Source organism: Streptomyces virginiae (assembly GCF_000720455.1).
In the GTDB taxonomy this organism is placed as follows: Bacteria; Actinomycetota; Actinomycetes; order Streptomycetales; family Streptomycetaceae; genus Streptomyces; species Streptomyces virginiae.
In genome coordinates this window covers 285,955-341,607 of record NZ_JOAK01000005.1, presented here as the reverse complement: position 1 = coordinate 341,607, position 55,653 = coordinate 285,955, and the positions used below count along the sequence as shown (strand labels likewise).

At 70.5% G+C, this 55,653-nt stretch carries 55 protein-coding genes, 3 pseudogenes and 1 riboswitch (2 of these 59 cut by a window edge); of the genes and pseudogenes, 31 read left to right on the top strand and 27 right to left on the bottom strand.

Going from position 1 to position 55,653, the window contains the following annotated elements; all coding sequences use genetic code 11:
* The 5 genes from IG86_RS0111265 to IG86_RS0111245 form a co-directional block, all read right to left on the bottom strand.
* Positions 1–1,847, bottom strand: the 5' portion of a protein-coding gene (locus tag IG86_RS0111265; protein ID WP_030829316.1) for a ribonucleoside-diphosphate reductase subunit alpha. The gene continues 541 nt to the left of window position 1, outside the view; 1,847 of the gene's 2,388 nt are visible here — the first part of the coding sequence; its start codon is at positions 1,845–1,847; its stop codon lies beyond the left edge, outside the window.
* Between the two features lie 136 nt (positions 1,848–1,983).
* Positions 1,984–2,105: riboswitch (cobalamin riboswitch) on the bottom strand.
* Between the two features lie 51 nt (positions 2,106–2,156).
* Entirely contained in the window at positions 2,157–2,654 is a 498-nt protein-coding gene (locus IG86_RS0111260) for a GNAT family N-acetyltransferase (protein WP_030829319.1), read from the bottom strand.
* A 119-nt stretch (positions 2,655–2,773) separates the two neighbouring features.
* Entirely contained in the window at positions 2,774–2,971 is a 198-nt protein-coding gene (locus IG86_RS0111255; RefSeq protein WP_030829326.1) for a CstA-like transporter-associated (seleno)protein, read from the bottom strand.
* The gene (locus tag IG86_RS0111250; RefSeq protein ID WP_385872229.1) at positions 2,968–5,214 is read right to left on the bottom strand and encodes a carbon starvation CstA family protein; all 2,247 of its coding nucleotides are present in this window, start codon (positions 5,212–5,214) and stop codon (positions 2,968–2,970) included. The genes IG86_RS0111255 and IG86_RS0111250 overlap by 4 nt, the downstream gene beginning before the upstream one ends.
* A gap of 104 nt (positions 5,215–5,318) precedes the next feature.
* Positions 5,319–6,083, bottom strand: a complete 765-nt coding sequence (locus IG86_RS0111245; protein ID WP_030026774.1) for a GntR family transcriptional regulator — start codon at positions 6,081–6,083, stop codon at positions 5,319–5,321.
* Between the two features lie 289 nt (positions 6,084–6,372).
* Between IG86_RS0111245 and IG86_RS0111240 the strand changes: the two genes are divergently transcribed.
* The 4 genes from IG86_RS0111240 to IG86_RS0111225 all read left to right on the top strand — a co-directional run bounded on the left by IG86_RS0111240 (position 6,373) and on the right by IG86_RS0111225 (position 11,197).
* Positions 6,373–7,653 carry an extracellular solute-binding protein gene (locus IG86_RS0111240; RefSeq protein ID WP_030896564.1) on the top strand — a complete coding sequence of 427 codons (1,281 nt, stop codon included), beginning with the start codon at positions 6,373–6,375 and terminating at the stop codon, positions 7,651–7,653.
* A gap of 127 nt (positions 7,654–7,780) precedes the next feature.
* Positions 7,781–8,800: a carbohydrate ABC transporter permease gene (locus IG86_RS0111235; protein ID WP_030829333.1), complete on the top strand. Its 1,020-nt coding sequence runs from the start codon at positions 7,781–7,783 to the stop codon at positions 8,798–8,800.
* Entirely contained in the window at positions 8,797–9,687 is an 891-nt protein-coding gene (locus tag IG86_RS0111230; RefSeq protein WP_173429236.1) for a carbohydrate ABC transporter permease, read from the top strand. Before IG86_RS0111235 ends, IG86_RS0111230 begins: the two co-directional genes overlap by 4 nt.
* Positions 9,688–9,694: 7 nt before the next feature.
* Positions 9,695–11,197 (top strand): glycoside hydrolase family 3 protein, encoded by a 1,503-nt coding sequence (locus IG86_RS0111225; RefSeq protein WP_030829335.1) that lies wholly within the window; start codon positions 9,695–9,697, stop codon positions 11,195–11,197.
* 117 nt (positions 11,198–11,314) lie between these two features.
* Here IG86_RS0111225 and nagB read toward each other — a convergent pair whose 3' ends face one another.
* The gene (gene nagB / locus IG86_RS0111220; RefSeq protein ID WP_030829336.1) at positions 11,315–12,100 is read right to left on the bottom strand and encodes a glucosamine-6-phosphate deaminase; all 786 of its coding nucleotides are present in this window, start codon (positions 12,098–12,100) and stop codon (positions 11,315–11,317) included.
* Positions 12,101–12,358: 258 nt separating this feature from the next.
* Between nagB and IG86_RS0111215 the strand changes: the two genes are divergently transcribed.
* Positions 12,359–13,240 carry a leishmanolysin-related zinc metalloendopeptidase gene (locus IG86_RS0111215; RefSeq protein ID WP_037849210.1) on the top strand — a complete coding sequence of 294 codons (882 nt, stop codon included), beginning with the start codon at positions 12,359–12,361 and terminating at the stop codon, positions 13,238–13,240.
* 77 nt (positions 13,241–13,317) lie between these two features.
* On the opposite strand, the gene IG86_RS0111210 is transcribed toward IG86_RS0111215, so the two are convergent.
* Positions 13,318–14,079 (bottom strand): SDR family oxidoreductase, encoded by a 762-nt coding sequence (locus IG86_RS0111210; protein ID WP_030829338.1) that lies wholly within the window; start codon positions 14,077–14,079, stop codon positions 13,318–13,320.
* A gap of 83 nt (positions 14,080–14,162) precedes the next feature.
* Here IG86_RS0111210 and IG86_RS0111205 point away from each other — a divergent pair, with 83 nt between their 5' ends.
* Together IG86_RS0111205 and IG86_RS0111200 are read left to right on the top strand one after the other, a co-directional pair.
* Complete coding sequence (locus IG86_RS0111205) at positions 14,163–14,753, top strand: TetR/AcrR family transcriptional regulator (RefSeq protein ID WP_030829339.1); 591 nt, start codon at positions 14,163–14,165, stop codon at positions 14,751–14,753.
* Between the two features lie 356 nt (positions 14,754–15,109).
* Positions 15,110–16,579, top strand: a complete 1,470-nt coding sequence (locus IG86_RS0111200; RefSeq protein ID WP_030829340.1) for a sensor histidine kinase — start codon at positions 15,110–15,112, stop codon at positions 16,577–16,579.
* A gap of 171 nt (positions 16,580–16,750) precedes the next feature.
* Here the strand turns inward: IG86_RS0111200 and IG86_RS0111195 are convergent, their stop codons facing one another.
* Positions 16,751–17,008: a WhiB family transcriptional regulator gene (locus IG86_RS0111195; protein WP_003953983.1), complete on the bottom strand. Its 258-nt coding sequence runs from the start codon at positions 17,006–17,008 to the stop codon at positions 16,751–16,753.
* A gap of 324 nt (positions 17,009–17,332) precedes the next feature.
* Positions 17,333–18,298 (bottom strand): diacylglycerol/lipid kinase family protein, encoded by a 966-nt coding sequence (locus IG86_RS0111190; protein WP_030829342.1) that lies wholly within the window; start codon positions 18,296–18,298, stop codon positions 17,333–17,335.
* Between the two features lie 84 nt (positions 18,299–18,382).
* Between IG86_RS0111190 and IG86_RS0111185 the strand changes: the two genes are divergently transcribed.
* On the top strand, positions 18,383–18,829 hold the full coding sequence (locus IG86_RS0111185; RefSeq protein WP_037849212.1) for a hypothetical protein: 447 nt from the start codon (positions 18,383–18,385) through the stop codon (positions 18,827–18,829).
* Between the two features lie 24 nt (positions 18,830–18,853).
* Here the strand turns inward: IG86_RS0111185 and IG86_RS0111180 are convergent, their stop codons facing one another.
* The 3 genes from IG86_RS0111180 to IG86_RS0111170 form a co-directional block, all read right to left on the bottom strand.
* The gene (locus IG86_RS0111180) at positions 18,854–19,864 is read right to left on the bottom strand and encodes an RNA polymerase sigma factor SigF (RefSeq protein ID WP_385872254.1); all 1,011 of its coding nucleotides are present in this window, start codon (positions 19,862–19,864) and stop codon (positions 18,854–18,856) included.
* Positions 19,865–19,875: 11 nt separating this feature from the next.
* Complete coding sequence (locus tag IG86_RS0111175) at positions 19,876–20,289, bottom strand: ATP-binding protein (RefSeq protein WP_030012703.1); 414 nt, start codon at positions 20,287–20,289, stop codon at positions 19,876–19,878.
* A gap of 205 nt (positions 20,290–20,494) precedes the next feature.
* A complete protein-coding gene (locus IG86_RS0111170; protein WP_030658858.1) occupies positions 20,495–20,755 on the bottom strand; it encodes a UBP-type zinc finger domain-containing protein in 261 nt (86 codons plus the stop codon).
* 55 nt (positions 20,756–20,810) lie between these two features.
* Here IG86_RS0111170 and IG86_RS0111165 point away from each other — a divergent pair, with 55 nt between their 5' ends.
* The gene (locus tag IG86_RS0111165; RefSeq protein WP_030829348.1) at positions 20,811–22,391 is read left to right on the top strand and encodes a Na+/H+ antiporter; all 1,581 of its coding nucleotides are present in this window, start codon (positions 20,811–20,813) and stop codon (positions 22,389–22,391) included.
* 218 nt (positions 22,392–22,609) lie between these two features.
* Here the strand turns inward: IG86_RS0111165 and IG86_RS0111160 are convergent, their stop codons facing one another.
* The 4 genes from IG86_RS0111160 to IG86_RS0111145 all read right to left on the bottom strand — a co-directional run bounded on the left by IG86_RS0111160 (position 22,610) and on the right by IG86_RS0111145 (position 26,114).
* Complete coding sequence (locus tag IG86_RS0111160; RefSeq protein WP_030896556.1) at positions 22,610–23,503, bottom strand: 1-aminocyclopropane-1-carboxylate deaminase/D-cysteine desulfhydrase; 894 nt, start codon at positions 23,501–23,503, stop codon at positions 22,610–22,612.
* A gap of 77 nt (positions 23,504–23,580) precedes the next feature.
* Positions 23,581–24,171: an N-acetylmuramoyl-L-alanine amidase gene (locus IG86_RS0111155; protein WP_030829354.1), complete on the bottom strand. Its 591-nt coding sequence runs from the start codon at positions 24,169–24,171 to the stop codon at positions 23,581–23,583.
* A 128-nt stretch (positions 24,172–24,299) separates the two neighbouring features.
* Positions 24,300–25,496 (bottom strand): globin domain-containing protein, encoded by a 1,197-nt coding sequence (locus tag IG86_RS0111150; protein WP_030896553.1) that lies wholly within the window; start codon positions 25,494–25,496, stop codon positions 24,300–24,302.
* A 162-nt stretch (positions 25,497–25,658) separates the two neighbouring features.
* Entirely contained in the window at positions 25,659–26,114 is a 456-nt protein-coding gene (locus IG86_RS0111145; protein ID WP_030658868.1) for an RrF2 family transcriptional regulator, read from the bottom strand.
* Positions 26,115–26,348: 234 nt separating this feature from the next.
* Here IG86_RS0111145 and IG86_RS0111140 point away from each other — a divergent pair, with 234 nt between their 5' ends.
* The 5 genes from IG86_RS0111140 (at position 26,349) to IG86_RS0111120 (ending at position 30,486) form a co-directional block, all read left to right on the top strand.
* On the top strand, positions 26,349–27,755 hold the full coding sequence (locus IG86_RS0111140) for a family 2B encapsulin nanocompartment shell protein (protein WP_030896550.1): 1,407 nt from the start codon (positions 26,349–26,351) through the stop codon (positions 27,753–27,755).
* Positions 27,746–28,804: a family 2 encapsulin nanocompartment cargo protein polyprenyl transferase gene (locus tag IG86_RS0111135; RefSeq protein WP_030829366.1), complete on the top strand. Its 1,059-nt coding sequence runs from the start codon at positions 27,746–27,748 to the stop codon at positions 28,802–28,804. Before IG86_RS0111140 ends, IG86_RS0111135 begins: the two co-directional genes overlap by 10 nt.
* Before the next feature lie 158 nt (positions 28,805–28,962).
* Positions 28,963–29,556, top strand: a complete 594-nt coding sequence (locus tag IG86_RS0111130; protein WP_030829369.1) for a GNAT family N-acetyltransferase — start codon at positions 28,963–28,965, stop codon at positions 29,554–29,556.
* 101 nt (positions 29,557–29,657) lie between these two features.
* Positions 29,658–30,242, top strand: coding sequence for a dihydrofolate reductase family protein (locus IG86_RS0111125; RefSeq protein WP_030829372.1), 585 nt, complete (start codon positions 29,658–29,660; stop codon positions 30,240–30,242).
* A gap of 37 nt (positions 30,243–30,279) precedes the next feature.
* Entirely contained in the window at positions 30,280–30,486 is a 207-nt protein-coding gene (locus IG86_RS0111120; RefSeq protein ID WP_030829375.1) for a hypothetical protein, read from the top strand.
* A gap of 1 nt (position 30,487) precedes the next feature.
* Here the strand turns inward: IG86_RS0111120 and snpA are convergent, their stop codons facing one another.
* Positions 30,488–31,156 (bottom strand): snapalysin, encoded by a 669-nt coding sequence (snpA, locus tag IG86_RS0111115; protein ID WP_030829378.1) that lies wholly within the window; start codon positions 31,154–31,156, stop codon positions 30,488–30,490.
* 210 nt (positions 31,157–31,366) lie between these two features.
* Here snpA and IG86_RS0111110 point away from each other — a divergent pair, with 210 nt between their 5' ends.
* Positions 31,367–32,302: a LysR family transcriptional regulator gene (locus tag IG86_RS0111110; RefSeq protein WP_030829381.1), complete on the top strand. Its 936-nt coding sequence runs from the start codon at positions 31,367–31,369 to the stop codon at positions 32,300–32,302.
* Positions 32,303–32,318: 16 nt separating this feature from the next.
* Here IG86_RS0111110 and IG86_RS0111105 read toward each other — a convergent pair whose 3' ends face one another.
* The gene (locus IG86_RS0111105) at positions 32,319–33,128 is read right to left on the bottom strand and encodes a hypothetical protein (protein ID WP_030896548.1); all 810 of its coding nucleotides are present in this window, start codon (positions 33,126–33,128) and stop codon (positions 32,319–32,321) included.
* A gap of 155 nt (positions 33,129–33,283) precedes the next feature.
* Here IG86_RS0111105 and IG86_RS0111100 point away from each other — a divergent pair, with 155 nt between their 5' ends.
* Entirely contained in the window at positions 33,284–34,225 is a 942-nt protein-coding gene (locus tag IG86_RS0111100) for a DUF4097 family beta strand repeat-containing protein (protein ID WP_030829387.1), read from the top strand.
* Between the two features lies 1 nt (position 34,226).
* Entirely contained in the window at positions 34,227–35,132 is a 906-nt protein-coding gene (locus IG86_RS0111095; protein WP_030829390.1) for a PadR family transcriptional regulator, read from the top strand.
* A 705-nt stretch (positions 35,133–35,837) separates the two neighbouring features.
* On the opposite strand, the gene IG86_RS0111090 is transcribed toward IG86_RS0111095, so the two are convergent.
* The 4 genes from IG86_RS0111090 to IG86_RS0111075 all read right to left on the bottom strand — a co-directional run bounded on the left by IG86_RS0111090 (position 35,838) and on the right by IG86_RS0111075 (position 39,028).
* The gene (locus IG86_RS0111090; RefSeq protein ID WP_030829393.1) at positions 35,838–36,410 is read right to left on the bottom strand and encodes a Clp protease N-terminal domain-containing protein; all 573 of its coding nucleotides are present in this window, start codon (positions 36,408–36,410) and stop codon (positions 35,838–35,840) included.
* A complete protein-coding gene (locus IG86_RS0111085; protein ID WP_030013034.1) occupies positions 36,410–36,619 on the bottom strand; it encodes a helix-turn-helix domain-containing protein in 210 nt (69 codons plus the stop codon). The genes IG86_RS0111090 and IG86_RS0111085 overlap by 1 nt, the downstream gene beginning before the upstream one ends.
* Before the next feature lie 72 nt (positions 36,620–36,691).
* Positions 36,692–37,654: a zinc-binding dehydrogenase gene (locus tag IG86_RS0111080; RefSeq protein WP_030658890.1), complete on the bottom strand. Its 963-nt coding sequence runs from the start codon at positions 37,652–37,654 to the stop codon at positions 36,692–36,694.
* A gap of 171 nt (positions 37,655–37,825) precedes the next feature.
* On the bottom strand, positions 37,826–39,028 hold the full coding sequence (locus tag IG86_RS0111075; protein ID WP_030658893.1) for an NAD(P)-dependent malic enzyme: 1,203 nt from the start codon (positions 39,026–39,028) through the stop codon (positions 37,826–37,828).
* A 526-nt stretch (positions 39,029–39,554) separates the two neighbouring features.
* Between IG86_RS0111075 and IG86_RS0111070 the strand changes: the two genes are divergently transcribed.
* Genes IG86_RS0111070 through IG86_RS0111060 form a run of 3 tightly spaced genes read left to right on the top strand, consistent with a single transcriptional unit; the run spans position 39,555 to position 42,259 of the window.
* The gene (locus IG86_RS0111070; protein ID WP_030829396.1) at positions 39,555–40,517 is read left to right on the top strand and encodes an ABC transporter substrate-binding protein; all 963 of its coding nucleotides are present in this window, start codon (positions 39,555–39,557) and stop codon (positions 40,515–40,517) included.
* 39 nt (positions 40,518–40,556) lie between these two features.
* Positions 40,557–41,498: an amino acid ABC transporter permease gene (locus tag IG86_RS0111065; RefSeq protein ID WP_030829399.1), complete on the top strand. Its 942-nt coding sequence runs from the start codon at positions 40,557–40,559 to the stop codon at positions 41,496–41,498.
* Positions 41,498–42,259: an amino acid ABC transporter ATP-binding protein gene (locus IG86_RS0111060; RefSeq protein ID WP_030829402.1), complete on the top strand. Its 762-nt coding sequence runs from the start codon at positions 41,498–41,500 to the stop codon at positions 42,257–42,259. Before IG86_RS0111065 ends, IG86_RS0111060 begins: the two co-directional genes overlap by 1 nt.
* Positions 42,260–42,365: 106 nt before the next feature.
* On the opposite strand, the gene IG86_RS0111055 is transcribed toward IG86_RS0111060, so the two are convergent.
* The gene (locus IG86_RS0111055; protein ID WP_030896541.1) at positions 42,366–43,166 is read right to left on the bottom strand and encodes a class I SAM-dependent methyltransferase; all 801 of its coding nucleotides are present in this window, start codon (positions 43,164–43,166) and stop codon (positions 42,366–42,368) included.
* 82 nt (positions 43,167–43,248) lie between these two features.
* On the opposite strand from IG86_RS0111055, the gene IG86_RS0111050 reads away from it, so the two are divergent.
* Entirely contained in the window at positions 43,249–43,878 is a 630-nt protein-coding gene (locus tag IG86_RS0111050; RefSeq protein WP_030829408.1) for a CGNR zinc finger domain-containing protein, read from the top strand.
* On the opposite strand, the gene sodX is transcribed toward IG86_RS0111050, so the two are convergent.
* Positions 43,782–44,204, bottom strand: a complete 423-nt coding sequence (gene sodX, locus IG86_RS0111045; RefSeq protein WP_030829412.1) for a nickel-type superoxide dismutase maturation protease — start codon at positions 44,202–44,204, stop codon at positions 43,782–43,784. The genes IG86_RS0111050 and sodX overlap by 97 nt on opposite strands.
* A 172-nt stretch (positions 44,205–44,376) precedes the next feature.
* On the opposite strand from sodX, the gene sodN reads away from it, so the two are divergent.
* Positions 44,377–44,772 (top strand): superoxide dismutase, Ni, encoded by a 396-nt coding sequence (gene sodN, locus IG86_RS0111040; protein WP_030896537.1) that lies wholly within the window; start codon positions 44,377–44,379, stop codon positions 44,770–44,772.
* Positions 44,773–44,779: 7 nt separating this feature from the next.
* Here the strand turns inward: sodN and IG86_RS41050 are convergent.
* Positions 44,780–44,974 (bottom strand): annotated as a pseudogene (locus tag IG86_RS41050) (tyrosine-type recombinase/integrase); the annotation flags it as partial.
* Between IG86_RS41050 and IG86_RS0111030 the strand changes: the two are divergent.
* From IG86_RS0111030 to IG86_RS42935, 6 genes and pseudogenes are all read left to right on the top strand, one after another.
* Positions 44,974–45,657 (top strand): annotated as a pseudogene (locus IG86_RS0111030) (tetratricopeptide repeat protein); the annotation flags it as partial. The pseudogenes IG86_RS41050 and IG86_RS0111030 overlap by 1 nt on opposite strands.
* 1 nt (position 45,658) lies before the next feature.
* A pseudogene (locus IG86_RS38590) lies at positions 45,659–46,188 on the top strand (NUDIX domain-containing protein).
* Between the two features lie 240 nt (positions 46,189–46,428).
* Positions 46,429–48,591, top strand: coding sequence for a sensor histidine kinase (locus IG86_RS0111020; RefSeq protein WP_030896532.1), 2,163 nt, complete (start codon positions 46,429–46,431; stop codon positions 48,589–48,591).
* Positions 48,592–48,640: 49 nt separating this feature from the next.
* On the top strand, positions 48,641–49,321 hold the full coding sequence (locus IG86_RS0111015) for a hypothetical protein (RefSeq protein ID WP_051785087.1): 681 nt from the start codon (positions 48,641–48,643) through the stop codon (positions 49,319–49,321).
* Positions 49,318–50,421: a ComEC/Rec2 family competence protein gene (locus IG86_RS0111010; RefSeq protein ID WP_063761510.1), complete on the top strand. Its 1,104-nt coding sequence runs from the start codon at positions 49,318–49,320 to the stop codon at positions 50,419–50,421. Before IG86_RS0111015 ends, IG86_RS0111010 begins: the two co-directional genes overlap by 4 nt.
* Positions 50,422–50,541: 120 nt before the next feature.
* Positions 50,542–51,876: a DNA methyltransferase family protein gene (locus tag IG86_RS42935; protein WP_157854808.1), complete on the top strand. Its 1,335-nt coding sequence runs from the start codon at positions 50,542–50,544 to the stop codon at positions 51,874–51,876.
* A 351-nt stretch (positions 51,877–52,227) separates the two neighbouring features.
* On the opposite strand, the gene IG86_RS0111000 is transcribed toward IG86_RS42935, so the two are convergent.
* The gene (locus tag IG86_RS0111000) at positions 52,228–52,452 is read right to left on the bottom strand and encodes a hypothetical protein (RefSeq protein ID WP_030896525.1); all 225 of its coding nucleotides are present in this window, start codon (positions 52,450–52,452) and stop codon (positions 52,228–52,230) included.
* Between the two features lie 119 nt (positions 52,453–52,571).
* Here IG86_RS0111000 and IG86_RS0110995 point away from each other — a divergent pair, with 119 nt between their 5' ends.
* Positions 52,572–53,324 (top strand): hypothetical protein, encoded by a 753-nt coding sequence (locus IG86_RS0110995; protein WP_157854807.1) that lies wholly within the window; start codon positions 52,572–52,574, stop codon positions 53,322–53,324.
* Between the two features lie 135 nt (positions 53,325–53,459).
* Positions 53,460–54,170, top strand: coding sequence for a hypothetical protein (locus IG86_RS0110990; protein ID WP_030896521.1), 711 nt, complete (start codon positions 53,460–53,462; stop codon positions 54,168–54,170).
* 16 nt (positions 54,171–54,186) lie between these two features.
* Here IG86_RS0110990 and IG86_RS0110985 read toward each other — a convergent pair whose 3' ends face one another.
* Positions 54,187–54,372: a DUF6104 family protein gene (locus IG86_RS0110985; RefSeq protein WP_010061466.1), complete on the bottom strand. Its 186-nt coding sequence runs from the start codon at positions 54,370–54,372 to the stop codon at positions 54,187–54,189.
* A 134-nt stretch (positions 54,373–54,506) separates the two neighbouring features.
* On the opposite strand from IG86_RS0110985, the gene IG86_RS0110980 reads away from it, so the two are divergent.
* Positions 54,507–55,653, top strand: the 5' portion of a protein-coding gene (locus IG86_RS0110980; RefSeq protein WP_030896515.1) for a VMAP-C domain-containing protein. 1,052 nt of this gene lie beyond the right edge of the window; the window shows 1,147 of its 2,199 coding nt (coding positions 1–1,147); the start codon lies at positions 54,507–54,509; its stop codon lies beyond the right edge, outside the window.

Sequence of the window (55,653 nt, the reverse complement as noted above, 5' to 3'; positions counted from 1 at the left end):
GTCGGGGCGATGGCGAGGAGCAGGGAGTTGCGCATGCCGGTCTCGGCGACGCGGGCGCGCAGCGCGTCCCAGCGCTCCGGCCAGTTCAGCTCGGTGTCGTAGTGATCCGGGTGCAGGACGCCGCGGGCGGTACGGGTCTGCTCCCAGGCCGGCAGCGGGCCGCTGCGCTCGGCGAGGTCGCAGGAGGCCTCGTACGCGGCCAGCATGATGCGCTCGGAGAGCTTGGTGGACAGGGCCTTCGCCTCCGGGGAGTCGAAGGGCAGCTTCAGCTTGAAGAAGACGTCCTGGAGGCCCATCGCGCCCAGGCCCACCGGGCGCCAGCGGGCGTTGGAGCGGCCGGCCTGCTCGGTCGGGTAGAAGTTGATGTCCACCACGCGGTCGAGGAAGGTCACCGCGGTGCGGACGGTCTCGTCGAGGCGCTCCCAGTCGATCTCACCGGTCTCCGTGAGGACGAAGGCGCCGAGGTTGACCGAGCCGAGGTTGCAGACGGCCGTCTCGCCGTCGTTGGTGACCTCGATGATCTCGGTGCACAGGTTCGAGGAGTGCACGACCGTGCCCGGCTCGGCGGTCTGGTTCGCCGTGCGGTTGGAGGCGTCCTTGAAGGTCATCCAGCCCTGGCCGGTCTGCGCCAGGGTGCGCATCATCCGGCCGTACAGGTCGCGGGCGGGCATGGTCTTGCGGGCGAGACCGTCGGCCTCGGCCTTGCGGTAGGCGGCGTCGAACGCGTCGCCCCACAGGTCGACCAACTCGGGCACGTCGGCCGGGGAGAACAGCGACCACTCGGCGTCGGCGTTCACGCGGCGCATGAACTCGTCCGGGACCCAGTGGGCGAGGTTGAGGTTGTGGGTGCGGCGCTGGTCCTCACCGGTGTTGTCGCGGAGCTCCAGGAACTCCTCGATGTCCGCGTGCCAGGTCTCCAGGTAGACCGCGGCGGCGCCCTTGCGGCGGCCGCCCTGGTTCACGGCGGCGACGGAGGCGTCGAGCGTCTTCAGGAACGGCACGATGCCGTTGGAGTGGCCGTTGGTGCCGCGGATCAGCGAACCGCGGGCGCGGATGCGGGAGTACGACAGGCCGATGCCGCCCGCGTGCTTCGACAGGCGCGCGACCTGGTGGTAGCGGTCGTAGATCGAGTCCAGCTCGTCCAGCGGGGAGTCCAGCAGGTAGCAGGAGGACATCTGCGGGTGCCGGGTGCCGGAGTTGAAGAGGGTGGGGGAGGAGGGCAGGTAGTCGAGGCGGCTCATCAGCCGGTACAGCGAGGCCACCTCCTCGACGGCCTGGACGCTCTCGTCCGCGGCGAGGCCGCAGGCCACGCGCAGCATGAAGTACTGCGGGGTCTCGATGACCTGACGGGTGATGGGGTGGCGCAGCAGGTAGCGGCTGTGCAGGGTGCGCAGGCCGAAGAAGCCGAAGCGGTCGTCGGCGCCCTCGGCGAGGGTGTGCTCGACCAGCGCGTCCAGGCGGCTCGCGTGCGCACGCACGAACGCGGCGGTGCGGTCGGCGATGAGGCCCTCGCGGTGGCCGACCTCGACGGAGGCGGAGAAGGAGGTGGAGCCCTGGCTCGCGGCCTCGTCGCGCACGGCCAGCGTCAGCAGGCGGGCGGCGAGCTTCGAGTACGCGGGGTCCTCGGAGATCAGACCGGCGGCGGACTCGGTGGCCAGCCCGCGCAGTTCGGCCTCGTCGGCGGCGGAGCTGCGGCCGCGGAGCGCGGCGGCGGCGACGCGGCCGGGGTCGGTGTCGGGGAGGTCCGCCGTAAGTTCGGTGAGGGTACGCAGCAGCGTGGCCCCCGGGCCCTCGGTGTTGTCGCCAGAAACGGACTCGGCGCGCGGTGCGGAAGGCGCGATGGTCACGGCGGGAGCTCTCCCTCGCTCGGCCCGGTCATCGGCGGCGGGCGCGGGCGCATGCGTGCGTGGCAGGAACGGGCACACCGCATGGCGTCCACCGGCCCAACCGCGAGGCCCGGACGTGTCGGCACCCGGTTCGGTCGATCCGGGCGCGCTGACGGCAGGTCATCGGACTTGGTGTCCGGTTGTCGGACACTTCATACCGTTGCGGGACAGTTCCGGATTCCCACCGGATTCCCCTGCGGCGACAGCAGGCATGAGCATACATGTGGGGGCGGCCTTGTGCGGCAACCCCCACATGTAGTGTCGGCGTGGCTACAGCTTGAGTCGGTACGTGAGGAGTGTCAGGCCTTCGATGGGCGCCCAGTCCCGCTCCGGAGTGCGTACGAAACCCAGGCGCGCGTAGATCCGGTGGGCCCCGGCCATGCTGCGCTGGGTGGAGAGCACGACGCCCGTGACGCCCTCCACGGCCCGCGCCCGCTCGATGCACGCCCGCACCAGGGCCTCGCCTGCGCCCTGGCCGCGGGCCGCGTGGGCCACCGCCAGCATCCGGAACTCCGCCTCGTCCGGGCCGGCGATGTCGGCGAGCGGGCTGCCGGGTGCGGCGAAGGTCACCCCGCCGAGCACCCGCCCGTCGCGCTCGGCGACGAGCACCTCGGCCAGGGCGGCGCGCCCGGCCACGTCGCGCAGCACGTTCAGGTAGGCGTCGTCCTCGTTGAAGTCCAGGTGCCCGTCGGCGAGGTAGGCCTGCGCCGTGATCTCGCCCAGCGTCTCGTAGTCGGCGTCCTGGACCGCTCTGATCGTGATGTCCATGCGGTCGAGTGTGCAGGACGGGTGTCGGCGGGTGCCGCCGTCGCCGGAAGGACCGGGTGCGCCGAACAGCGCGAAGGCCCCGCCGCGGGGAGCGGCGGAGCCTTCGGTGTGCTCGGGCCTCAGCAGCAGCGGAAGCCCTCGCGGGGGTCCGCCTCGCGGGCGTCCGTGCGGGCGCGTTCGAAGGCGCGGCGGGTCAGGACCTCCGCGTCCGGGTCGTGGGAGCGGGCGTGGGCCACGTACCGGTCGTATGCGGCCTCCCCGGAGAACTCCCGTACGTAGAACCTGGCCCGGGCCAGCACGGCGCGTACGCCGCTCACCCGACCGGCTCCTTGACCTGCCCGCCGCCGGAGTCGCGGTCCGCCGCCGCGGCGAGCTGCGCCCGCTCCTCGGCGGTGGCGATCAGGCCGGCCGGGGCCACGATCTCGGACTCGGTCCACGGGGTCTCGGAGAGGGTCGCCGACCCCGGGTCGCGGACGGCCTTGAGGCAGGTCCGGGCGGCGTCCGCGAGGACCACGATGATCAGGAGGGCGAAGAGGGCGCACAGGACGCCGTCCACCGTGGCGTTGGTGACCACGGTGTGCATGTCGTCCATGTTCTTGGCCGGGGCGATGACCTTGTCGGCGTCGATGCCCGCCTGGTACTTGTCGCGCTGGGCGAAGAAGCCGACCTTCACGTCGTCGGAGAAGACCTTCTGGTAGCTGGCGGTGAGGGTCACCGTGGCGTCCCAGACCAGCGGGACGCCCGTCACCCACGCCCACTTGAGCCGCCCGGACTTGACCAGCAGCGTGGTGCAGACGGCCAGGGCCACCGCGGCGAGCAGCTGGTTGGCGATGCCGAACAGCGGGAAGAGCTGGTTGATGCCGCCCAGCGGGTCCTTGATGCCGACCCACAGGAAGTAGCCCCACGCGCCGACCACGATCGCGCTCGCGAACCACACGCCGGGCTTCCAGCTGACGTCCTTGAAGGACTTGTGGACGTTGCCGAGGGTGTCCTGGAGCATGAAGCGGCCCACGCGGGTGCCCGCGTCGAGCGTCGTCAGGATGAAGAGAGCCTCGAACATGATCGCGAAGTGGTACCAGAAGGCCTTCATCCCGGCGCCGCCCATGACGGAGGAGAAGATCTCCGACATTCCGAGTGCGAACGTCGGCGCGCCGCCGGTGCGGGACAGCAGGCTGGCTTCCTCGACGTCCTTGGCGGCCTGCGTGAGCGCCTCGGGCGAGATGGCGAAGCCGAAGTTCGTCACCGCCTGCGAGGCGGACTCGACCGTGGTGCCGATGATTCCGGGAGGGGAGTTGACGGCGAAGAAGAGGCCGGGCTCGATGATGCAGGCCGCGATGATCGCCATGACGGCGACGAACGACTCGGTCAGCATGGCGCCGTAGCCGATCATGCGGACCTGGGTCTCCTTCTGGATCATCTTCGGGGTGGTGCCCGAGGAGACCAGGGCGTGGAAGCCCGAGAGCGCGCCGCACGCGATGGTGATGAAGACGAACGGGAACATCGACCCGGCGAAGACCGGGCCGTCGCCGCGTGCCGCGAAGTCGGTGACCGAGGGCATCTTCAGCGTCGGCATGGCGATGACCACGCCGATCGCGAGGAGCGCGATCGTGCCGACCTTCATGAAGGTGGACAGGTAGTCGCGCGGGGCGAGGAGCATCCACACCGGGAGGACCGACGCCAGGAAGCCGTACACCACCATCCAGATGACGAGCGTCTCCTTCTCCAGGGTGAAGGTCCCGGCGAAGGAGGACTCGGCGACCCAGCCGCCCGCGACGATGGCGAGCAGCAGCAGGGCGACACCGATGAGGGAGACCTCGGTGACCCGGCCCGGCCGCAGGACGCGCAGGTAGAAGCCCATGAACACGGCGATCGGGATGGTCATGCCGATGGAGAAGACGCCCCAGGGGGAGTGCGCCAGGGCGTTGACGATGACCAGTGCCAGCACCGCCAGCAGGATGATCATGATGGCGAACACGGCGACCAGGGCGGCGGCTCCGCCCACGGGGCCGATCTCGTCCCGAGCCATCTGGCCGAGCGAACGGCCGTCGCGGCGGGTGGAGAAGAACAGCGTCACCATGTCCTGGACGGCGCCGGCGAAGATCACGCCCGCGACGATCCAGATGGTCCCGGGCAGGTAGCCCATCTGCGCGGCGAGGACGGGGCCGACGAGCGGGCCGGCACCGGCGACGGCGGCGAAGTGGTGGCCGAAGAGCACCCGGCGGTCGGTGGGATGGAAGTCGACACCGTTGTCAAGGCGTTCGGCGGGGGTGGCCCGCGTCGCGTCGACCTTCAGCACGCGCTGCGCGATGAAGCGGGCGTAGAAGCGGTAGGCGATGGCGTACGAGCCCAGCGCGGCGGCGAGCAGCCAGGCCGCGGAGATCTCCTCGCCGCGCGAGAGCGCCAGCACGCCCCAGCCGATGGCGCCGACGAGCCCGACGAGCACCCACACGGCGATGGACTTGGGGGAGGGCGAGCCCGATGGGGTTCCCGGACTCGCCGTGTCCCGTTGTGTCCCTGTTGCTTCCGGTTCAGGCATGACCCTCGTCCCCTCGTCGATCATCTGCGTAAGCAGGCGGAATCTACGGGGGATTGCCTGGTGAACGTAAGACCCCGTCCGCATTCCGGTCGCGGGAATCCGCTGCGCGGGGGCCGGGGGGACGTGGCTCAGACGGCGGGGCGCTTGAGCCTGGCGACGAACTTGTAGCGGTCGCCGCGGTACACCGACCGCACCCACTCCACCGGTTCGCCGTCGGCGTCCAGGGAGTGCCGGGACAGCATCAGCATCGGCAGCCCGACGTCGGTGCCGAGCAGGCCGGCCTCGCGCGGGGTGGCCAGGGAGGTCTCGATCGTCTCCTCGGCCTCCGCGAGGTGGACGTCGTACACCTCGGCGAGGGCGGTGTAGAGGGAGGTGTACTTGGCGAGCGAGCGGCGCAGCGCGGGGAAGCGCTTGGCCGAGAGGTGGGTGGTCTCGATGGCCATCGGCTCGCCGCTGGCCAGCCGCAGGCGCTCGATGCGCAGCACCCGGCCACCGGTGTTGATCTTGAGCAGTCCGGCGAGGGTGTCGTCGGCGGTCACGTACCCGATGTCCAGCAGCTGCGAGGTCGGCTCCAGGCCCTGGGCCCGCATGTCCTCCGTGTAGGAGGTCAGTTGCAGGGCCTGCGAGACCTTGGGCTTGGCGACGAAGGTGCCCTTGCCCTGGATCCGCTCCAGTCGTCCCTCCACGACCAGTTCCTGGAGGGCCTGGCGGACCGTGGTGCGCGAGGTGTCGAATTCGGCCGCGAGCGTGCGCTCCGGCGGTACCGGGGTGCCGGGCGGCAGCGTCTCGGTCATGTCGAGCAAGTGCCGCTTGAGTCGGTAGTACTTGGGTACACGCGCCGTGCGAGTGGCTGCCCCGCCGTCCGGCTCCGTGAGTGCCCCTTCGGTGGCCATCGCCGCCCGCCTTCCCGACTCCAGTTTCGCTGCCGTCACCGGCTCCTCCGATATGTGCGGTCACATGGTGACACGACTGGGGGTACAGGCCTTCTCTCTCCCCAGGTGTCGGTCCGATAACGGACCGGGCACCCGCTCATTAGACCCTTGACACCCCTAAAGGTCTAGGCCAAGCTCCAGCTACTGGTCTACACCAATATGGATCAGATCCCAGCCCCACGGCAGTACTTCGCGTATGTCACCGCGGCGGGCAAGGGAAGTGCAGGCAGGCATCCCTGAGGAGGGTGGCGTGAAGCGCAAGCTCATCGCGGCGGTCGGTGTCGCGGGCATGATGGTCGGACTCGCGGCGTGTGGCAATGGGGACGACGACAAGGCCAAGGCCGACGCGGGTCCCAAGGAGATCACCGTCTGGGTCATGGACGGCTCCGCGCCGAAGGCCTGGATCGACGAGGTCAACAAGGAGTTCTCGGCCAAGCACCCCGGTGTGACGGTCAAGGTCGAGGAGCAGAAGTGGACCGGCATCCAGGAGAAGGTCACCACGGCCCTCTCCGAGAACACCCCTCCGGACGTCCTTGAGCTCGGCAACACCCAGACCGCCGGCTACGCGGTCACCGGCGGTCTCGCCGACCTGACCAAGGAGAAGGCCCAGCTCGGCGCCGACGCCTGGCAGAAGAGCATGCTCGCCTCGGCCGAGGTCGACGGCAAGCTCTACTCCGCCCCCTGGTACGCGGCCAACCGCGTCGTCATCTACGACAAGAAGGCCTTCGCGAAGGCCGGCGTCACCCCGCCCACCACCCGCGACGAGTGGGTCGCCGGCCTGGAGAAGCTGAAGGCGGCCGACCCGGCCACCCAGCCCATCTACCTGCCCGGCCAGAGCTGGTACGTCCTCGCCGGTCTCATCTGGGACGAGGGCGGCGACCTCGCCGTCAAGGACGGCGCCAAGTGGAAGGGCGGCCTCGGCACCCCGCAGGCCGGCGCCGCGATGGAGTTCTACAAGAAGATCCAGTCCTACTCCACCGCCCCCAAGGACAAGGACGAGGCGAACCCGCAGCAGTCCACCGACATCGTCCCCAAGGGCGGCGTCGCCTCCTGGATCGGTCTCGGCTGGGAGGCCGGCGGCGCCGAGAAGGCCCTGAAGGAGGCGGGCAAGGAAGCCGACTTCGGCTACTTCCCGATCCCGGGCAAGACCGCCGACAAGACCAGCACCGTCTTCCTCGGCGGCTCGAACCTCGCCGTCGCCGAGCGCTCCAAGAACAAGGAGCTCGCCAAGGAGTGGCTGGCCCTCGCCGCCGGCAAGGACCAGATGACCAAGTACGCCGCCGAGACCAAGGGCGCGCTGCTGCCGAACCAGGCCGCCGCCAACTTCACCCCCGCCGCGGGCTCCTTCGCCGAGGCCATGGGCAAGGCCGGCGTCAACGGCAAGATCACCCCGGTCACCGCGGGCTGGGCGAACGTCGAGACCGAGCCGAACCCCATCAAGGAGTTCATGACCAAGGTCCTGAAGGGTGAGGACGCGGCCAAGGCCGGCGCGGACGCGGACGCCGAGATCGCCAAGCGCATCAACAAGTAGTCCCGCCCCGCAGTACCCGCACGACCCAGCAGTGTGAACGCACCGGGGAGTGCGGCAGGTGCCCGGACACCCGCCGCGCCCCCGGTCGCGCTTTTGACTCCACAGTCAACCGCGAGGAAGCCAAGCCATGACCGTGCACTCCCAGGGAGCGGTGACCAGCGCTCCACAGGACGCACCACCGAAGTCCGCCGGACTGCCCGAGACGCCGGCCCCAGCAACCGGCCCCGGCGCCAGGCCGCCTCGCGGGGGCGGGAAGTCGCTCCCCACCGGGTGGCTGCCCTACCTGCTGGTCGCGCCCGCGGTGCTCGCCCTCGCGACGCTCCTGCTGTACCCGCTGATCAAGAACGTGATCCTGTCCCTCCAGGACATCAACAAGGTCGAGTTCATCCAGCGCAAGTACCCCTTCGCGGGATTCGACAACTACACCGAGCTGCTCGGCGACCCGGACTTCTGGACCGTCGTCGTCCGCAGCTTCGCCTTCACCCTGGCCAACGTCGCGCTGATCATGGTGCTGGGCAGCCTCATCGGCATCCTGCTCAACAAGCTCGGCAAGAAGATGCGCCTGGTCCTCTCGATGGCGCTGGTGATGGCCTGGGCCATGCCCATCGTCGCTTCGGTACAGGTCTTCCGCTGGCTGTTCGACGAGCAGTTCGGCGTCATGAACTGGGTCATGCGCACCGCCGGCTTCTCCGGCTACGAACAGCACAACTGGATGGAGACCGGCCTCTCCACCATGGTGATCGTCACGATCCTGGTGGTCTGGGGCTCCATCCCCTTCGTCGCCCTCAACATGTACGCCGGCCTCACCACGGTCGGCGCCGAGCTGTACGAGGCCGCCCGCATGGACGGCGCCAACGGCTGGCAGACCTTCTGGAAGATCGTCTTCCCGAACCTGAAGCCCTTCTTCCTCATCACCACCTTCCTTGAGGTGATCTGGGTGTTCAAGGCCTTCACCCAGGTCTACGCGATGAACAAGGGCGGCCCGGACCGCGCTTCCGAGATCCTGCCGGTCTTCGCCTACGTCGAGGGCCAGAGCCAGGCCCACTACGGCCTCGCCGCCGCGATCTCCGTCCTGACGATCGTGATCCTCGTGATCGTCATGTCCTTCTACTTCCGCCTGATCCTGAAGCAGGAGGAGGAGCAGTGAGCACGACCACCGCCCCGAAGCCCGCGGCTCCCGAGAGGCCCGCACAGCAGCTCCGCACCCGCCGCCCGGTGCGCCCCGCAGCCGTGGCCAAGAACCTCGGTGCCCTCCTGCTGGCCCTGGTCTTCGTCTTCCCCGTGTACTGGATGTTCTCGTCGGCCCTCAAGCCGTCCGACCAGATGCTCACGAAGGACCCCGTCTTCGTCTTCACGCCGACGCTGGACAACTTCGGCAAGGCCACCGGGGTCCAGAACTTCTGGACGTACGTCACCAACAGCGTCCTGGTCACCGTCGGCGCCGTCCTGCTGGCCCTGCTCGTCGCCCTCGCCGCGAGCTTCGCCATCGCCCGGATGCGGTTCAAGGGCCGCAAGGGCCTGGTCCTCACCGTGATGATGGCCCAGATGGCCCCCTGGGAGGTCATGGTCATCGCGATGTACATGATCGCCCGCGACGGCGAGATGCTGAACAGCCTCCCGCTGCTCACCGCCATCTACTTCGTGATGATCCTCCCCTTCACCATCTGGACCCTGCGCGGCTTCATCGCCGCCGTCCCGGTGACCCTGGAGGAAGCCGCCCAGATCGACGGCTGCACCCGCGGCCAGGCCTTCCGCAAGGTGATCTTCCCGCTGCTGGCCCCCGGCCTGATGTCCACCTCGCTCTTCGGCTTCATCACGGCCTGGAACGAGTTCGCCATGGTCCTGATCCTCAACAAGGACAAGACCGCGCAGACCCTGCCCCTGTGGCTGACCGAGTTCATGTCCGCCTTCGGCAACGACTGGGGCGCCACCATGGCCGCCTCCTCGCTCTTCGCGGTCCCGGTCCTGCTGATCTTCATCTTCCTCCAGCGCAAGGCAGTCGGCGGCATGACCGCCGGCGCCGTGAAGGGATGACGCCCACATGACCGTCCTTGCGCACCGCGCCACCGCCTCCGACGAGGTCACGCGCGACGCCCTCGCCGTCCTCCAGCCCGGCTTCGAGGGCACCACCGCCCCCGCATGGCTGCTCCGCAGGATCGGCGAAGGCCTCACCTCCGTCGGCCTGTTCGGCCGCAACATCGCCTCGCCCGGGCAACTCGCCGCGCTGACCGCGCAGCTGCGCGCCGAACGCGACGACGTCCTCGTCGCCATCGACGAGGAGGGCGGCGACGTCACCCGCCTGGAGGTCCGGGGCGGTTCGTCCTTCCCCGGCAACCTGGCCCTCGGCGCCGTCGACGACACCCGCCTGACCCGGGACGTCGCCCACGAGCTGGGCCGCCGCCTCGCCGAGTGCGGGGTCAACCTCAACTGGGCCCCCTCCGCCGACGTCAACTCCAACCCGGACAACCCGGTCATCGGCGTACGCTCCTTCGGCGCCGACACCCACCTCGCCGCCCGGCACACCGCCGCCTACGTCGAGGGGCTCCAGGCGGCCGGCGTCGCCGCGTGCACCAAGCACTTCCCCGGCCACGGCGACACCAACGTCGACTCCCACCACGCCCTGCCGCGCATCGACGTCGACCTCGACACCCTCGCCGCACGGGAACTCGTACCGTTCAAGGCCGCCATCGAGGCCGGGACGAAGGCCGTGATGAGCGCGCACATCCTGGTGCCCGCCCTCGACCCGACCCGCCCGGCCACGCTCAGCCCGCAGATCCTGACCGGGCTGCTGCGCAAGGAACTCGGCTACGAGGGCCTCATCGTCACCGACGGCATGGAGATGCACGCCATCGCCGGGACCTACGGGATCGAGCGCGGCTCGGTCCTGGCCATCGCGGCGGGCGCCGACGCCATCTGCGTCGGCGGCGGACTCGCCGACGAGGACACCGTCCTGCGGCTGCGCGACGCCCTGGTCGCGGCCGTAAGGGAGGGCACGCTGCCCCAGGAGCGCCTCGCCGACGCGGCCGCCCGGGTCCGCGCGCTGGCCGCGTGGACCCAGGGGGCCCGGCCCGACGCGCGGCCGGAGGGGAGCCGCGCGTCCGGCATCGGCCTGACCGCCGCCCGCCGGGCCCTCCTCGTCACCGGTACGGCGGGCCCGCTGACCGGCCCGTACGTCGCGACCCTGACCCCGGTCGCGAACATCGCCGTCGGCGACGAGACCCCCTGGGGCCCGGCCGCCGAGTTGGCCGCGCTGCTGCCGGACACCGCCTCGGACCTCTACCCGCAGGGCGCCACCGCCGCGGAGATCCTGGCGGCGGCGGGGGAGCGGACCGTCGTCGCGGTGGTCCGCGACGCGCACCGCCACCCGTGGATGGCCGAGGTGCTGGACACCCTGGTCGAGGCCCGGCCGGACACGGTGGTGGTCGAGATGGGGCTGCCGCGCGCCGAGCCGCGAGGAGCCCTGCACATCGCCACGCACGGTGCCGCGCGCGTCTGCGGACGCGCCGCCGCCGAGGTCGTCGCGGGGGCCGTCACGGCCGTGTGACGCGCCGCGGAACCGGAGCCGGGCACCTGTCACAGGGGTGGTGCCCGGCTCCGCCGCGTATGCGCCGAGGGCCGGGCTCCCCCGCGGGGGTGCCCGGCCCTCGGCGCGTTGCGGGGTCTACAGCCCCTGCCAGGACGGCTTGTTGGCGTAGGCGTGGCGGAAGTAGTCGGCCAGCTTGAGCTTCGAGGCGGCGGCCTCGTCCACGACGACGGTGGCGTGCCGGTGCAGTTGCAGCGCGGACGCCGGTACCAGAGCCGACAGCGGCCCCTCGACGGTCTGCGCGACGGCCTCGGCCTTGCCCTCGCCGGTGGCCAGCAGCACCAGGTGGCGGGCGTCGAGGATGGTGCCGATGCCCTGGGTGATGACGTGGTGCGGCACCTGCTCCAGGTCGTCGTCGAAGAAGCGCGCGTTGTCCACGCGGGTCTGCTCCGTCAGCGTCTTGATGCGGGTGCGCGAGGCCAGGGAGGAGCAGGGCTCGTTGAAGCCGATGTGCCCGTCGGTGCCGATGCCCAGCAGCTGCAGGTCGACGCCGCCGGCCTCGGCGAGGGCACGGTCGTAGGCCTCGCACGCGGCGACGACGTCCTCGGCCGAACCGTCGGGGCCCATGAAGGAGGCCTCGGTCAGTCCCAGGGGCTCGACGACCTCGCGCAGCACGACGGCGCGGTAGGACTCGGGGTGCCCGGCCGGCAGGCCGACGTACTCGTCGAGCTGGCATATCCGGGCCGCGGAGGCGTCGACCTCACCCGCCCCGACCTTGCGCGCGAGCGCCTCGTAGACGGGCAGCGGGGTAGAGCCGGTCGCCACGCCGAGCAGGGCGTCGGGCTTGCGGCGTACCAGGGCGGCCATGGCCTCCGCGATGAGCTCGCCGCCTGCCTTGGCGTCCGGGACGATGACAACTTCCACGCGGGGCCTGCCGATCTGGAGAGGTGGTGTGGTATAGACCAATCTAGCAGAGGGAGCCGGGTGCGGCGGGGGTCTCGACGCTTTCCATGGTGATCCCGATCCAGGCGTCCGGCCTCCCGGGGGTCACCCGTGAGGCCGATGCGGTGCACGGTGCTACAGCCGGTCTGACCTGCGATTGGTTGCCCTGTCTACAACTCCTTTGTCGCATAAGGTGGCTTTGGTAGGTAAATCGTGCTATGTGCGATTGGAGTGGTGGTCATGGCCAGGAATCCGACCTACACCTTCGAGAGTTACAGAGCCGTGGCGAGCGCCACGCGCGCCGCCGATCTCGCGGAGACCTCCTCCCCGTTCCAGATCGAGGTCCGCTTCATCGCAGGGCTGTCGAACAGCCAGAAGGACGTCTTCGCCGAGGCGGCCGAGCGCTGGGCACGGGTCATCGTCGGTGACCTGGAGACCGCGATCATCCGCGACTTCAGCGGCGAGGTGGTCGTCGACGACATCCTGATCGACGCCGAAGGGGTCTTCCTCGACGGCGTCTTCGGCGTCCTCGGCGAGGCCGGGCCGCGCATCTTCCGGCCGCAGACGGCGCTCGCCGGGGCGGGTCTCCCGGCGAAGGCCGTCATGCGGTTCGACAAGGCCGACCTCGGCCAGATGGAAGACGACGGCTCGCTGCTCGACGTCATCACCCACGAGATGGGTCACTGCCTGGGGATCGGCGCATTCGTCTGGAGCGCCTTCGGCCTGCTGAAGGACTGGCCCCCGGTCCTCGCTCCCGGCAACCCCACCTTCGTCGGCCCGGGCGCCATGGCCGAGTTCGGCATTCTCCGCGGTGCGGGGCAGCCCCTCCCGGTCCCGGTCGCGAACGTCGGCGACACCGGCAGCGCGGGCAGTCACTGGCGAGAGACGGTCTTCGGCAACGAGCTGATGTCGCCGACCATCGCCGCGGCCGGCAACCCGCTGAGCCGACTGACGGCGGCGAGCCTCGGGGACATCGGCTACGAGGTCGACCTCGACGGTGCGGAGCCCTACGAGCTGCCCGACCTCATGGGGATCGCGGCGGCGGGCGAAGGGCCGCCCGAGCCCCCGCGGGGCGTCGTGCTCCCGACCGTCCCCAGCTCCATCCCCTCCGAACGGCCGTAGCGCCGTCCGGCCCAGGGTGTGTCCATCGGATCTTGCCGGGCCCGCGCTGCTCGGCCGACAAGATCCGAAAGACCCCCCTAGATCAGTGCCAACTGCAGGCCGCCCGTGGCGTCCAGGTGCTGGCCCGTGACCCAGCGGGAATCCGCCGAGGCCAGGAAGGCCACCACGTCCGCCACCTCCTCCGCCGTGCCCACCCGGTGGAAGACCGAGCGGGCGGCCAGGTGGGCCCGGGTCCCGGGGTCCCCGAGCAGGGCCGCGTTCAGGTCCGTCTCGGTGATCCCCGGCCCGACCGAGTTCACGGTGATCCCGCGCGGCGCCAGTTCGGCGGCCAGCGAGCGCGTCATGGCGTTCGCCGCGCCCTTCGCCATGACCGTCGCGAGGATCGCCGGCAGCGCGAGGTCCGGGGTGCCGGTCACGTTCACGATCCGGCCCCCGTCCCGCAACCGCGCCAGCCCGTGCTGGATCACGAAGAACGGCGCCTTGGCGTTCAGCGCGTGCGCCCGGTCGTACGCCTCCTCGTCGGTGTCCGCGATCCCCGCGAAGGTCGCCGCCCCCGCGTTGTTGACGAGGATGTCCACCGCCTCCGTGTGCGCGGGATGGGCCCCGTACGCCTCCCAGAGGGCCTGCGCGTCCCCCGGGACCCCCAGCTCGGCCCGGATGGCGAAGGCCCGCCCGCCGGCCGCCCCGATCGCCGCGACGGTCTCCTCTGCCGCCGCCGCGTTGCGGCCGTAGTGCACCGCCACCAGTGCCCCGTCCCGTGCCAGCCGCTCCGCCACGGCCCGGCCGATGCCCCGGCTGCCGCCCGTGACCAGTGCCGTCTTTCCTTCGAGCACGCCCATGACGCGCCCCCCTCCGCATTCGCTAGTGGTCGCTACAGAAAGGACCGTATCAGATTCACTAGCGCCCGCTATAGAATGAGCGGATGGTGACCGGACAGCGCGGCAGACCCCGCTCCTTCGACCGCGACGCCGCCCTGGACAAGGCGATGACGGCCTTCTGGGAACGCGGCTACGAGGCGACCTCGATCTCCGACCTGACGACCTCGATCGGCATCAGCGCGCCCAGCCTCTACGCGGCCTTCGGCGACAAGCGCAAGCTCTTCGACGAGGTCGTCGTGGTGTACGGGAGCCGGTACGGCGACTTCGCCGGCGTGGCGCTCGCCGAGGAGCCCACCGCCCGCGCCGCCGTCGGGCGCATCCTGCGCGAGGCGGCCGAGGTCTACACCGACCCGGCCCACCCGCCGGGCTGCATGGTGATCAGCGCGGCGATCAACACCACCTCGGAGGAGGTGGCCCAGGCACTGCGCGAGCGCCGCAACACCAACCTGGAGCTCTTCGAGAGCCGGATCCGCGCCGACATCGCCACCGGCGAGCTGCCCGCGGACACGGACGCGCGGGCGCTGGCCCGCTACGCCGGGGCCGTGCTCCAGGGGATGTCCCAGCAGTCGCGCGACGGGGCCACCCGGGAAGAGCTGGAGGCGGTGGCGGAGCGGGCCCTGCTGGCCTGGCCGTGAAAGGCCCCGAAAATTCCTCTGGGCCACGGTGCAGGACGGGACCCTCAACCCGTCCGGCACCGTAGCCCGGAGTACTTACGGCCGTCAGGTGTGCGGTTCCCGGCGGCCGGTGAGAGGTGCCTGCGCGGTCAGGGCAGAGCGCGCGACTACCTCGATCCGTCCTCCTGTGCGGGGAGGGCGGAGACTCTAAGTCAATTCTGGACTAGACCATTCTGTTCTGTCCATCCAATGACGGTAGCTGGAAACCCGTCACTTCCTCCAACACTACGCGGCCCGCGCCCCTCCTGGATACTCCTGAGTACCGTCGTGGGGAAAGTCATCGTGCGTACCCGGGGTACGCTCGCAACGTGCCCTCCATGAACGACCTCGTACGCCAGCACACCGCTCTCGGAGAAACCGACCTGGAGTGGCTCCACCTGCTGGTCTCGGAGTGGCAGCTGCTCTCCGACCTCTCCTTCGCCGACCTCGTGCTGTGGGTGCCCACCCTCGACGGCACCCGGTACGTCTCGGTCGCCCAGATGCGCCCCAACACCGGCCCCACCTCGTACCAGGACGACATGGTCGGCCACCTGGTGCCGCGCGGCCGCCGCCCGCTGCTGGACGCCGCGCTCGACGAGGGCCGCATCGTGCGCGAGGGTGACCCCGAGTGGCGCGAGGAGGTGCCCGTCCGCGTCGAGTCGATCCCCGTCCGCCGCGAGGGCCGTGTACTGGGAGTGATCGCCCGCAACACCAACCTGCTCACTGTGCGTACACCCAGCCGACTGGAGCTGACCTACCTCCAGTCCGCCTCGGACCTCGCACAGATGATCGCGGCGGGCTCCTTCCCCTTCCCCGGCCAGCAGGTCGACATGGACGCCTCCCCGCGCGTCGGGGACGGCCTGATCCGGCTCGACGCCGACGGCGTGGTCACCTACGCCTCCCCCAACGCGCTCTCCGCCTACCACCGCCTCGGCCTCGCCTCCGACCTGGTCGGCCAGGAACTCGGCGCCACCACCGCCGAACTCGCGCCCTCCCGCGGCCCCGTCGACGAGGCACTGGTCAAGCTCGCCAGCGGCTGGGCCCCCCGGGAGACCGAAGTCGAGGGCAACGGCGGCGTCATCCAGCTGCGCGCCATCCCGCTCAAGCCGAAGGGCACCCGGATCGGCTCCCTGGTGCTCTGCCGCGACGTCACGGAACTGCGCCGTCGCGAACGGGAACTGATCACCAAGGACGCGACCATCCGGGAGATCCACCACCGGGTGAAGAACAACCTCCAGACCGTGGCCGCGCTGTTGCGGCTGCAGGCCCGCCGAATGGACTCTCCCCAGGGCCGCGAGGCGCTGAACGAGGCGGTGCGCCGCGTCGGCTCGATCGCGATCGTGCACGAGACGCTGTCTCAGAACCTCGACGAGCGGGTCGAGTTCGACGAGATCGCCGACCGCGTCATCGCGATGGTCTCGGAGATCTCGCCGGGCAAGGTCGACTGCAGGCGCACCGGCCGCTTCGGGATCCTCGACGCGGAGGTCGCCACCCCGCTGTCGATGGTGCTGACCGAAATCCTGCAGAACGCCCTGGAGCACGCCTTCCCCCAGGGGGAGCGCGGCACCGTGGAGGTGGCCGCGCTGCGCAGCGGGACCGGCCGCAAGGACGGCCGGCTGCTGATCACCGTGCTGGACGACGGCGACGGCCTGCCCGAGGGCTTCGACCCCCAGCGGGCCGGCAACCTCGGACTGCAGATCGTCCGGACCCTCGTGGAGGGCGAGCTCGGCGGCACCTTCGACATGGTCCGGGCCGAGCCGCGCGGCACCAAGGTCGTCCTCGACCTGCCGTCCAGCCCGCAGAAGTAGCAGCCGTACGGTGACTCAGCGTCAGCAGCGGCCCGTGGGTCGTGCGCACGCAGCGTAGTCACGGCACAGCACTGAGCCCCGGACCGAATGCTTCGGTCCGGGGCTCAAGAGCACGTTGCTGAGCGCTTTTCGGTTACTGCGCGCTGCGCGTCGAGGCTCGAAAGTCGTTTGTCAGGCGCTGGCGTTGCGCGCCCGGTTGCGAGCGGCGCGGCGCTTCATGGCGCGGCGCTCGTCCTCGCTGAGACCGCCCCAGACGCCGGAGTCCTGACCGGACTCGAGCGCCCACTGCAGGCACTGCTCCATGACGGGGCAGCGGCGGCAGACGGCCTTGGCTTCCTCGATCTGCAGCAGCGCAGGACCGGTGTTGCCGATGGGGAAGAAGAGTTCCGGGTCTTCCTCGCGGCAAACGGCGTTGTGACGCCAGTCCATGGCTGCTCCATCTCCTTGTATTGCGGGCACTTTGCTTGTGAATGTGAACGCTTTCACGAATCCCCCCGTGAGGGAAGGGCGACCGCCCGGTTTCACGCGGGTGATCAGTCAGAGATTCGTGGAGGGGTTCTGGCGGTCTGTGTGGGTGCCGGGTCTTGCGGGCTGTCCCGATCGCCATGAAGAGATTCGCAAACCTCGGACGGGGATACAACCCCTTCCGGAAAGTTTTTTTTGATTCGTCGGTGTCTACTAGGTCACAGCCCTACATCGTGAGGGTGGACCGGCGTGTAAACGTTCGAGTGAAAGGCTCGCGGGCTCTTCTACTCACACAATCACACGCAGTGCACGGCGTACGCCTGTGAACCGAACGCTGGTGCGCAGTCCGAGGTGATCACCGTCCATCTGGAACGGGAGGGGAACCTTCGAATGCAAGGTGAAGTCGGTCAGATCGTGCAGAGACACCGCATGCTTGCCGTGCGGACCCCGCTCAGGAGTGGAGGTCAGGAGCTGTGTCGCGTAGCGGGCGACGGCCGGAGTTGACAAACGGTTGAGTGCCAATACGTCAAGCGCAGTATCGAACGACGCCTCCGGAGAGGCGTAAAGCGGACGATTCCCCAGATACGTCCACGGTGAGGTGTTGCACACTATCGACAGCACCAGGTCCGTCACCGGGTCCGCTCCGGGGCGCTCCAGCGTCACCGTCCCGTGCCGCCGATTGGGCTCTTCCCAGAACTGGCGCATCAGCTGTCGTACATACAGGGCGTGCGTCGAACGCTTGCCCCGCTCGCGCTGCTGCTCGACCCGCCCCACGACACCCGCGTCGAAACCGAAGCCCGCGCAGAAGGTGAACCAGCGCGCCGGAACCGACTCGTCCTCCGTACCCGGAGTCCCCGCCGCAAGGCCCAGGCCGACCGTCCGCTCGCGCTCCTCGCGCAGCGCGTCCAGGAGCGCGCCCGTCGCCTCGACGGCGTCGTTCGGCAGCCCCAGGGCGCGGGCGAACACATTGGTGGAGCCGCCGGGGACCACCGCCAGCCGGGGGAGCCGGTCCGGGTCGGGTCCGTTGTGCAGGAGCCCGTTCACCACTTCGTTGACCGTGCCGTCGCCGCCCAGGGCGACCACCAGGTCCAGCCCCTCGTGCGCGGCCTTGCGTCCCAGGTCCCGGGCGTGTCCGCGGTACTCGGTCGTGACCGCCTCCAGCTTCATTTCGCTGGCCAGGGCATGGATCAGGACGTCGCGCGTGCGCGCACTGGTGGTCGTCGCTGCTGGGTTGGCCACGAGAAGTGCACGCATGAGCGCCAGACTACCCACCCCTTCACGAGCGGACCCTACTGCCCGTCCCCTCCGGCATCCGGAGGGCGCCGCTACCCTGCATGGGTGAGTAAGAAGCAGCCCGCGAACGCCCCCGCCCCCACCGCCGAAGCGCCCACCGCGCTGCCCCGCCGGCTGACCGCCGCGGCCGCGCTCACCGCCCTGGAGGGCCTGGCGCTCGCCGGCCTCGGCGTCTACATGCTGTTCGTCGGCATCGCCGGTGACCCCGACTCCCCGCAGCAGGCCGAGACGGGCGGCATCACCCTGCTCGCGCTCGCCGCGCTGCCGTTGATCGCCGCCCGCGGACTGCGCCTGGGCCGCCGCTGGAGCCGCGGCCCGGCGCTGATCACCCAGCTGATGGCGCTGCCGGTGGCCTGGACGCTCTACACCACCGGTGGTGCCATGACCGTCGCCGCCGCGGCCCTCGCCGTGGCCGCGGTGGCCGTCGCCGCACTCCTCGTCAACCCGACGGCGACCGAGGCCCTCGGCATCGGAGGGCCTTCGTCCTCCTGATCCCGGCTCATCCCCCGAGGCCGCTCACTCCTCGACGAGGAGCTTCTCGCGGAGCTGGGCCAGGGTGCGGGCCAGCAGACGGGAGACGTGCATCTGGGAGATGCCGACCTCTTGCGCGATCTGCGACTGCGTCATGTTGCCGAAGAAGCGAAGCAGCAGGATCCGCTTCTCCCGCGGCGGCAGTCCCTCCAGCAGGGGCTTGAGGGACTCGCGGTACTCGACGCCCTCCAGGGCCTCGTCCTCCGCGCCCAGGGTGTCCGCGACCGCCGGCGACTCGTCGTCGGTGTCCGGGACGTCCAGGGAAAGGGTGCTGTAGGCATTGGCCGATTCCAGCCCCTCCAGCACCTCCTCCTCGGAGATGCCCAGCCGCTCGGCCAGCTCGTGCACCGTCGGGGAGCGGCCGTGCTGCTGGGACAGCTCGGCCGTGGCGGTCGTCAGCGAGAGCCGCAGCTCCTGCAGGCGCCGGGGCACCCGCACCGCCCAGCCCTTGTCACGGAAGTGGCGCTTGATCTCGCCGACCACCGTGGGCGTGGCGTACGTGGAGAACTCGACCCCGCGGTCCGGGTCGAACCGGTCCACCGACTTGATCAGGCCGATCGTCGCCACCTGGGTCAGGTCGTCCAGCGGCTCACCCCGGTTGCGGAAGCGCCGCGCCAGGTGTTCGACCAGGGGCAGGTGCATCCGTACCAGCCGGTTGCGCAGCTCCGCCTTCTCCACCGAGCCGTCGGGCAGCGCCCGCAGCTCGACGAACAGGGCCCGCGCGCTGCTGCGGTCGCGCGGATCGGGCAGCGCCGCAGGCGCCGGAGACACCGGGAACCCCGCCACCGGGGCCGGCGCAGCGGCCTCCGGTGGCTGTGCCGGCTGTGATTGGTCGTGCTGGTTCTCGCTCATAGGGCCCGCCCGTCGCTCCGCCGAGTCCAAAAAGCCGTCTTCCGCATCCGCGTCAGCCGGGTGCGGCCGGGCGTGCTGCTGCTCCGGGATGCCGCCGTCGACCTCGTGCCGTACCCGGGGCCGATCCCCGCCCCGCACCGGGATCTCCCCGCCGCTCACGCCGGGCCTGGCCCCGCGCCGCGTTGTTTGTAAAGGCTGATGCTCACCGTCCGGTTCTCCTCGACCGTGGCCTCGACCTTGCCGGCCAGCGCCGACAGGACCGTCCACGCGAACGTGTCACGCTCCGGCGCGCGGCCGTCCGTGGTCGGTGCCGAGACGGTCACCTCCAGCGAATCGTCGATCAGCCGGAAGACGCAGCTGAGGACGGAGCCCGGCACGGCCTGCTGGAGCAGGATCGCGCAGGCCTCGTCCACCGCGATGCGGAGGTCCTCGATCTCGTCGAGGGTGAAGTCCAAACGTGCCGCGAGGCCGGCCGTGGCCGTCCGCAGCACCGACAGGTAGGCACCCGCAGCGGGCAGCCGGACTTCCACGAAGTCCTGAGTCCCGGGCTCGCCTGCGATCTGGGACACCCTCACCTCCAAGGTGGTACGAGCTCTTTTCGCCGGTGACGCTACCGCGATCCGGACGATCGTGTCGCGGCACCCCTCATGACGCCCGCTCCGAGCACCCTGCCCTGCGTCCAGTGACTGATGGTAAGCCCATGGGTACGCACAGTGGCTAGAGGTCTGCGGGGATCAAATCAGGGGAACCGGCGGAGGGTTGAACTACCCCGCCTCACACGATCGAACCGTCCACGAAACACCATCGCCAGGTCTCGCCCGGCTCGTAGCTGCGCATGACCGGATGGCCGCTCTCGTGGTGGTGCGCCGTGGCGTGCCGGAAGGGCGAGGAATCGCAGCACGCCACGTGCCCGCAGCCCAGGCACATCCGCAGCTGCACCGGGTGACTGCCGAGCTCCAGACATTCGGCGCAGGTCTGTGCAGACGGGACCGGTTCGGGGCGCGGCAGTTCGGCAACGTGGGTGCACTCGCTCATGATGGCCAGCGTACGGCCAGGGTGCGGGCGATCGACGAAGGAGGACGGATCTTCGATGGACGTATTGCAGCTGGTGGCGCTGGTCGCGGGCAGCGCGGCCGTGGCGGGGCTCGCGCGGCGCACACCGGTGCCCGCGCCGCTCCTGCTCGTCGCCGCCGGGCTGGCGGCCTCGTACGTCCCCGGCGTGCCCGCCTACACCCTCGACCCGCACATCGTGCTGCCGCTGCTGCTCCCGCCGTTGCTGTACACGGCCGCCGTGGACAGCTCGTACCTGGACCTGCGCGCCAACGTCAGGCCGATCGCGATGCTGTCGGTCGGCTACGTGCTCTTCGCGACGGTCGCCGTCGGGTACGCGGCGTACCTGGTGGTGCCCGGGCTGTCGCTGCCGGTGGCACTGGTGCTGGGCGCGGTGATCGCGCCGCCCGACGCGGTCGCCGCCACGGCGATCGCCCGCAAGCTGCGGCTGCCGAACCGGCTGACGACCATCCTGCAGGGCGAGTCGCTGGTCAACGACGCCACCGCGATCACCGCGTACAAGGTGGCGCTGGCGGCGGCGGTCGGGGTGAGCGCCGGCTGGGCGGGCGGCATCGCGGAGTTCCTGCTGGCCTCGGTGGGCGGCATCGGCGTCGGCCTGCTGCTGATGGTGCCGATCCACCAGCTGCGCAAGCGGATGCGGGAGCCCCTGCTGCAGAACACCCTCTCGCTGCTGATCCCCTTCGTGGCGTACGCGGCGGCCGAGCGGGTGCACGCGTCCGGCGTACTGGCCGTGGTCGTCGTCGCGCTGTACCTCGGGCACCGCAACTGGCAGGTCGACTTCGCCACCCGGCTCCAGGAGGAGGCGGTGTGGAAGATGGTCGCCTTCATCCTGGAGTCGGTCGTCTTCGCGCTGATCGGCCTTCAGCTGCCGGTGGTCCTCACGGGGCTGGGGGAGTACGAGGGCGCCGCCGCGGCCGGGTACGCCGTCGCGGTGTTCGTCGTGGTGGTGGTGGCCCGCTTCGTGTGGGTGTTCCCGGCGACGTTCGTACCGCGCTGGATGTCGCCCCGGATCCGGACGCGCGAGCCGGAGACCGACTGGAAGTCCCCGGTGATCGTGGGCTGGGCCGGGATGCGGGGCGTCGTCTCGCTGGCGATCGCCTTCTCCGTACCGATCTCGGTGCCGCACCGGAACCTGATCCTCTTCCTGACCTTCACGACGGTCATCGGCACGCTGGTGGTGCAGGGGCTGACGCTGCCGCCGCTGATCAGGGTGCTGAAGCTGCCGCCGAAGGACGTGCAGGCCGAGACGCTGGCGGAGGCGCAGGCGCAGAGCGAGGCCTCGCGGGCGGCGGAGGAACGGCTGGCGGAGCTGCTGGAGGAACCGGAGAACGCCACGCTGCCGCCGCCGCTGGCGGACCGGCTGCGGACGGTGCTGGAACGTCGGCGCAACGCGGTGTGGGAACGGCTGGGCGAGGTCAATCCGCTGACGGGGGAGTCCGCGGACGACATCTACCGGCGGCTCGCGGGGGAGATGATCGAGGCGGAGCGGGAGGTCTTCGTCGCGCTGCGGGACGGGCGGCGGATCGACGACGAGATGCTGCGGGCGCTGCTGCGCAGGCTGGACCTGGAGGAGGCGGCGGCGTACCGGGAGGCGACGTGACCCTGCCCCTGCGGGGGGCTCGGCGGTGTGGACGGGGCCGGTGTCTGGCGGGGGCGAGCCGGGGCCGGGGCCGGCGCGGGGGTGACGTCCGGGACTCATGATTCATGGCGCCCTGACCGGATCCACCTGTACGGCCTGCCGAGGCGCCAACACATCACGCTCTACGTCCCGGACATCACCCCCACCCGTCCCCGACCCCGGCGCGGGGGCGGCCCGGTCTAGGGGCGGCCGGTGATGATCGCGGTGACGGTCGTGCCCGCCGGGAAGGCGCCGGTGGTGGTCAGGGTGGTCAGGGCCCAGAGCAGTTTGGCCACGTAGATGCGTTCCACCGGGAAGCCGTGGCGGGCGGCGAAGTCGGCGGCGAAGGACTCCAGGGCCGCCGGGACGCGGGCGTAGCCGCCGTGGTGGAAGTCCTCCGCCAGGGACCAGTCGCCGACGGGGCCGCCGTACGCCTCGGTCTGGAGGGAACGTATCTCCGCCGGCAGGAAGCCGCCGGCCAGGACGGGGACGCCCAGTGCCCGCTGCCCGGGCGCGAGGCCCGCGGCCAGGCCCGCCAGGGTGCCGCCGGTGCCGCAGGCCACCGCCGCCACGTCGGTGACGCCGTGGAGCTCGCGGCCCAGCTCCGCGCAGCCCGCCAGGGCGAGGGCGTTGCTGCCGCCCTCGGGGACGACGTACCCGTCGCCCGCGCCCGCCTCGTCCAGCAGCGCGGCGAGCGCCTGCGGATCGGCCTTGGCCCGGTAGCGGGACCGGGAGACGAAGTGCAGCCGCATGCCGTCGGCCGCGCACCGGGCGAGGGAGTCGTTCAGGGGCCGGCCGGCCAGCTCGTCGCCCCGCACGATGCCGACCGTCCCGATACCCAGCAGCCGCCCGGCGGCCGCGGTGGCCCGCAGATGGTTCGAGTACGCCCCGCCGAAGGTGACGAGCCGGTCGTGCCCCGACTCCAGGGCCGCCCGCAGGTTGGGCGCGAGCTTGCGCCACTTGTTGCCGGGCAGCTCGTGATGCACGAGGTCGTCCCGCTTGAGCAGCAGCCGCACACCGTGCGCGGCGAACCGCTCGTCCACCGCCTCGACGAGCGGAGACGGCGGCCGAGCCTGCAGTTCGGGGTGGTCCACCCGTCCATTGTGGGGTGGCCGTCCCGGCTCCCCGCGACCCGGCACCGGGGGCTTCCTTCCGGTGCCGGGTCACAGGGCTACTTCAGGCGTTCCGCGATGCGGTCGCGGAGGGAGTCCATCGTGAAGCCGCGGGGGTCGACCTTCCCCGGCTGCCATTCGCGGTGGCCGATGACCGAGCGGGCCGTCCAGCGGTGGACCCGGCACAGGGCCGCCGCCGCGCGGGCGATGGCGTCGATCTGGGCCGGGGGCCACGGGTCCTCGCCGTCGCCGAGGTTGACGCACTCGAAGCCGTAGAAGTGGCGGTTGCCGTCGGTGGTCGCCTCGTTGTCCGGCGGGAGCCGCCGTTCCGCGATCACCGCCGCCAGGACGTCGGGGTCGCCGAGGCCGGCGTGGTTGGCGCGGCCGTAGCCGACCAGGTGGACGCGGCCGTCCTTCGCGATCACGCCGTGGCAGAGCGGTCCCGGGAGGGCGCTGTGGCCGTCGCGGCAGAGCTCGACGCTGTATGCGGTGCCGCGCGTGACGGTGTGGTGGATCATCACCCCGTGCACCGGCCCCCAGGGCCCCTTGTGGTTGCGGTTGTGGGTGCGCCAGGCGCCGACCTCGACGACGGTCACGCCTTCGTTCCTCAGTGCGTTGATGAACCGGTCCGCGGACATGGGTGCGGCCATGGCCGCCTCCTTCGTTGCGGTGCGGGCCGGGCACCCTGTGTGTCCGACCCATCACGCTCCGGTTTAGTGGAGGCAGGCCTTCCGCGGCTAGTGTTTTCGTACGGTGAGCGAGCCGATCCGGACAGGGCTCAAGCGGAAGCGAGCCACAGGTCGGGGCCGAACACCTCGTAGTGGATGTCGCTCGCCGGCACGCCCTTGGCGATCAGCTGCTCGCGCACGGACCGCATGAAGGGCAGCGGTCCGCACAGGTAGGCGGTGGTGCCGGGGGCCACGGGGACGTCGGTCAGGTCCATGAGGCCCGTGCCGTCGCCCGGCTCCGCCTCCTCCTCGTACCAGAAGCGGGCCGAGGCGTCGGCGAGCTTGTGGGTGAAGGCCCGGTGGTCGGCCCGCAGCGGGTGGTCCGCGGGGGAGCGGTCGGCGTGCAGCACCGTCACCGGGGCGGCGTACCCGGTCTCGGCCAGGTGCTCCAGCATCGAGAGCATCGGGGTGCAGCCGATGCCCGCCGAGGCGAGCAGGACCGGGGCCCCGGAGTCCTGGAGGACCAGGTCTCCGTACGGGGCGGAGACCCGCAGTGCGTGGCCGGGCCGGACGTGGGCGTGCAGGTGGTTGGAGACCTCGCCGTCGGGGCCCGCCGCGGACGGGCCGTGGACCCGCTTCACGGTGATCGCGCGGACCGCGGAGCCGGGTGCGCAGGAGAGGCTGTACTGGCGGATCTGGCGGGCTCCGTCGGGGAGTTCGACCTGGACCGAGACGTACTGGCCGGGCAGGTGCGCGGGCGCGGGGGCGCCGTCCGCGGGGGTGATGCGGAAGGTGGCGCAGTCGGCGGTCTCCTCCGACCGGCCGGTGACGGTCCACTCGCGCCACACGTCGCCGGCGGCGATCCGGTGTCCGGCGTAGAGGCGCTCCTCGATGGCGACGAGGGCGTTCGCCATCAGCCAGTAGACCTCGTCCCAGGCCCGGGCGACCTCGGGCGTGGCGGCCTCGCCGAGGATCTCGGCGATCGCCGCGAAGAGGTGCCGGTGGACGACCGTGTACTGCTCGCGGGTGACGCCGAGGCTGGCGTGCTTGTGCGCGATGCGGCTGAGCATCACGTCGGGGCGGGTGTCCGGGTGCTCGACGAGGTGGGTGGCGAAGGCGGCGATGGAGCCGGCGAGCGCCTGCTTCTGCAGGCCCGCGTTCTGGTTGCCCCGGTTGAAGAGGTCACGGAGCAGCTCCGGGTGGGCCGCGAAGAGCTTCGCGTAGAAGAGCTCCGTTATGTCGCCGATGGCCGCTCCGACGGCGGGCAGGGTGGCTCGGACGGTCGCGGTCGACTGCTCGGACAGCATGTGGAACTCCTCGCGTGGTGGAACTGGTCCATTAATTGGCATCTTAAATGCGTATTTTTGATCGCAGAGGCCCGCCGCAATGCGGACTTCTGTTCGAACTCCCGTCGGGGTGAGGCTATGGGGCCCGACGGGCAGTGGTAACCGGCCATTCGGCCCGGATGGTCAGGGACCTTCGGCCCTCGTGGGCGCCCGGCTCGAAATCCCCAGGAGGAGCGGGCCGGTCGGGGCCGCCACCAGGTCGTTCACCGTCAGCGGGTCCAGTGCGGCGAAGAACGCCTCCTGGGCGCGGCGCAGCGCGCCGCGCAGCACGCACGCCCCGCGCAGCGGGCAGGGCGTGGTGCCGTCGCAGTCCACGACGTCGCCGGCGCCCTCCAGCTCGCGCACCACCGCGCCCACCGAGGCGGCGCGCCCGGCTGCGGTCAGGGTGAGCCCTCCGCCGCGGCCGCGCCGCGCCTCGACCAGTCCGAGGTGCTGCAGCCTGGCGACCACCTTGGCCGTGTGGGTGTACGGGACCTCCATCGTCGCCGCCACGTCGCGCGTGGTCGGCAGGTCCGTCTCCTCGACGGCCAGGCGCATCAGGGTGCGCAGGGCCAGGTCGGTGAATCGCGTCAGCCGCATGGGGTCACCGTAGAAAACTCGCATCCGCGATACAAATTATGGCCGGCCGCGATCACTGCTTGGCCGAAAGCAGTGGGTCGTGCGGGTCTGTCGCAGCCCGCGGGCGGGGAGTTCGATCCGAGAGAGTGCCCCGTCCCGGTCGGAGTAGTCCCACCCTTTTGTGTAATGGTCCCACCACGTTGCGTGCTGAAAGGCTGCCTCCGCAGACCCATGGAGTGATCGAAAGGGAAAGACATGTCGGTCCAGGCAGGTTCCGAGTCCGAGGCCCAGACACCGCAGCGCAGTCTGGGGACGGCGGCCGCACGGAACTTGGCAACCACGACCAAGTCCGCGCCGCAGATGCAGGAGATCACTTCGCGGTGGCTGCTGAAGATGCTGCCGTGGGTGTCGGTGCAGGGCGGCACCTACCGGGTCAACCGGCGGCTGAGCTACTCGGTCGGCAACGGCATCGTGGAGTTCATCAAGACCGGGACCCAGGTGCAGGTGATCCCGGCCGAGCTCGGCGAACTCCCGCTGCTGCGCGACTACGAGGACCTCGACGTCCTCGGCGAACTCGCCCAGCGGTGCCGGCAGATCGACTTCGAGGCCGGCCAGGAGCTGACCTCCTTCGGCAGCCCCTCCGACGAGGTCTTCCTCCTCGCGCACGGCCGCATCGACCAGATCGGCCCCGGCCCCTACGGGGACGACGCCGTCCTGCGGACCGTCGCCGACGGCGCCTACTTCGGCGAGGACTCGCTCGTCGATGAAGAATCGATTTGGGAGTACACCGCCCGCGCCGCCACGCCCGGCACCGCGCTCGCCCTCTCCCGCCAGGACTTCCAGCTGCTGGCCGACCGGGTCCCCTCGCTGCGCGAGCACCTCGACCGCGTACGCTCCATGCCCGCCCAGCGCACCAACAAGTACGGCGAGGCGGAGATCGACCTCTCGGCCGGCCACCAGGGGGAGGCCGTCCTGCCCGGCACCTTCGTCGACTACGAGGCCCGCCCGCGCGAGTACGAGCTCTCCATCGCCCAGACGGTGCTGCGGGTGCACACGCGCGTCGCCGACCTCTACAACCAGCCGATGAACCAGACCGAGCAGCAGCTGCGGCTCACGGTCGAGGCGCTGCGCGAGCGCCAGGAGCACGAGATGCTCAACAACCGCGACTTCGGCCTGCTCCACAACACCGACTACGACCAGCGCATCCAGCCGCACGACGGCGGCCCCAGCCCCGACGACATGGACCAGCTGCTCAGCATGCGGCGCGGCTCCAAGCTCTTCCTGGCGCACCCCAAGGCCATCGCCGCCTTCGGCCGCGAGTGCAACAAGCGCGGCATCCACCCGGGGACGGTGGACGTCGACGGCACGCGGGTGACCACCTGGCGCGGGGTGCCGATCTTCCCGAGCAACAAGATCCCGATCAGCGACGCCCGCACCACCTCCATCCTGTGCATGCGCACCGGCGAGGACGAGCAGGGCGTGATCGGCCTGCACCAGCCGGGCATCCCGGACGAGATCGAGCCGAGCCTGTCGGTCCGCTTCATGGGGATCAGCGAGCAGGCGATCATCTCGTACCTGGTCACCGCGTACTTCTCCGCCGCGGTGCTGGTGCCCGACGCGATCGGCGTATTGGAGAACGTCGAGATCGGCCGCTGGCGCTGAGCGAGGTGAACACCATCGCGACCGGCGAGGGCCAGGAGGCCGCGGCCCTGCTGGAACGTACGAGAGAAACGGTCAACCCCGAACTGCGCCGCACCGTCGAGAGCCTGCCCGGTGGGATGCGGCGCGTGGCGATGTACCACTTCGGCTGGGAACACGCGGACGGCACCCCCGCCGAGGGCAGCCCCGGCAAGGCCATCCGCCCGGCCCTGGTGCTGGCCGCGGCCCGGGCCCTGCAGGGCCCGGGCGGCGGCCCGGTCGACCACGCCGTACCGGCCGCCGTCGCCGTGGAGCTGGCGCACAACTTCACCCTGCTCCACGACGACGTGATCGACAAGGACGTCCGCCGGCGCGGCCGGGCCACCGCGTGGACCGTCTTCGGCACACCCGACGCGATCATCACGGGCGACGCCATGATGGCGCTCGCGCTGCGACTGCTCGCGGAGGACCCGCACCCCGCCGCCGCGGCGGCCTCGTCCCGGCTCTCGGCCTGCACCATCGAGCTGTGCGCGGGCCAGCAGGCCGACTGCGCCTTCGAGCAGCGCCCGGACGTGTCGCTCGACGAGTGCCTGACCATGGCGACGGCCAAGACGGGGGCGCTGCTGGGCTGCGCGTGCGCGATGGGCGCGCTGTACGCGGGGGCCGGACCGGACGAGGTCGACGCCATGGACGCCTTCGGCCGGGAGGCGGGCCTGGCCTTCCAGCTGATCGACGACCTGATCGGCATCTGGGGGGACCCCGGGCACACCGGCAAGTCCGCCGGGGCCGATCTGATCGCCCGCAAGAAGTCCCTGCCGGTCGTGGCCGCCCTCACCTCGGGCACCGGGGCGGGCGCGGAGCTGGCCGACCTGTACGCGGGTCCCATGACCGGGGACGACGTACTCAGGGCGGCCGACGCGGTGGACCGGGCCGGCGGCCGCGACTGGGCGCAGGCCCACGCCGCGGACCGGATGGGCCGGGCGGTCCAGCAGCTGTCCCGGGCCGTTCCGGACCTCGGGGCGGCGGGCGGGCTGCTGGCGCTGGCGGAGTTCGTGACGCGCCGTACGAGGTGAGCGCCCGGCGTCAGGGCGCCACGGCGCCCCGGGCGCTGCGTCGCTGCGGGGGGAGGCCCGTTCCGGCACCGCACGGTGCCGGAACGGGCCTTACCGCATCGAGGCGCCAACTCTAGGATCGCTGACGGTTGTTGATCGTTGAGCGAAAGGTGTGACCAGTGGCGCTGGAGATACGTCAGGCTGATCAGTCGGACCGGGACGCGGTGGCGCGGCTGCTCGACGAGGCCTTCCGCACCGACCCGGTGAGCAGCTGGGTCTTCCCGGACCCGGAGCACCGGGCCGCCGTGCACGGAAGGTTCCTGGGCGTCTTCGTGGACGTCGCGCTGGCGGAGGGCCGGATCGACTACGCCGTGGACGGCTCGGCGGCGGCGCTGTGGCTGCGGATCCCCGCGGGCGAACCGGAGGGCGAGGACGAGGTCCCGGCGAGGATGCGGGCCGTGGCCGACCCGGACAACGAGCGGTGCGAGCTGGTCGGGCGGCTGACGGGCGCGGTGCACCCGACCTCGGAGGAGCACGAGTACCTGCTGATGATCGCGGTCGCCCCGGGCCGGCAGGGGGAGGGGCTGGGCACCGAGCTGATGCGGCCGGTGCTGGAGCGCTGCGACCGCGAGGGCGTGCCGGCGTACCTGGAGGCGAGCAGCGAGCGCAGCAAGGGCCTGTACGAGCGGCTCGGCTGGGAGTTCACCGGAGAGGCGGTGCGGCTGCCGGACGGCCCGCTGATGTGGCCGATGTGGCGGGGGCCCAGGGGCTGAGCTCCCCGCCGGAAGGTACGGGGCTTGCGTGACCACTTCACCTGAAGTACTTTACTCGACGTGCCCCGGTGCGGTGGCACTGTCCGACGGAAGAGAATCGCTTGCGCAAGCTCACGTACTTCATCGCCACCACCGTCGACGGGTTCATCGGTGCCCCGGACGGCGACGGCGATTTCTTCTACGCCCAGGTGGACCAGGAGTTCACGGAGTACCTCAAGGCCGAGTACCCGGAGACCATCGCCGCCCTCGGCCGCGAGCACCTCGGCATCGCCGACCTCCCGCCGAAGCGCTTCGACGCGGTTCTCATGGGGCGGCGCACCTACGAGCCGGGCCTCAAGGCCGGCATGACCAGCCCCTACGGCCACCTGCCCGAGCAGTACGTCGTCTCGCGCTCCCTCGCCACCGCGCCCGACCCGCAGGTCCAGCTGATCAACGGGGACCTGGCGGCCCGGGTCCGGGAGCTCAAGGCCCGCGACGGCCTCGGCATCTGGCTCTGCGGCGGCGCCGACCTCGCCACGCAGCTGATCGACGAGATCGACGAGTTCGTCGTCAAGACCTACCCGGTCTTCGCGGGCACCGGCATGCCGATGTCCCGGGCCGGCTTCGGCGTGCGCCCCCTGGAGCTGACCGGGGTCACGACCCTCGGCGGAGGCCAGATCGTCAGCACCTACGTCCGCACGCGCTGACCCGACGAACGTGCGAAAACCGGCCTACCGTGGAGGTATGGCCGGTGAACAGCAGCACGCGCACGAGAGGCTGGCCCCGCAGGCCGGGCACGAGCAGCAGACGTGCCCGGCGTGCGGGCTCGGCGTCGACACGGTGGTCAGGCGGCGCAAGTCCCTCGGGGTCTTCATCCCGGTGTGGAGCCGGGGTCCCTGCCGGAACCCCGACTGCACGGACTACGCGGACGCGGAGCGCGAAGAGCGGTGACTCAGCCGGTGGGCGCGAGCTCCTTCGCGCCCAGGCCGGAGGCGAAGCCGTTGGCCCAGAGCTGGTTCACGCGCGCCCGCTCGGCGGAGTTCGGGTTGGCGTTCGTGCACGAGGTGCCCGGGCCGCCGCCCGACATCAGCTCGCTGCACGGGCCCGAGTAGTGGTCCGGCAGACCCAGCACGTGGCCGGTCTCGTGCGCGGTCACGCGGGTGGAGTTGTACTGCTGGTTCTGCCGGTAGTCGAGGAAGATGTAGCCCCGGCCGTGCCCGTCGGTGCTCGCGTACGAGCCGCGCGAGTCGTTGCCCTCGCGGTACGAGAAGTTCCCGCCGGAGGACACCTCCTGCAGCTTCACGTTGCTCACCGAGCTGTTCCAGATGCGGGTGGAGTTGGCTATCTGGGTGCGGAAGCTCGGCGCGCTGCGGGTGTTGTACGTGACGGTGACGGCGAGGGCGCCCGGGTTCGCGGCACGCTGCTCGGCGACCGAGCGCTGCACGGCCTCGAAGAAGGCGCGGTTGGCGGCCTCGTTCTCCGGCGAACGCTCGTACGCCGCGAAGCTCGCGACATTGCCGACGGGGGCGGGAGCGGCGGCGGCGGTGGGGACGGCGCCGAGGGTGGCGGCGAGACCGATGCCGACGGCGGTCGCCAGCAGGGCCTTACGGGAGTGGCGCATGTGGGGGAGCTCCTACTCATCCGGTGCGGTGGGGGGTGGGTCTTTCGGTACCGGAGTCTGCGGGAGCGGAACTGGCCTGCGGATGATGTCACTGCCCGATAGCGCCGGCCTATCGGGAAGATTTCGACAGCCCAACTGGCGTGAGAATGGCGGGATTCGGGGGGCTATAGGTGGCTGGTGCGGTCCACGGGCCCGGCCTACCCTCGGGGCATGGAGCTTGAGGTCAGGCACCTGCGCGCGCTGTGCGCCATCGCCGACGCCGGAAGTCTGCACAAGGCTGCCCGGCAACTCGGCGTGAGCCAGCCCTCGTTGACGACCCAGTTACGCCGGATCGAACGGGCCCTGGACGGCGAGCTGTTCCTGCGCGAACGGACCGGCTGCCGGCCCACACCTTTCGGCCGCACCGTACTGGGCCGGGCCCGGCCGCTTCTCGCCGACATGGCCGCCCTGGTGGCCGAGGCCCGCGCCCAGGCCCACGGCCCGCGGCTGCGCATCGGCTCGACGGCCAGCCGGGCACTGCCGGGATGGCTGCGCCGGCTCCACCGGCGGCTGCCCGACACCGAGACCTCCCTCCTGGTGGACGTCTCCGCCAACGCGCTGCTCAGGATGGTCGCCGCGGGGCAGCTGGACGTGGCGTTCGTGCACGAGGTGGAGGGCAGCCCGCTGCGGGTGCCCGAGGGGCTCCAGACGCACGTGCTGATGGAGCGCGAGCCGCAGTTCGTCTCGATGCCGAGGGACCATCCCGCGGCGGGGCAGGAGATCGTCTCCTTACGGGACCTGGCCGCCGACCGCTGGGCGGTGGACCCGTCGGTCGACGGCGAATGGGACGGCCTGCGCCGGGTCTTCGCCGGGGCCGGGCTCGACCCGCCGGTACTGCACACCGACTACCACACGGCGACCTCGCTGATCATCTCCGGCGAGGCGGTCGCCCCCTGCCAGCCCACCTCCGGGCCGCGCGAGGACATGGCGATCCGGCCGCTGTGCGGGGACCCCCTCGCCGTGCGGCTGCTGCTGGCGACCCGCCCCGGCGCGCACGCCGAGGTCTACGAGGACCTCCGCGCGGCCTACCGCGAGGCCGCCCTGCGCACACCCCCGTACCGGGCGTGGCTGCACCACCACGCGAGCCCCCTGCTGGAGGCGGCCTGAACCCTGCCGACACCCCCTAGCGGCGCGCGCGTGCCCGGTCGTAGGCCAGTGAGAGGGTCCCCTGGGCCAGCAGGAGGGCCCCGGCCGCCGCCGACGCCGGGCTGCGGCGCCGGGCCGCCCACACCAGCAGCGGCGCCCCCGCCGCGACCTGGGCCGCGCCCAGCAGACGGGCCTTCGGGCCGTGGACCCAGGGGCCCAGCGGGCCCGCCTCCACCGCGTCGAGTTCGGCCCGCACGGCGTCGCGCCAGCCCGACCACTCCACCGTCTCGGCGCCCGGTGCCACCCGGGCCGCGCCCCGCAGCCGATCGGCCGGTTCTCCCGGTGTCAGACCGGGCGGCAGGGTCAGCCCGGCGCGCGTCAGCAGCGCGACCAGCCCGCGCAGCCGGGTTCCGCCGTCAACCTCCGGCTCGGGATCGGGGCGGGTGAGCCGCTCCAGTTCCTCCAGGTCGAGTACGGGATCCAGTCCCAGCCGGGCCGCCAGCGTCCGCATCGCGCCGGGCTCGCCCGCCGGCCGTCCCGCCGCGTCCCATTCCTGGGCGACGGTCCGCCGGAAGCCGCCGGCCAGCGAGAAACCGGCACGGCCCCCCTCCCACCACAGGCCCAGCACGGGCCAGTTGGTTCCGACCGCGATCGCCGAACCCCAGCCGGAGAACACCTCGCCCACGCTCGCCCCGCCGTCGAGCCACGGCTTGTCCTCGGGAACGAGCACGGTCCAGGCGCCCGCCGGGGCGAGCAGCAGGCGCACGCGCAGCAGGTGCGCGGGGGAGCGGGCGGCGAGGGGCTCGGTGCGGCAGAGCAGCATCCCGCCGGTCGGGGTCCTGGAAATTGACATGCTCACACGCTAAGGCAAAACACCCCCAAATGGCGGATTCCGACACCACTCTTGACTTCGCAAAGCCGCGATATATCGTGTTCTGTAGAAGACGCGATATGTTGCGTGCGTCGAGCCCGGTCCGTGAACGCACGAGGAGGATCAGCACCATGGCAGAGCAGTCGTCCCAGCCGTCGCGGTCGACGTGGCACTTCGCCGAACCGCAGAAGCTCACCTTCGAGGAGCCGGTGACCGAGCTCCGCGTGCGCGTCGTCAGCGGCACGGTGAACGTGGTCGCCGCCGAGGAGGGCCCGGCCCGCCTGGAGGTGACCGAGGTCGACGGACCGCCGCTGTACGTCGTGCAGGAGGACGGCGTCCTCACCGTCTCCTACGAGGACCTGCCCTGGAACGGCTCCCAGGGCCTCAAGCAGTGGTTCGAGGACAAGCCCTGGAAGACCTGGTCCGCTTCCTCCGCCCGCCGCAAGGTGTGGGAGCGCCGCGCGGCGGTGACCCTCACCGTGCCGGCCGCCACCCGGGTCCACGTGGCCACGGTCGACGCCACCGCCTTCGTCTCCGGCATCTCCGCCGCCACCGACGTCAAGGGGGTCTCCGGTGACGCCACGCTCGTCGGACTGTCCGGCCGGGTCAAGGCGCACACCGTGTCCGGCAGCGTCGAGGCCCAGTCCGTCACCGGCGACCTCGGCTTCCACTCCGTCTCCGGCGGCCTGACCGTCGTCGACGGCGCGGGCGTGAGCGTGCGGGCCGACTCCGTCAGCGGCGACATGCTGATCGACCTGGACCCCGGCCCGGGCGCGGCGCGCCCCGTGGACATCGCCCTGAACTCCGTCTCCGGCGAGGTCGCGATCCGCCTCCCGCACCCCGCGGACGCCCGCGTCGAGGCCAACACCGCCACCGGCGGCGTCTCCAACGCCTTCGAGGACCTGCGGGTCTCCGGTCAGCTCGGCGCCAAGCGGATCACCGGCACGCTCGGTTCCGGCGCCGGCACCCTGCGGGCCACCACGGTCTCCGGTGCCATCGCGCTGCTGCGCCGCCCGCAGGCCGACGCCCCCGCCCCCGCCGCTCCGCTCGCGCTCGACAAGAAGGTGCTCTGACATGCCGCCCGTCTTCGCCCACGGCCGCCTCCGCCTCTACCTCCTCAAGCTGCTGGACGAGGCGCCGCGCCACGGGTACGAGGTGATCCGCCTGCTGGAGGAGCGCTTCCAGGGCCTCTACGCCCCCTCCGCGGGCACGGTGTACCCGCGCCTGTCCAAGCTGGAGGCGGAGGGCCTGGTCACCCATGCCACCGAAGGCGGGCGCAAGGTGTACTCCATCACCGACGCGGGCCGCGCCGAACTGGCCGACCGCAGCGGGGAACTGGCCGACCTGGAGCTGGAGATCCGCGACTCGGTCACCGAGCTGGCCGCCGAGATCCGCAGCGACGTCCGGGGCGCGGCGGGGGACCTGCGGCGGGAGATGCGGGCGGCGGCCTCCGCGTCGGCGACGCAGGTGGGCGAGGACGACTCCTGGCAGGCGGCCAAGGAGGAGCTGCGCAAGGCCAGGCAGGAGTGGAAGGAACAGGCCCGCCGGGCGAAGGACGAGAGCCGCCGGGCCCGCGAGGAGGCGCAGGCGGCCCGTCGCCAGGCCAAGGAGGCCCAGGACCGGGCCCGCGAGGAGGTCCAGCGCATCGCGGGCCAGCTCCAGGAGCAGTTCGCCAAGTCCGGCGGCGTCCTGGGCAGTCTGGCCGGAGCGTGGCTCGGCGGCACGCAGGGCCCGGGCGCGGACCGGCCGTCGGACCAGCCGTCGGACCGGGCTTCGGACCGGGCTCCGGGCTGGGCCGCGGACCTGCCGGCCACCGGTGACCCCGCCCGTGATCTGGACCGGCTGCTGGACCGCTTCCGCGACCAGGTGCGGGACGCTGCGCGGGACCACGGGGTGACCGCGGCCCGGGTGGCCGAGGCCCGTGACCACCTCGCGGCCGCCGCCGCCCGCTTGAGCGGCACCTTCGGCTCCCGCCCCTGACCACCGGGACTCCGCCCCGCACCCCGCGCCTCAATCCCCGGCGGGGCTGAGGTGTGCGAGCCCGGGTGGTGCCCGGCGGGGCTGAAAGGCCGGGGCTCCGCCCCGGACCCCGCGCCTCAATCGCCGGCGGGGCTGGATGGTGCTGGCAGGGCCGGGTGGCGCCCGGGTGGTGCCCGGCGGGGCTGAAAGGCCGGGGCTCCGCCCCGGACCCCGCGCCTCAATCGCCGACGGGGCTGGGGTGTGCCGGCGAGGCTGGGAGTGGGGGCGGGACTGGGGTGTGCCGGTCAGGCTGGCCGGTGCGGATTGGCTGAAGTGCCGCTGGGGGTGGGTCGGTCGGGTGTGTGGCGGGGTGTCCCCGCAGGGCGTCGAACGCAATTCCGCCCCGCTGCTCGTCCGCCCCTCACGTTCGGCGCCCGAGGGGATACCCCGGCGCCCGCCCGGCCCCGCCCGCGCCCCGGCAGGGGCCCGGGTGACACCCCCGCACACCCGCCGCCCGAGCGGGCCGGAGCGGACCGTGTCCCGACCGACCGCCACCGCCGGGCACCCGCCGCCGGAGCGGGCCGGAGCGGCCGTGTCCCGACCGACCGCCACCGCCAGGCCATCCGCGCCGACCGGCCGACAGACCGCCACCGCCCGACCCGACCGCCACCGCCGGGCACCCGTCGCCGGGCCGTCCGTCAGTGCCGAGGCGGCCCGCCGGTCCGGTTATGCCGCCAGGGTGGTTTCCGCCGTGCTGTAGGTGATGCCGTGGTCCGTCAGGATCTCGGAGGCGGTGCCGGGGCGGGAGAGCAGGGCCAGCAGGAGGTGCAGGGTGCCGATGTGGTCGTCCTTGCGGCCCAGGGCGATGCGGAGGGACTGTTCCAGGACCTTCTTCGAGCCCTCGGTGAAGGGGACGTGGCGGCTGCCGCCGCGATCGTCCGGCTCCGCACGTCCCAGCGCGGAGCGCAGCGAGGCGCCCAGGGTCCGGCGGCGCGGCGCGGGGGCCGCGAGGGCGCCCTCGCCGTGGGCCTCCTCGATCCGGGAGACGATCTCGGTGAGGTCGATGCCGAGTCCGGCCAGCGCCTCCTCGTCCGCCCGGGACATGCCGCCCCGGCGGCGGGCCGCCGCGAGGTCGGCGGCCACCGCCGCGCGGTCCACGCCGAGGGGGTCCAGGGCGCCCAGGGCCAGCAGGGACAACAGCAGGTGCTCCTCGGTGACCGTGGCGGCCCCGGCCTGCCGGGCCTCGGCCACCGCCCCGGTCACGGTCGACCGCGCGTCGCGGGTGAAGCGTTCGAACATCAGAGCCTCCCGTACTTCTTGTGCACGGCCTGCCGGCTCACGCCCAGCTCGGCCGCGATCTCCTGCCAGGACCAGCCCTGTGCGCGGGCGCTGCGTACCTGCACGGCCTCCAGCTGCTCCAGCAGCCTGCGGAGGGCGGCCACGGCGCGCAGGCCCACGCGCGGGTCCCGGTCACCTGCCCGTTCGGCGAGATCGGTCGCTTCCGTCATGCATGTCAATGTAGGTTGACGCGGGAGGTGGCGTCAACCCCAGTTGACATCGGGCCGGGCGGGCCCCGGAGGTCAGGGCTTGAGGACGATCTTGCCGAAGAGGTCGCCCGACGCGAGCTTCTCGAACCCCTCCCTCGCCCGGTCCAGCGGCAGCACCTCGTCGATCACCGGCCGCAGCCCGGTCGTGGCGCAGAAGGCGAGGAGGTCCTCCAGCTCGTCCTTCGAGCCCATGGTCGAGCCCACGACCTTCAGCTCCAGGAAGAAGATCCGGGTCAGCTCGGCGTGCGCCGGGCGGTCGCCGCTCGTGGCTCCGGAGATCACCAGGGTGCCGCCGGGACGCAGGGACTTCACCGAGTGGGACCAGGTGGCGGCGCCGACGGTCTCGATCACCGCGTCCACCCGCTGCGGCAGCCGCGCGCCCGGCTCGAAGGCCTCCACCGCGCCGAGCTCCACGGCCCGCTTGCGCTTGGCCTCGTCGCGGCTGGTGGCGAAGACCCGCAGGCCCGCAGCCTTGCCGAGGGCGATCGCGGCGGTCGCGACACCGCCGCCGGCGCCCTGGACCAGGACGGAGTCCCCGGGGCGGACCCCGGCGTTGGTGAAGAGCATCCGGTAGGCCGTCAGCCAGGCCGTCGGAAGGCAGGCGGCCTCCTCGAAGGACAGCTCGGCGGGCTTGCGCAGGACGTTCCAGGCGGGGACGGTCACCTGCTCGGCGAAGGTCCCCTGGTAGCGCTCGGTCAGGATCGAGCGGGGCTCGTCCGGGCCGACCCCGTGGCCGCTCTGGCCGATCACGGAGTGCAGGACGACCTCGTTGCCGTCCTGGTCGGTCCCGGCCGCGTCGCAGCCGAGGATCATCGGGAGGCTCTCCTCGCCGAGGCCCACCCCGCGCAGCGACCACAGGTCGTGGTGGTTGAGGGAGGCGGCCTTGACGTTCACGGTCACCCAGCCGGGGCGGGCCTGCGGGGCGGGGCGGTCGCCCAGCACAAGGCCGTTCAGCGGCTGGTCACGGTCGATTCGGGCGGCATAGGCAGCGAACATGCCGCGACGCTACCGCTCGGTAGGGCCCGGTTCCAGACCTGCCGCGACCGCGCCGGTGAGGCCTTCGTCGCACCCGCACCCGGCCGGCGGCCTCCCGGCGCCGCGCGGACGACGAGAGGCCCGGCCGGAGTCGATCCGGTCGGGCCTCTTCGCGCACGTGCTCGGTCCGGGTCAGACCAGGCGGGCCACGCCGTCCGCCTTCGCGGCAGCGGCGACCGCCGCGGCCACGGCCGTCGCGACACGCTCGTCGAACGGCGACGGGATCACGTAGTCGGCGGCGAGCTCGTCACCCACGACACCGGCGATGGCGTCGGCGGCGGCGATCTTCATGCCCTCGGTGATCCGGGTGGCGCGCACCTTGAAGGCACCCGCGAAGATGCCCGGGAACGCCAGCACGTTGTTGATCTGGTTCGGGAAGTCCGAACGGCCCGTGGCCACGACCGCCGCGTACTTGTGCGCGACGTCCGGGTGGACCTCCGGGTTCGGGTTGGCCATGGCGAAGACGAACGCGTCCTTCGCCATCGTCGCCACCGCCTCCTCGGCGACGGAGCCGCCGGAGACGCCGATGAACACGTCCGCGCCGGCCAGGGCCTGCTCCAGCGAGCCGGTCTGGCCCGTCTTGTTGGTCAGGCCCGCGATCTCCGCCTTGACGTCCGTCAGGTCGGAGCGGTCCGCGGACACGACGCCCTTGCGGTCGGTGACGCAGACGTCGCCGATGCCCGCGTCCACCAGGATCTTGGCGATGGCGATGCCCGCCGCGCCCGCGCCCGCGATCACGGCGCGCAGGTCGCCGAGGGTGCGACCGGTGAGCTTGGCGGCGTTGCGCAGCGCGGCCAGCGTGACGATGGCCGTGCCGTGCTGGTCGTCGTGGAAGATCGGGATGTCCAGCGCCTCCTGGAGGCGCCGCTCGATCTCGAAGCAGCGGGGCGCGGAGATGTCCTCCAGGTTCACCCCGCCGAAGGACGGCGCCAGACGGATGACCGTCTCGACGATCTCGTCCGTGTCCTTGGTGGCGAGCGCGATCGGAACCGCGTCCACGCCACCGAACTGCTTGAAGAGGATGGCCTTGCCCTCCATCACGGGGAGGGAGGCTTCCGGGCCGATGTCACCGAGGCCGAGCACGGCCGTACCGTCGGTGACGACGGCGACCACGTTCGACTTCCAGGTGTACTCGTTCACCAGCTCCGGCTGCTCGGCGATGGCGGTGCACACCTTCGCCACGCCCGGGGTGTACGCCAGGGACAGGTCGTCCTTGTCGTTGACCGGAACCGTGGCCTGGATGGCCATCTTGCCGCCCCGGTGCAGTGCGAACACCGCGTCGGGGTTGTTGTCCGTCGCACTGTCGCTGCGAGGGTTGACGATCTCCGCTGCCACTTCGTGTGACCCCTTAATTCCTTTTGTTCGTTGAGGGTGGCCACTCCTGGTTAAGGGGTGGGCGGGCACCGCGTCCGTACTCCGCATCGACGGTTGGCCCGTCTCCGCGAAGGGGAGGTTCGTACGCGCGGGCGCGCCGCACGCGCGCCCTGAGCCCCGGATGAGGGGTGTAAGGATCTGTTCTACCCGAAGAACACTCGCTCAGACGAGTCGATTCCGGCTCAACCGTAGGTCACTTGCCCGCCTTTTGGCGAAAAGTCCAAACCTTGCCGTCCGGTGGGCGAGACGCTCCGTAGAAACTGCGCCCAAAAGGCCTGGTCACGGCAGTATCTGCGGCCTCGAACCCTCTTGCCCGCAGTCCTGTTGGCCTACCCCGGTCGCCCGTTATGCGATTTTGACCTGACGGGCAGCCTGAATGTCTCAGTCCGAATGGCAAGATGCCGTAATCACACAAGGTCGCGACACTCGATGGTGCGTGTCCGACCGTTTTTCGATGCTTTTCCACCACTGTCGGAGGAACGAAGCCATGACCGCAAGCACCACCCGTCGTACGACCGCCGCCCGGTCCCGGATCGCCGCGGTCGGCGCGATCGCGGTCGCCGGCGCCCTGATCCTCACCGGCTGTGGCGACCAGACCGACAAGGCGACCTCGACCCCGTCGGGTGCGGCGAACAACAGCAGCGCGCCGCTCTTCTCGAAGCTCCCGAAGAAGATCCAGGACGCCGGTGTGATCAAGGTCGGCACCGACGCGACCTACGCGCCGATGGAGTTCACCGAGGGTGGCAAGATCGTCGGCGTCGACCCCGACGTGGCGGCGGCCCTGAGCAAGCAGCTCGGCGTGCAGTTCAAGTTCGAGTCGGGCACCTTCGACACGCTGATCGGCAGCATGCAGACCGGCCGCAGCGACCTGGTCATGTCCTCCCTCACCGACACCAAGGCCCGTCAGGAGGGCCTGGACGACAAGGGCGCCAAGACCGGTGCCGGTGTCGACTTCGTCGACTACTTCTCCGCCTCGACCGGCATCCTGGTCAAGAAGGGCAACCCGCAGGGCATCAAGACCCTCGACGACCTGTGCGGCAAGACGGTCGCCGTGCAGCGCGGCACCACGTACGAGGAGTCCGCGAAGACCCAGGCCGAGAAGTGCAAGACGGACGGCAAGGGCGAGCTGAAGATCGAGTCCTTCCCGACCGACGCCGAGGCCCAGACCCGCGTGAAGGCCGGTGGCGCCGCCGCCGACCTGAACGACTCCCCGGTCGCCGCGTACATCGCGCAGACCGCCGGCGGCGGCAACGACTTCGAGGCCATCGCCAACCCGACCGACGCCGGCCTCTTCGGCATCGCGGTGGACAAGAAGAACACCGAGCTGCGTGACGCGCTCAAGGAAGCCCTCGACGCGATCATCAAGGACGGCACCTACAAGGCCGCCCTGGACAAGTGGAACGCCGGTTCCGGCGCCGTGACCGAGGCCAAGATCAACGCCGGTTCCTGACCTCCGCGTACCACCGCAGCACACTGAAGGGCAGTCACTGTGACTGACAAGCTCGACAAGGACCCGGGTCCGGCGGACACCCCGCCGGCCGGGGCCGTACCCCCCGAGGCGATCCGTGCCATCCCGGTCCGCCACTACGGCCGCTGGATCAGTGCCGTCGTCGTCATCGGTCTGGTCGTGGCGCTCATCGTCGCCTTCTCCCAGGGCAACGTCCGCTGGGCGACCGTGCCGGAGAAGCTGTTCGACCCCAGCATCCTGCGTGGTGTCGTCAACACGATCTGGATCAGCATCACCGCCATGGCCCTGGGCCTGGCGCTCGGCGTCCTCTTCGCCGTGATGCGGCTCTCGAAGAACCCGGTGACCAGCACCATCGCCTGGTTCTACATCTGGCTCTTCCGCGGCACCCCGGTGTACGTGCAGCTCCTCATCTGGTTCAACCTCGCCCTGATCTTCCCGATCCTGAACCTCGGGTTCTACAAGGACGAGATGACCCAGGTCATGACGCCGTTCCTGGCCGCCCTGCTGGGTCTGGGCCTCAACGAGGGCGCGTACATGGCGGAGATCGTCCGTGCCGGCATCCAGTCGGTCGACGAGGGCCAGACCGAGGCCTCGCACGCGCTGGGCATGACCCGGACGCAGACCATGCGCCGCGTCGTCCTGCCCCAGGCCATGCGGGTGATCGTGCCGCCGTCCGGCAACGAGTTCATCAACATGCTCAAGACCTCGTCCCTGGTCGTGGCCGTGCAGTACTTCGACCTGCTGCGCGCGGCCCAGGACATCGCCTCGACCTCGTTCGCGGTGATGGAGATGTTCTTCGTGGCCTCGATCTGGTACCTCGCCCTGACCAGCGTGTTCAGCGTCGGCCAGTACTACCTGGAGCGCCGCTACGCCCGTGGTGCGCTCCGCTCGCTGCCGCCCACGCCGCTGCAGAAGATCAAGGCGAAACTGTCCAGCTTCTCGAACCGCAAGGCGGTGGCCTGATGACTGCCATGGTGAAGGCCGAGGGCGTCCACAAGTCCTACGGTGCGGCGCACATCCTCAAGGGCATCGACCTGGAGGTCGCCCCGCGTGAGGTCTTCTGCCTGGTCGGCCCGTCCGGCTCCGGCAAGTCGACCTTCCTGCGGTGCATCAACCACCTGGAGCAGATCAACGCCGGCCGGCTGTACGTCGACGGAGACCTCGTCGGCTACCGCCAGAAGGGCGACAAGCTCTACGAGCTCAAGGACAGCGAGGTCGCGGCCCAGCGCCGGGACATCGGCATGGTCTTCCAGCGCTTCAACCTCTTCCCGCACATGACGGCCATAGAGAACGTCATGGAAGCGCCGGTCATGGTCAAGGGCGAGTCCAAGGCGGTGGCGCGCGAGCGCGCCGCCCGCCTGCTGGACCGGGTCGGCCTCGGGGACAAGGGCGGGAACTACCCCACCCAGCTCTCCGGCGGCCAGCAGCAGCGCGTGGCGATCGCCCGCGCGCTGGCGATGGAGCCGAAGCTGATGCTCTTCGACGAGCCCACCTCGGCCCTGGACCCGGAGCTGGTCGGTGACGTCCTGGACGTCATGCGCGACCTCGCCGACTCGGGCATGACCATGATCGTGGTCACGCACGAGATGGGCTTCGCCCGCGAGGTCGGCGACAACCTCGTCTTCATGGACGGCGGCGTCGTCGTCGAGTCGGGCCACCCGCGCGACGTACTGGGCAACCCCCAGCACGACCGGACGAAGGCATTCCTCTCCAAGGTGCTGTAGTCGGCGGCGCCGGGCGCCGCACGTGGACACGGCCGAGGGGCGGTACGGAATTCCGTACCGCCCCTCGGCCGTGCCGTCGGTGTCCTTTCCGGGTTCTCCGGATCCCCTACTTCAGACCTAGGACCAGCGCGTCCGAGGGCGAGCACCAGACCGTACGGGCCTCCGCGAAGCCCGCGGCGCGCAGCGTCTCGGCGTGCCAGGCCGCGGAGGGGGTGTCGCCGTCGGCGTGCTCCCCGTAGATCTCGAAGCGGCGGGCGGTGGGCTCGGCCAGCGCCGGCTCGGCGGCGGCCAGGGCCCACCACTCGCGCCAGTCCACCGCCCCGGCCGTCTTCGCCCGGTCCATGCCGGCGTGCCGGTGGGCGCGCTCGGCGGCGTTGATGCGCGGGGTGGCCGGATCGGGCATGTGGTCGGCGTTCATGAACACCCCGCCGGGGGCGAGCAACGGGGCGAGCTGCCCGTACAGCACGGCCAGCTCCTCGCCGTGCAGCCAGTGCAGGGCGGTCGCGGTCAGGACCGCGTCGTAGGTGTCGTGGGGGAGGGCCGAGCGCCAGGCGGGGTCCTTGAGGTCGGCGGTCACGAAGGCGACCCGCTCGTCGCCGGCGAAGTGGCCCCGGGCGATGGTCAACAGCGCGGGGTCGAGATCGACGCCCGTACTGGTGGCTCCCGGGAACCGCTTGAGGACGCGGTCCGTAATACTTCCCGTACCGCATGCGAGATCCAGCACCCGGGGGGTGGGTCCCACCAGTGCCTCGACCATGTCCAGCATCACCCGGAACCGTTCCTCGCGGTCGGGCATGTACCACTCCTGCTGGCGGTCCCAGCTGTCCTGCCAGGCCTGCCAGTCGGTACCGGTCCGTCCCGCGTCGGTCGTGTCGGTCGTGTCCGCCGTGTCCGTCGCATCCGCCATCCCGAACCCCTCCCTACGTAATACCCTCGAAGACGTCTCAGTCGTTACGAGAGACATTAATCCGCAGCCGTAAGGACTACAAGTGGAACTGGCCCATTACTCGGACTTCGCCGTGCGCCTGGTCAACACCGAGGAGCCGGCCCGCAACAAGGACGCGCTCACCTCGGTGGACGCCGTCCGCGCCCTGTTCGGCGCCAGCCAGCAGATGGCCCGCCGCGTCACGGACACCGACATCACCCGCTTCCGCAACGTCCGCGGCCGACTGCGGGCCGTCTTCGAGGCCGCCGACGGCGGCGACCACGTCCTCGCGGTCGACCTGCTGAACTCGCTGCTCATGGAGTTCCCGGTCAGCCCCCAGGTCTCCGGCCACGAGACCCTCGCCGACGACGGCCGCCCCGACTGGCACATCCACCTCGCCGAACACCCCTCCAACGCCTCGGCCGGCTACGCCGCCATGGCCGCCATGGGCCTGGCCTTCGCCCTCACCGAGCACGGCCCCGACCGCCTCGGCCTGTGCCAGGCCGCGCCCTGCCGCAACGCCTACCTCGACACCTCCACCAACCGCTCCCGGCGCTACTGCTCCGACCGCTGCGCCACCCGGGCGAACGTGGCCGCCTACCGCGCCCGCAAGCGGCTGGAGGCCGAGGCGTCGGCCCGCAGCACGCGCAGCGACGAGGCGGCCCAGGACAACCGGGCCCTCAGCGAGCGCTGATCCTCCTCGCGCGGCCGGAACCGCAGGACCGCCGTCGCCAGCACCAGCTCGCCGGGCACCGGCCCGTAGTCGGTGCTGTCGCCGGTCCGGTTGTACGGGTTGTCGCCGAGCACCCACCACGAGCCGCCGGGCCGCCGCTCCACCGCGCGCTTGACCACGAGCAGGTCCTGCTGGAAGGGGTGGCGCAGCACCACGATGTCACCCGGCCGGACGGCGGCTCCGTACCGGACCACGAGCCGGTCCCCGTCCAGCAGCGTGGGCACCATCGACGGGCCCGTCACCTCCACCACCTCGAACCGCTTGCGCGGGCGCGCGTTCTCCACCATGCGTGTCCTCCTCGTCACTCCCGCATGCTGCCGCACGGTCCCGTACATTCGCTCACCGGTCCGGCCGTGACCCTGGACTTTTGTCCTAAGCCCATGGGGGCGGCCGCGAAATCCGGTTCCCCAGCGAGTAATGTCCCCCCTTGAGAAGACGATCACGAGGAGGACAAACTCCATGCTTTCCCGCCTCTTCGCCCCCAAGGCGAAGGTCTCCGCCCACTGCGACCTGCCGTGCGGCGTGTACGACCCTGCCCAGGCCCGCATCGAGGCCGAGTCCGTCAAGGCCGTTCAGGAGAAGTACCAGGCCAACGACGACGCCGACTTCCGCGCGCGCGCCATCACCATCAAGGAGCAGCGCGCCGAGCTCGCCAAGCACCACGTCTCGGTGCTGTGGAGCGACTACTTCAAGCCGCCGCACTTCGAGAAGTACCCGCAGCTGCACACCCTGGTCAACGACACCCTGAAGGCCCTCTCGGCCGCCAAGGCGTCGAACGACCCGGCGACCGGCCAGAAGGCCCTGGACCTCATCGCCGAGATCGACCGCATCTTCTGGGAGACCAAGAAGGCTTGATCTCCCTCTAGGCGGCCTGAACTGCACTTTCGCGGGTCGCACCGCTTAGCTGTCCGCACCCGGTCCGCAGGCCGCCGAGCACGGCGTCCATGACGGCCCGGGTGCGGTCTTCTTCCCCGGGCCACAGGTGCGCGTAGATCCGCAGCGTGATGACGGCGGACGCATGCCCGAGGACCAGCTGCACCTGCTTGACGCTCGCGCCACGGCCTCGGCCAGGAAGGCGCTGCCCAGCGCTACTACAAGCTCGCCTGCGAAGCCGACCCCCACGGCCACGCCGCCTGGATGATGCGCGCTCTAGCCCACCAGGCCCTCAGCCTCAAGCACCCCCACCACTGCGTCGACCTCGTCGAAGGAGCCCTCCGCACAGGTCTCGGCCACATCGACGGCCAGACCGAGGCACTCCTCCACATCACCCATGCCCGCGCCTACGCCGCCACCGATGAGAAGTCGTCGGCCGCACGCGCCCTGCTTGCCGCCGAAGACGCCCTCCTCCGAGACGACGGTCCCCAGCCCAGCTACTCACGCGTAAGCGGCCCCGCTGCCGGCACCGTGACCAGCCACACCGCCCGCACCCTCACCGACCTCGCCGACCACATCGGCACCGAACAACAGCACCGCGACGCCCTCACCCGCTGGGACCCTGTGAAGTACAAGCGCGTCCACGCCCTTACCCACGCCGACCTCGGCGACAGCCTCGCCGCCCAAGCCCGCGCCGACGAAGCCGTTGCCGCCTGGACCCGGGCCCTGCTTGTCATGGAGGGCATGACCTCCGACCGCACCCGCAAGGCGATCACCTCGATCCGCTCCACGCTCGCGGTCTACCAGCGCCGCCGCGTTCCCGGTGCCGCCGATCTCGCCCGCCGTGCCCGCGAGGCGCTCGCCTAACATGCCCAACAACCCGCCCGACGAAGGGAACACCGTGGCCCAGCAGACCGACGACCGCTCCCAAGCCCTCAAGCCGGCGCTCGAATCGATGCCCCTGCTGGTCGCGGCTGTCATCGTCCACGACAAGGCCACCAACCGCGTCGTCCTCCTCCAGCGCAGCGAGAACGCGAAGTTCGCCCAGGGAATGTGGGACCTCCCCGTCGGCAAGAGCGAACCGGGCGAACCGATCACCGAGACGGCCGTCCGCGAGCTGTACGAAGAGACCGGTGTGACCGTGAAGCCCGAGTCTCTCAAGGTTGCCCACGTCATCCACGGAGCTTGGGGCGTGGAGGCCACCAACGGCTTCCTCACCGTCGTTTTTGCCACGCACGAGTGGGCCGGTGAACCCGAAAACCGCGAACCCCGCAAGCACTCGCAGGTCTGCTGGGTAGATGCAGGCGCAATCCCCGGGAACTTCGTGGACACCACCTCAAGCGCCCTCCGCCGGTACCTTACGGGGGCCCGGAAGTCTCCCTCGACGGCTGGCGATAGGAACGCCGATGCCGCTCCAGCCTGGAGGACGGCTGCCGTTCTTCAGGCTCGACCGGACTACCGGTGGGCTCTTCCAAGGTGAACGCACCGATCGGGCCCCCTCGAGGCTGACGCACTGCCTGGCTACATGTGGCTTCTTGTCACTCATGTTCACCGCCGAGGAGACGGCTACGATTTCCCGATGACCCGCCCGCTCGATCGAGCGGCGGTGCCTTGGCCGCGCCGTACAGGAGGAACGCCTTGACGCAGCACCACCTCCGTTTCGCCCCGGAGATCCTCGCCCGGCTCGGTGAAGAACTGGTCCCACACGCGGATTTGGGCATCATGGAGCTCGTCCGCAACGCTTATGACGCGGATGCCACGATCTGCCGACTGCAGATGAGTGAAGCCGAGCAGCCCGGCGGAACGCTCATCGTCTCGGACGACGGCGACGGAATGACAGCGGGCCAGCTCACCAATGGTTTTCTCCTCATTGGGAAGTCTGGAAAGGCGTCGAACACCCACACCCGTACCGGTCGGCGAAGGGTAGGCGAGAAAGGGTTGGGCAGAATTGCCGCCCTCCGCCTCGGCACTCATGTCACCGTGCGCACGCGCTCTGTGGACGACCCGGACATCGAGCACACGCTGACCATTGACTGGGACCGCATCGACGCGTCTGACGCCGTGGAAGACGTCCCCCTGGCTATAAAGAGCCGGAAGTCCGAGGGAGATACCGGCACGACCGTCGAAATCACGGGGCTTCGCCAGCGAATCGCCCAGCAGGACGCAGACCGTCTCGCGCGGTCGGTGCTCATGCTTACAGGCCCCTTCGCCGACGGTTCGGCGTTCCGAGTGACCTGCGATTCCCCGGAATTCGAGAACTTGTCCAGGGTGATCACTGCGGACCTGCTCCAGTGGGTCGAGTTTCGGCTCGTGGCTGAGCTGGACGAGCACGGAAAGGCTTCTGCGACTCTCTACAACTGGCGTGGTGAAGTAATTAAATCGGCGGGCCACGACGATGTAGGCAAAAAGCGCCAAGGGCGTGGCGATCGCAGTGCGCCTCTGACATTTTCCGCGCCGCCAGCTGCGTTCGAGATGTGGATGTTCAATCTCAACCCCGGGGCCTCCAAGGAGATTCGCTTCGCGCAGCAGCCCACAGCGGAGATCAAGGAGTGGCTCAAGCAGGTGGGCGGAGTCCATCTTTACCATCGGGAACTTCGCGTACAGCCCTACGGGGACATGGGGAACGACTGGCTGGTCATCAACCTACGGCGTGCAGCAAGCCCCGAGGGCCGCGCGTCCACGAATAACTCCGTTGGCCGCATTCGGGTGGAGGACCCTGACGAGCTCCTCCGGCCCAAGACGGACCGCAGCGGGTTCGTCGACAACCTACAGTTTCTCGAACTGCAGGAGTTCGCAAAGCGTGCCCTGGACTGGTCGGCGGAGCAGCGACTTGAACTGCGGGAGCAACGTCGCATTGGCGCAGTACCCAAGGCGCGCGACCGGGTCAAGGAAGCCGAGAAGCAGTTCCGCAACCTGTTGGAGGCCATCAGCCCGAAGGACACCGAAACGCCAACTCTGGACGGAGTCGCCGATTCCGCAGTGCTGGAATCCTTCACCGCCGGAGCCTCTGAGGTATTCGACTCTCAACGTCAGGAAATCGAAGCACTCCGCGAAGACCTCCTCTTGTACCGCACCCTGGCCACGGTCGGAACCAGCACCGCGGTCTTCGCACACGAGGCGATGAAGCCAGCTGCCCGCATCATCAACGAGGTCAAGACGGTCAGCCGTCGAGTCAAACAGCATGTCTCAGAGGACGAGTACAAGGAAAGGTTCCACTCGTCGGTCGAGAACTCGATCGACAGCGCCAAGACCCTAGAGACCTTCGCTCGTCTCCCATTGACCCTCCTTACGAAGAACAAGCGACAGATCACCGACGTTGACTTCGACCGGGAGTGCCCGGCAATCGTCCGACTGTTCTCCCGATATCTCGACGAGAGGGGTATCCAGGTCACCTACGATCTGGGCGCGGAGGGCGCAATCGTCCGCAGCACGATTGCCGACATCGAGTCAATCCTGTCCAACCTGATCGTGAATGCCGCACACGCCTTTACGCGTACGGATGCCATCCGGCCCGAGCGCACGATCCGCATCCGAACACGCCTGGCCGTGGAGGGAGACACAACTCGCCTGTGTCTCTCCGTCGATGACTCAGGTCCCGGAATCCGGGAAATCTCGCTGAGCGCGATCTGGCTGCCGGGCAAAACAACACGCGACAACGGGACCGGGCTGGGCCTCACAATCGTCCGGGACATCGTCGCGGACCTGGGAGGCACCCAAGAGGCGCGTCAGCACGGCGAGTTGGGCGGCGCACGTATCATGGTGTGGCTTCCGGTCCAAGTCGCCGGAGGTCAAGAGGCATGAGCTGGGGGGCCGCGTGAACGTACGTCCGTTGACAGAGGGATCGTCGATCGTGGTCATCGACGACGACGTCAATGACGCAATCAGCCTCATCCCTACGCTCCAGGACGCGGGTTTCCGCACGGAGATGATCACCCAGTTCACGCCGGGCCAGGACGCCGACGCGTTCCTCGCCTCCTTGGGCGATCGCTACGACGCCGTGGTGTGTGACCACATCCTTGCGGGGCGCGGCAACGTCCGCTTCACGGGTGCGGAGCTGGTGTGCAAGGCCAACCAACGCGCGGGTACGCCGTTGCCTGCCGTGCTCATCAGCAGCCATGTGAACACCGAGCAGAACGGGGCGATTCTGCGCTGGCGCGAGGGCATCCCAAGCGTTGTCGACAAAACTGATGCCTCTGACGAGGTGATCGAGGCGCTCCAGTACACGCTGGCCGAGCTGGCGGGAAACTTGGCCCGAGAGCGTCGAGCATTCGCAACGCCTATCGAAGTCCTTGAGGTCCGGCCCGGGGGCGAGGAACCCAAGGCAAAGGTCGTCGTGGTCGGCTGGAAGATCGACTCCTCCGTCTGGATGCCGCTGCGCCCCATCGAGGAGGCCACGGGCCTCCGACCAGAAGAGCTGCCCGGCCGGTGGCTTGAGGCCGAGGTGAACTGCTACGCGAAGGAAGCCTCCGAGCTCTTCTATCGCAACATCATTCTCGCTCCCGACCTGCCGCAGGGGTGGCTCACCGCATGACCGATCTGAACACGTCCACCGAGCTGCCGCTCAGCCGGCAGCCAGAAGCAGACTTAGCTGTCACCGTCCTGGATGTCGGGCATGGAAACTCTGCTGTGGTGCGCGACGGTTCCACTTGCGCCGTCATTGACGCGGCGCCCGGCGACATCGTCCAACGCGAGCTGGATCGTGTCGGATGCAAGCACATCGAGCATCTGATCATCTCGCACTCGGACCAGGACCATGCCGGCGGCGGCCCGCAGATCCTCCTCGACCCACTGCGCACGGTAGGAACCGCCTGGTTCAACACGGACGCGATGAAGAACACTCGAATCTGGGAACGCCTGATCCGAGCTGTTCACACCCGTTACAGAAGCGGCGGATTCGGCGGGCACCAGATGCTGCACACCGAGACTTCTCAGACGCTGCATTGCGGCCGGGCGAGGCTCGAAGTCTGCCACCCCAGCTTCCTGATGGCTGCCACCGGCCCGACGGAGACCTCCCCGACCTTCGGCAAACTGGCCACGAACACTGTGTCGATCGTGGTCCGCGTGCACCTGGAGGAGGAACCCGCCGTCCTCTTTGCGGCCGACATGGACGCGGTGGCACTCCAGCACATTCAGGAGAACGGCCATCAGCTGTCTGCGCCAGTTCTCGTCTTCCCCCACCACGGAGGGCTCCCAGGCAACGCCGATCCGCAGTCCTTCGCTAAGGAGCTGACAGAGCTCGTGGCACCTCGACTGGTCATCTTCTCCATTCGAGGTGGGCTGCGCCCTGCCAACCCGAATCGAGAAATCATGGAGGGTGTGCGGCTGGCAGCCCCGGACGCCCACATTGCGTGCACACAGCTTTCCGTCCACTGTCACGAAGAGTCGCAACTAGTCACGGACCGGCACTTGGCAGTCCTCCCGGCAGCGGGCCGCAAATCTGGTCGGTCTTGTGCAGGCAGTGTGACCGTGGCACGTGTCGAGGCAGGGCTTCGGTTTGACCCACCGCTGGAAACCCATCGCTCGTTCGTCGACGGCGGCTCTGTAACCAGCCCGCTCTGCCGACTCCCCATCCCCGGTCCACGCAAGGCTTCCAACAGCGTCGGCCGCGAGAAGGCAACTGATGGGGCATAGCACGACGTGATGCGGTGATCCGTTCCCAACTCACGTGGCCCTGCTGCAGAATGACATCGTAGCTAATCCGAACACTTGATCCAGAACGTCATCCCTTCCGGATCAGCAGGAGGGGAATGCATGAGTATCGCTGCATACGGCACCTACGCACGCCAGCTTGAGACCTTGGTGACCGACGTGGCCTCAGGTCATTGGCGCCGAGTGGCTGACGACGTAGCGCATGCCCTCAACGGCCAGGCATCGGCGGAGCTGCGACGCACGGTTTCGCGAGCAGACCGTCGTGCCGCCGGATCCTTCTTCACGACTGGCGAAGTCCGGCAGTCGTACGAGGAACTACTGGATCGCAGCGCAGTGTCCGGACGGACACTGGTGATCTGGGACCCCACCTGTGGCGCAGGAGACCTGCTCATCGCTGGCACTGGGCAGTTCCCACTGGGGGCGACACCAGCGGAGACGCTCACCCTGTGGAACCGCCGAGTAAGGGGCCACGACCTCTACGATCCCTTTGTAACGGTGGCCCGCATGCGGCTGGTTCTAGCCGTGCTGGACCGCCATCGGGCTGTCGGATCCGATGCGCCGCTCAAGGAACACCGATGGCGCACCGCCTTCCCACTCCTGCAGGTCGGCGACGGCCTGCAGGCATTGCGTGAAGCGTCCGAAGGCCGTGGCTTCGGGGGCCGACTGCTTCTAAATCCGCCATACGGCATGGACACGGCGCTCCCTGGCTGTACATGGTCGACGGGCAGGACGTCCTTGGCGGCGACGTTCACCGCTCATGCGTCAGCCGCGCTGGCCCCGGGCGGGAGGCTCTTCGCTGTCCTCCCTGACGTACTGCGCAGCGGAAGCCGCTACCGGGCCTGGCGAGACCAGCTTGCCGAGCGGCTGGAGATGGAGGAGATCCGCCCCCACGGTCTCTTCGACGACCACACCGACGTAGACGTCTTCCTACTTTCTGCAATACGGAGGAGTAGGGGTCACGCCGGCGCAGTTGCGTGGTGGCCGCCAGCCGCGGTCACCACGGACAGTACGATCGGCGACCACTTCCGCATTGGAGTTGGCCCCGTTGTCGACAACCGAGACCCTCACGACGGACCAGAGGTTCCCTACCTCACAGCGAAGGAATTGCCGGGCCAAGGTGAAATGGGGCTTCCACTGCGCAGCCGCCGCTTCGGTGGGCGTTTGATCGATCCCCCTTTCGTGGTCATGCGCCGAACATCTCGGCCAGGTCAAGGAGCCAGAGGAGGCGCCCGCGGAACCGGGGTTCTCATTCAAGGCGCTCAGCCGGTGGCTGTGGACAACCACCTGATCGTGGCCGAGCCGTTGGCAAGTGGCGTGACACGCTGCCGTGAGCTGCTGGAGGTGTTGGACGGGCCGAAGGTCGTCCACTGGCTCGACGAGCGCATTCGCTGCCGCCACCTAACCGTCACTGTTGTCCGATCACTCCCCTGGGGCTGACCTGCACCTGCACAACGGGTAGACAGACTGAAAGTCGGGCTAGGCCAGCGCACGTTGGTCAGGTAGGGCACGAGCGCGAAGCAGCAAGATGGCGGCGATGCCAAGTCTGCAATCACCGAGGGCCTGCCGAGCGGACATCAGTCCGCACACAGTCCGCAGGACACCCGATCAAGACCGTCGTACCCCATCGCCAGCCATCACCAAAAGGCCAGGTCAGCGGCCTGCAGCGGTCAACGCCGCAGGTCACCGACCCAGCCCATTACTAGGAGACCAAGGCCGCCTGAGCCTTCCTTCCACGCGCAGAGGGGCCCGTCCGCGATCGCGGACGGGCCCCTCTGCGTACCGGACCGCCTACCGCCCCCGGCTGCTCACCAGCAGCGTCCGCGTCCACGCCGTCAGCTGCCGCACCATCACCTCCGCCCGGCGGTGCGCCGACGGGAAGAACGGGAGCAGGACCAGCGCCGGCACGAAGGCGACGGTGACGATCACGAGGGGGACCAGGGCGAGCAGGACGATCAGGGAGCGCTGGGCCCACCGGGCGGGGACGAGGAGGGCGGAGGCGAGGCGGATCGGCATCGGGCGACGTCCTTTCGTGGCGGATTCGGTGACCTGCCCTCAACCGTCGTCGGAGTTCGCTACGTTGCGAAAGGCGCAACCGTTGCCAACGGGCGGGCAACCGCCGAAGGGGGAGCGCGGTGACCGAAATCGCACTTGGGAGGGGCCGTACCGGCGATGTCGAGCCGGGCGCCGTGCCCGAAGTCGCGGCGCTGGGCAACAGGTTGACGGACCTGTTCAACGGACTGGGCGTGACGCAGGCCGCGTACGCCGCACGCATCCACGTCGACAAGTCCGCCGTGTCCCGCTGCCGCGCCGGCAGGCGCGTCCCACCACAGGCCTTTGTCGACCAGCTCTTCACGGAGATATCCCGGCACCTGGGCGCCTCCGTACAGGAGCACGTCAAAGACGCCGTCCGGCAGCAGCGCCTCGACGCGCTGCGGGTGACCAACCCCGACGCCTACGAACTGGACTCGCTGCGGGCCGAGCTGGACCGCTCCCAGCGTGAGACGTACCGGACGGGGCTGCTCATCGAGTCGCTCACCGACGCCCTGGAGAAGAAGCAGCGCCAGGTCGAGGACCTGACCGGTGACCTGACCCGCCAGCAGATCGACTGGGCGGCGGAGCGAAGGGAGTCCGCCGGCCGCTACGTCCGGCTGCGCGAAGAGCAGGAGGCCGGTGCCACCGCGCGCGACCAGCTCCTGCGGCTGATCGAGGAGCTGCGATCGCAGCTCGCCGAGGCGCTCCGGCAGCGGGACCGGGCCGAGGAGCACGGACGGCAACTGCGCGCGAGGGTCCTGAGCCTGGAGGAGGAGCTCGCCGGCCGGCAGGGGTACGACGCACCGGACCTGCCGGCCCTGGAGGAGGTCCAGGAGCTGCTCGGGGAACTGTAGCGGGCCGGCGATCATGCGGGAGTCGTCCGGGAGCTGGTCACCGCGGCCCACGCCCGGCCACTGGCGGACGTCCTCGCACTCGTCGACTGGCTGCCGGCCGCGGCCGCCGGGCAGCTCGTCGCCGACGCGGCCCGGATGCGGCCCGTCCCCGACGTCCTGGCCGTCGGCGCCCATCCGGGTGTCGCCGATTCGGCCAAAAACCAGACCGCCCTCATCGAGGGGCTGGCGGCCCGGCTGTCACCGGCGGAGCTGGCGCGGGCATGCGGCGCATGGGCCGCCCTCCCCGAGGACGGGTCGAGACTCGCCGACCGGGCCCTCGCCGCGGCCGTGCGTGCGACGAGTTCACTGGACGAGGCACGGCAGGCCCTTTCCCCGGTGGCCGAGCTGTACCGGGGCGCCTGCACACCGCGCGCCACAGGGCGCGCACTGGCCGTCCAGTTCAGGAAGACCTCTTTGCTGGACACCGTCCTGATGGCGCTGGAACTCCCCTGGCCGGAGCTGATCACCTGGCTGACGGAAGTCGACGCGGCGCCCTACGGAGGGCGCACGGAACCACGCTTCCTGCCGGGGCTGCTCGACCTGGACCCCGAGGTGCGGACGGCAGTGGTCCGGGCCCTGGCCGCGCACACCTCGATCAGGTCATCGGTCCAGTTCGCGCAGGAACTGTACGGCGAACCGGGAGACGAGCGGCGAGCGGAAGGGAGGGTGCTCCTGGAGGTGTTCCTGGAGGCGGGCGAGGCCGCCCGCGAAGGATTCGAGGGCAGGCTCCGGAGCCAGACCCACTCCACCCACCTGAGGAACGCCGTCGCCCGATGGAGCCGCACCCTCCCGGTGGACCGGTCCTGACCGCGGACCGCCCCGACTACTCGTCCTCGTCGTCCTCGTCGTCCAGCCGGGCCAGCCAGGTGGCCAGGCGTTCCACCGGGACCTCGAAGTCCGGGTTCAGGTCGACGAAGGTGCGCAGCTGCTCGGCGAGCCACTCGAAGGTGACCTCCTCCTCGCCGCGCCGCTTCTCCAGCTCCTCGATGCCGCGATCGGTGAAGTACAAGTCGGGCTCCGTGCCGTGATGTGGATGTGCAGGGAATGTTTCCCGCCAGGATAATCCGCGGCGCCCGCCAGACCTCCCGTCGCCGGCGCCGCCGACGCTAGCCTGGTCGTCTCACCAGCGGGCGGGGGGCGCGGATGACCGACGGGCGCACGACCGGGACGGCGCGCGCCTTCGAGCTCCTCGAACCTCTCGTCCAGGCGGCGACGGTACGCGTCCACGCCCCGCCGGGCGGGTATGACACCCCCGGCAGCCATCGGACCGGTCCCACCTGGGGGAGCGGTTTCTTCATCGCCCCCGGCTGGGTCCTGACGTGCGCGCACGTGGTCGGCGAAGGGGGTGCCGCCGTGCGTCTGACAGGTCGCGAGGTCGGCATCACCTTCCACTCCGGCAGACCCCGCTACGGCGGCCCCGGCGTGCCGGGCACCGTCACCGGGACCGTCACCGGGCGCGTGGAGTGCGTACTGCCCGAGCGCCTGGAGGAACGGCGGCCCGGCCGGAACGCCCTGTGGGACCTGCCCGACCTGGCGCTGATCAGGGTCCTGGCCCCCGTCTCGCACGCCTGCGTCTGGCTCACCGACCGCTCCAGGCCGCGCTTCGACGAGGTCGCCTACTTCGGCTGCACCGAGGACCTCGGAACCCCCGAGATCACCGGCCGCACCACCCGGCTGCGCGGCACCGCCGGGAACGGCGCCGCCATCCGGCTCGCCGACGACGACGAGATCGACCCCGGCATGTCCGGCGGGCCCGTCGTGGACCTGGCCCGCGGGGAGGTCGTCGGCGTCGTCAAGGCCCGCCGGCACACCGGGGGCGGCGGACTCGCCGTCTCCGTCGTGCAGCTGCGCACCCTCCCGATGGCCGCCAGGGGCCAGGTCGGGCTCTACCGCCGGATCATGCAGGCCCACGACCTCTACCACTACGACCAGCACCTCAGCGACCTCGACAACCGCCGGACCTGGACCGACGTGCACGGCGAGCTCCCGCCGCAGGAGCGCGACCCGTACGGCGGCCGCGGCCGCCTCACCCCCGGCGAACGCACCACCCTGTGCGGACTCCTGGCCGAACTGCCCCCGCCCAGCTCGTCCGAGGCCGTACGGGCCCTGGTCGAGGCGGTCCGCGGCGAGGAACCGGACCCACAGCCGCCGGCCCCGCTGAGCTGGCGCGACGGGCTGGGGCTGCTGCACGACCCGCCGGGCGGGACCGGCGAGGCCGCGGCCATGCTCCGCTACGCGACCGACGTCAGCGTGGCCGAGTACCGGGAGCCCCCGACGCCGGGCGCCGACG

Coding starts and splice junctions, on each gene's coding strand:
- IG86_RS0111260 (WP_030829319.1), bottom strand. CDS start 2,654: ATGGACATCACGATCAGAGCGGTCCAGGACGCCGACTACGAGACGCTG.
- IG86_RS0111250 (WP_385872229.1), bottom strand. CDS start 5,214: ATGATCGACGAGGGGACGAGGGTCATGCCTGAACCGGAAGCAACAGGG.
- IG86_RS0111245 (WP_030026774.1), bottom strand. CDS start 6,083: ATGGCCACCGAAGGGGCACTCACGGAGCCGGACGGCGGGGCAGCCACT.
- IG86_RS0111235 (WP_030829333.1), top strand. CDS start 7,781: ATGACCGTGCACTCCCAGGGAGCGGTGACCAGCGCTCCACAGGACGCA.
- IG86_RS0111225 (WP_030829335.1), top strand. CDS start 9,695: ATGACCGTCCTTGCGCACCGCGCCACCGCCTCCGACGAGGTCACGCGC.
- IG86_RS0111215 (WP_037849210.1), top strand. CDS start 12,359: ATGGCCAGGAATCCGACCTACACCTTCGAGAGTTACAGAGCCGTGGCG.
- IG86_RS0111210 (WP_030829338.1), bottom strand. CDS start 14,079: ATGGGCGTGCTCGAAGGAAAGACGGCACTGGTCACGGGCGGCAGCCGG.
- IG86_RS0111205 (WP_030829339.1), top strand. CDS start 14,163: ATGGTGACCGGACAGCGCGGCAGACCCCGCTCCTTCGACCGCGACGCC.
- IG86_RS0111200 (WP_030829340.1), top strand. CDS start 15,110: ATGAACGACCTCGTACGCCAGCACACCGCTCTCGGAGAAACCGACCTG.
- IG86_RS0111195 (WP_003953983.1), bottom strand. CDS start 17,008: ATGGACTGGCGTCACAACGCCGTTTGCCGCGAGGAAGACCCGGAACTC.
- IG86_RS0111190 (WP_030829342.1), bottom strand. CDS start 18,298: ATGCGTGCACTTCTCGTGGCCAACCCAGCAGCGACGACCACCAGTGCG.
- IG86_RS0111170 (WP_030658858.1), bottom strand. CDS start 20,755: ATGAGCGAGTGCACCCACGTTGCCGAACTGCCGCGCCCCGAACCGGTC.
- IG86_RS0111165 (WP_030829348.1), top strand. CDS start 20,811: ATGGACGTATTGCAGCTGGTGGCGCTGGTCGCGGGCAGCGCGGCCGTG.
- IG86_RS0111155 (WP_030829354.1), bottom strand. CDS start 24,171: ATGGCCGCACCCATGTCCGCGGACCGGTTCATCAACGCACTGAGGAAC.
- IG86_RS0111150 (WP_030896553.1), bottom strand. CDS start 25,496: ATGCTGTCCGAGCAGTCGACCGCGACCGTCCGAGCCACCCTGCCCGCC.
- IG86_RS0111145 (WP_030658868.1), bottom strand. CDS start 26,114: ATGCGGCTGACGCGATTCACCGACCTGGCCCTGCGCACCCTGATGCGC.
- IG86_RS0111140 (WP_030896550.1), top strand. CDS start 26,349: ATGTCGGTCCAGGCAGGTTCCGAGTCCGAGGCCCAGACACCGCAGCGC.
- IG86_RS0111120 (WP_030829375.1), top strand. CDS start 30,280: ATGGCCGGTGAACAGCAGCACGCGCACGAGAGGCTGGCCCCGCAGGCC.
- snpA (WP_030829378.1), bottom strand. CDS start 31,156: ATGCGCCACTCCCGTAAGGCCCTGCTGGCGACCGCCGTCGGCATCGGT.
- IG86_RS0111110 (WP_030829381.1), top strand. CDS start 31,367: ATGGAGCTTGAGGTCAGGCACCTGCGCGCGCTGTGCGCCATCGCCGAC.
- IG86_RS0111100 (WP_030829387.1), top strand. CDS start 33,284: ATGGCAGAGCAGTCGTCCCAGCCGTCGCGGTCGACGTGGCACTTCGCC.
- IG86_RS0111095 (WP_030829390.1), top strand. CDS start 34,227: ATGCCGCCCGTCTTCGCCCACGGCCGCCTCCGCCTCTACCTCCTCAAG.
- IG86_RS0111090 (WP_030829393.1), bottom strand. CDS start 36,410: ATGTTCGAACGCTTCACCCGCGACGCGCGGTCGACCGTGACCGGGGCG.
- IG86_RS0111085 (WP_030013034.1), bottom strand. CDS start 36,619: ATGACGGAAGCGACCGATCTCGCCGAACGGGCAGGTGACCGGGACCCG.
- IG86_RS0111080 (WP_030658890.1), bottom strand. CDS start 37,654: ATGTTCGCTGCCTATGCCGCCCGAATCGACCGTGACCAGCCGCTGAAC.
- IG86_RS0111070 (WP_030829396.1), top strand. CDS start 39,555: ATGACCGCAAGCACCACCCGTCGTACGACCGCCGCCCGGTCCCGGATC.
- IG86_RS0111060 (WP_030829402.1), top strand. CDS start 41,498: ATGACTGCCATGGTGAAGGCCGAGGGCGTCCACAAGTCCTACGGTGCG.
- IG86_RS0111055 (WP_030896541.1), bottom strand. CDS start 43,166: ATGGCGGATGCGACGGACACGGCGGACACGACCGACACGACCGACGCG.
- sodX (WP_030829412.1), bottom strand. CDS start 44,204: ATGGTGGAGAACGCGCGCCCGCGCAAGCGGTTCGAGGTGGTGGAGGTG.
- sodN (WP_030896537.1), top strand. CDS start 44,377: ATGCTTTCCCGCCTCTTCGCCCCCAAGGCGAAGGTCTCCGCCCACTGC.
- IG86_RS0111010 (WP_063761510.1), top strand. CDS start 49,318: ATGACCGATCTGAACACGTCCACCGAGCTGCCGCTCAGCCGGCAGCCA.
- IG86_RS42935 (WP_157854808.1), top strand. CDS start 50,542: ATGAGTATCGCTGCATACGGCACCTACGCACGCCAGCTTGAGACCTTG.
- IG86_RS0111000 (WP_030896525.1), bottom strand. CDS start 52,452: ATGCCGATCCGCCTCGCCTCCGCCCTCCTCGTCCCCGCCCGGTGGGCC.
- IG86_RS0110990 (WP_030896521.1), top strand. CDS start 53,460: ATGCGGCCCGTCCCCGACGTCCTGGCCGTCGGCGCCCATCCGGGTGTC.